This is a genomic window from Antarcticirhabdus aurantiaca, from assembly GCF_009765365.1.
In the GTDB taxonomy this organism is placed as follows: domain Bacteria; phylum Pseudomonadota; class Alphaproteobacteria; order Rhizobiales; family Rhizobiaceae; genus Antarcticirhabdus; species Antarcticirhabdus aurantiaca.
The window spans coordinates 1-55,105 of record NZ_VTOM01000027.1 but is presented as its reverse complement, the minus strand read 5'-3'; the positions used below and the strand labels follow the sequence as shown (position 1 = coordinate 55,105).

The following is a 55,105-nucleotide window of genomic DNA, read 5'->3' as shown; positions in this document are numbered from 1 at the left end:
CCTCGGGATAGGCGTATTTGTGGGCGTTGGTGACGAGCTCCGTGACGACGACGCCCGCGGCGACCGCCTTGTCGGGCGTCACGCGGATGCCGGGATCGGCCTCCAGCCGCACGAGCTGGGCCCGGCCGCGTCCGCCGGAGCGCATCGCCGCGTCCAGCTCCTCGACGAGCCCGGCGAGGTAGCTGTCCATCTCGACGGCGGACACGTCCTGCGAGGTGTAGAGGCGACGGTGGACCTGCGCGATGGCGGTGATGCGCTGCTGCGTTTCGAGAAGCGCGTCGCGCGCGGCGATCGGGTCGGTGTCGGCGGCGACGGCCTTCTGCTGGAGCGACACGAGCGAGGCGACGAGGGCGAGCGAATTGGCGACGCGGTGGTTGACCTCGCGCAGCATCATCTCGGCCCGCTCGCGCGCCGCCCGGCTCTCGCGCTCGGCCTCGATCTTGGCGAGGCGCAGCCGCTCGCCGGCGATCGCGGTCGACACGGCCTCCGCCAGGAGCTCGCGGAAGTGCCCGCCGACGTCCTTCCAGACGTAGTCCGCCGCCCCCGCCTTCAGCGCGGCGACCGCGACGCGGCTGTCCTCCGAGCCCGTGACGTAGATCACCGGCGGCGCATCGGGCAGCGCCCGGATCGCAGGAAGGACATCGAGCCCGGTCTCGCCTGGCATGTGATGGTCGAGCGCGACGACGTCGATGCCGCCGCGGCTCAGGCGCTCCAGCCCCTCGGCGCCGCTCGCCGCATGCTCGACGCAGAAGCCCCGCCCGGCGAGCGCCCGCGCGACGAGGCGGGCGAGTCCGACATCGTCGTCGACGTAGAGCACGCGCACGCCGGCGGCCCCGGCGGGAGCCGGGGCTCCCGCCGCGTCGGGCTCGTCGGCGTTGCGCGGCTCGGCGATCATGGCGTCTCGGGCACCTGCATCACGGAAAAGAACAGGCCGAGCTGGCGGATGGCGTGGGAGAAGCCGTCGTAGTTCACCGGCTTGGTGATGTAGACGTTGGCGCCGAGATCGTAGCAGCGCTGGATCTCGCGCGCGTCGTCGGTGGTGGTCAGCACCACCACGGGCGAGCGCTTGGTGTGCGGGTTCGCCTTGATCGCTTCCAGGATCGAAATCCCGGTCATGTCCGGCAGGTTGAGGTCGAGGAGGATCAGGAGGTGGCGCCGCGCGCTCGCCTCGCCGGTGCCGTCTTCGCCCAGGAGATAGCGCAGCGCGTCCGTGCCGTTGGCGAAGGGGACGATGTCGTTGTTGACGCCGGCCCGGCGGATGTTGCGCTCGATGAGGCGGGCATGGCCCTCGTCGTCCTCGATCATCACGATCGACACGGGATGCATGGGCGTCGCCCCCTTGTTCTCGGTTCTTGTTTCAGGCTGCATCGCGTGCGCCATCTAGGGCGGAGGCGCCGCTCGCCGAGGCGAGCCCGGCTGCCTTGCGCGGCAGGGCGATGGTGAAGCGCGTGCCCCGGCCGAGCTCGGACGAGACCGTGATCCGCCCGCCGAGGACGCGCACCAGCGCCTTCACGTGGGCAAGGCCGATGCCCTCGCCCGGCTTGTCCTGCTTGCCGGAGCGGCGGAACAGCTCGAAGATGCGGCGGTGGTCCTGGGGGGCGATGCCGCGGCCGTTGTCGGTCACGGTGAAGACGGCGCGGTCGCGCGCGTCGACATGCGCCTCGATCCGGACCTCGGGCGGGCGCTCCTCGGAGCGGTACTTCAGCGCGTTGTCGAGGAGGTTAGCGAAGATCTGCTCGACGGCGAGGCGGTCGGCCTCGATCGAGGGCAGGCCGGGCGCGATCTCGACCGTGGCGCCCGCCGCGTCGAACTGGTGGCGCTGGGCGGCGGCGAGGCCGGTCATCAGCGCGTCCATGTCGAGCGGCTCGGGCCGGAAGGTCCGCCGGCCCTCGCGCGAGAGCTTGAGGATCGCCGCGATCAGCCCTTCCATCTTGGTGATCGCCGCCTTGATGAAGCCGAGCGCCTCGCTCATGTCCTCGTCGATGCGGGCCGCGTCCGGATGGTCCTTCAGCGCGGCGCGCATGTCGCTCTGCGCTTCTTCCAGGACGCCGGTGAAGCCCATGACGTTGACGAGCGGCGCGCGCAGATCGTGGGACACGATGTAGGCGTAGCGCTGCAGCTCGTCGTTGGACTCGGTCAGCTCCTCTTCCGCGCGCCGGCGCTCGGCGACCTCGCGTTGGACCGCGCCGAAGAGGCGGGCATTGTCGAGCGCGACCGCCGCCTGACCAGCGATGCCGGCGGCGAGGCGCTCCTCGCGCAGCGTGAAGCGGCCGGGCTCGGGATGGCCGAACAGCAGCGCGCCGAGCCGCTCGCCGGAGGCCGCGACCACGGGCACGGCGAGATAGGAGCGCACCGGCAGGTGCCCCTTCAGCAGGCCGCCATGCGAGCCGAAGCGCGGATCGGCGGCCACGTCGTCGGCCCGCACCGGCCCCTCGCCGGCGAAGGTCGGGGCGAAGCGGGCGAAGGCCTCGCGCGGGGCGCCGGTCAGGCTCGACAGGTGCCAGGCGTCGTCCAGACTGCCGTCCTGCCCGGCCGGCACGCGCTCGAACAGGGCGCCGTAGGCCGCGCCGGTCAGCGCCGTCGCCGCCTCGACCACGGCGGCGCCGAGCTTCTCGGAATTGAGTTCGGAGGCGAGATGCGCGCCGACAGCGTTCAGCCGCTCCAGCCGCTCGGTTTCGCCCTGCAGCGCGAGGCGCGCGGCCTCGGCCTGGTGGCGGGCGCGGGCCTGGGCCGCGGCGCCGGCGGTGAGGACGAGCGTCGCGAGGAGCCCGAGGCCGCCGAGATAGGGCACGAGGCCGCGGTTCGAGCCGAGCGCGAAGCCCGGCTCGGTTTCGAAGCGGAAGGTCCAGGGATGCCCGGCGATCGTGGTCGTGCGGCTGCCCACGAGATCGCTCGCGTCCTCGGCCGCCGGCGACAAGCCGACCGCCGCCGTGTCGAACAGGAGCGAGGCGGGATCGACGGCCGCGCCGTCGTAGACGCCGACGCGGATCTCGGAGGCGTCCATGACGATGTCGGCGAAGAAGTCGCGGGTGAAGAGGTCGGTCGCGCGGAAGGGCGCGTAGGCCCAGCCGACAAGCGCGGCGCGCCGCTCCTCCACCGCTTCGGGCACGCCGCCGCCGCGATAGACCGGCACGAAGATCAGGAAGCCCGGCTGCTTGTCCGGGTCGATCTCCTGGACGAGCTGGACGCGGCCCGACAAGGCGGCGGCGCCCTCGTCCCGCGCCCGCGCCATGGCGGTGCGGCGGGTCGCCTCGCTGTACATGTCGAAGCCGAGCGCGGCCTGGTTGCGCCGGTCCATCGGCTCGATGAGGGTGATGGCGGAATAGGCGTCGCGGGGACCCGGCGGGCGCAGCGCGAAGCCGTCGGCGCCGTCCGCCCGCAGCCGCGCTTCCACCGCACCGACCTCGCCGGGGGCGATCGCCTCGACGAAGCCGATGCCCTGGACGCCCGAATAATACTCGCCGACGTTCAAACGGCCGACATAGGCGCGGAAGGCCGCGCGGTTGGAGGCTTGGGGATTGCCGGCGAAGAAGCCGGCCGTGGCGCGCAGCAGCGCCACGTAGGTCTCGAGGCGGTTCTCGGTCTCCTCGACCCGCTGGTCGATCAGGCGCTGGAAGCGCTCGGCGTCGCGCGCCTCGCTGGTAGCATGGAAGGCCCAGGTCACCGTCGCCGTCGCGGCGAGCCCGACGAGCCCGACAAGGGCGGGATAGGCATAGGCGCGAAGGAAGCCGGGCCGGGCAAGGGAGGGCGAAGCGGGCCGGTTGCGGTCCATGGTGCGAGCGGTCGGCCTCGTTGCGACGATGGGCGGAGCCTCATGCTCCCGCAGGGCCGGCCGCGGGTCGAGCCCGGCGGCGGCGCCTCGCCCCGATTGAGGCGAAACGCAAGGCGTGTCAATGGGCCGCGGGGAACCTCCCCGGCCGCGTCAGGCCGCGCGGCGTCCGCCCCGGGCGGGCGCAACGACGTCGAAGGCCGACAACAGCGCGCCGCGGCCGGGCTTGAGGCTGAGGACCGCCGAGGGCGGCACGGCCGTCCATTCCAGCCCCGCCTCGTCGCAGGGCTCGGAGGCGATCACGAGGCCCGCCTCGTCGGCGGTGGCCGCCAGCCACAGCGAGGGCGGCGCCTCGTCGCTCGACCAGCGGAAGGCGTGGACGGCCTCCCCGTCCGAATGCACGGCGGCGAAGCGCACGGGATAGTCGGCGAGAACCGCCGGATCGTGGAGCGCCAGGATCTCGCTCAAGGTCGCGGCGAAGGCGGCGGCGGGATCGGTCTCCAGGCCGCGGCCGAGGGCGGCCAGAAAGATCGCCTCGGAGTCCGTCGTGCCGCGCCGGTGGGGATAGAGCGCGTCGGGGATCATCGCTTCCAGGCCGCGCCGCACCGCGGCACCGGCATAGGCGCCGATCTGGCCGTTGTGCATGAAGAGGTTCCGCCCGACCGCGAAGGGATGGCAGTTGCCGGCGGACACCTCGCCGCTGGTCGCCGCGCGCACGTGGGCGAAGAACAGGCCGGAGCGGATCTGGCGGCAGAGCGAGGCGAGGTTGGCGTCCGACCAGGCCGGCAGGATACCGCGATAAAGGCCAGGCTCGGGCCGCTCGGCATACCAGCCGACGCCGCAGCCGTCGCCGTTGACGACGGTGCGTGCCTGACGGGCGGCGAGGGACTGGGCGATGAGACCGTTGGGCCGCACGAGCAGCGAGTCCAGGAACACCGGCGCACCGGCATAGGCGAGGAAGCGGCACATGTCGTCTGATCTCGGTTGCGGTCCGCCGCGGGACGGGTTCGTCACCCCGCGCCGGCAACAGCCGTCGAGCATCGCGCGGCGCGCTGGCGCGGGGCTGACCCGCGGCGCCCGCGAGCGGACGCCTATCCCCGGTTCCGCTTGCGTGCCGCGCGCTGGCGCGCCTCGGCGATCTCGGCCACCGCGTCGAGGCGGTCCTTCACGGCGTCGAGCTCGTCGGGAGACAGGATCGCGATGACCTCGGCCAAGCGATTGGCAAGCGCGGTCGCCTTCGGGCTGAGGCCGGACGTGTCGATGCGCGCGCGCGGATGGGACAATTCGGCGAGGCGCTCCAGCTCCTCGGCATCGTCCCAGATGACGTTCAGGAAACCGATGATGCGCTGGAGGAGCTGCCAGGTCGGGCGCCCGCGCCGGCCGTGCTCCAGCGCCGAGAGATAGGCGGAGGAAACGCCGAGCGCGGCCGCCATCTGCCCTTGCGTCACCCCACGCTCGCGGCGCAGCTCGCGCACCCGCTCGCCGAAGGGTGTCACCGCGGCGCTCCCTTGCGGCGAAGGCGGACATAGAGCGCGCCGGCGCCGCCGTGGCGCCGCTCGGCGGACTCGTAGCCCGCGACGAAGGGGGTGAAGTCGGCCTTGGCGAACCAGTGCGGCACCGAGCGGCGGATGACGCCGCGCCCGTCCGGCCCTTCGCCCGCCTTGCCGGTGACGACGAGGACGTGGCGCAGCCCCGAGACCTGCGCGCGCCGGAGGAACCCGAGCAGCGCGTCGTGCGCCGCCCCTTGCGTCATGTCGTGGAGGTCGATGCGCCCGTCGATCTCGATGCGCCCGCGCCCGAGCTTGCGCACCACCGGCCGCTCGATCGGATGGAGCGCGAGCGCCTTGTCGGGCTTCGGCGCGTCGACCGGCGGCACATAGGGCGGCAGGAACGCGGGCCGCGGCGGGAGCCGAGGCGGCGGCGCCTCGCGGCGGACCGACGCGACCGGCACAGCCAGGGGCGGGAGCGGGAGCGGCGGTTCGGCGGGCGCGGGCGGATGAAGCGCCGGGGCGCGCGAGGCGCGGCTCTTCAGGGGGGTCACCGAGCGCTGGATGGCGGCCCAGAGCTGCGACTCCTCCGACGACAGCGGGCGATTGCGCCGGCGCTTCATGGCCGCGTCAGGGCGGCCGCGAGCGGCTCCGGCACGAGAAGGGCGAAGTCGGCGGCGTGACGCACCCGGCCGGCAAGGCTCCCGGCCTCGCGCCCCGAGCCGACGAACAGGTCGGCGCGGGCCGGGCCGAGGATCGCCGATCCCGTGTCCTGCGCGACCGTCAGGCGCCGGAAGGGCGCGCCCTCGATGCCGAGCGCGTCGGTGCCGACGAAGACCGGCACCCCGAAGGTGTGGAGCTCGCGGTCGACGGCGATCGAGGCGAGCGGCTCGAGCGGCACCTTGGCCGCAGCGACGGGGCCGAGCTGCTCGTCCTCGACCGGCGCTTCGCGGAAGAAGATGAAGGAGCGGTTGCGCCGCAGGAGCGCGTCGACCCGGGCCGGATGGGCGGCGAGCCAGCGGCGGATCCCGTCCATGTCGGCGTCCTCCAGCCGCAGCTCGCCCTCCTCGACGAGGATGCGGCCGATGGCGGTGAAGGGATGGCCGGTCTTGGCGGCGTAGGTGACGCGCGGGCGCCGCCCGTCCGGATATTCGAGCCGGGCCGAGCCTTGGACGTGGATGAAGAAGGCGTCGACGGGATCGGCGAGCCAGGCGATCTCGAGGCCCCGCCCGTCGAGCGCGCCGTCGGTGATCGCGCCTCGGTCGGGATGTTCGTCGAGCTGGCCGTCGGACCGGCGGCGGGCGAAGCGGAAAGAGGGATCGAGCCCGTCCGGCCGCGTCTCGTCGTCGACCTTCACGAGGTCGTCCGGCGGCGCGTAGAGGGGCGTCTGGAACTCGGCCGTGCGCACCGGCGAGGCGGGCACTACTGGCTCGTAATAGCCAGTGAGAAAGCCGCGGCCGCCGCGCGCGTTCGGGCCGGGCCGGATCGCCAGGGGCACGAAGAAGCGCTCGAAGAAGGCGCGCGCCTCGGCCTCCTCGATCCTTTCGCGCGCCGCGAGCGAGGCCTCGGCCGCCTCGCGGAAGCTGTCGGCGGAAACGCCGAGCGTGCCGCTCCTGGCATCACCCGACAGGAAGCGCGGCGCGCTCCGGCGAAAGGCGGCGAAGGCGGGGGCAAGGTGCGGCTCGCCGAACCAGCCGGGAAGGTCGGGGAAGCGCCGCCGCTCGCAGGAGACGGGGGGAGCCGTCATGGCCGCGCCCTCCTCGCCCGCGCTCAGTCGTCCTCGGACTCGGTCTCGACGAGCTTCCAGTTGGGATCGCGCGAGCGCGTGTCGCGGGCGAAGGTCCACACGTCGCGCACCTCGACCACGGTCTCCGGATCGCCGTCGACGACCTCGCCGTTGGACTTCAGCACGGCCGAGATCAGCTGCGAGACGATGCGCACGGTGACGAGCGCCTCGCGCTCCTTCATCTCGGCGGCGACGATCGTCGCGTCGTCGATGCCGACGAAGGAGGACTGCATCCGCTCGCCGCGGTTCTCGCGCTCGGCGATCGCCGAGTCGAAGCCCTGGTAGACCTCCGACGACAGGAGGTTCTTCAAAAGCTTGCGATCGCCGTCGGCGAAGCCGGTCACGATCATTTCATAAGCGATTTTCACGCCGCCGAGGAATTCCTTGGCATCGAAGCCCGGATCGGCGTCCCGGATGCGGCGCAGGTCGGCGTTGAGCGCGGTGCCCGGCGCGGCGACGGCGTCGATCGAGGCGTAGGTCGCGGGCGCTTCCTCGGGCCGCGCCTCGGTGCGGCGGCCGGGCAGCGTCACCACGTTGCCGTTCTGCTCGGATGCGGGCGCCGCGGCCTTGTCCGGGCGGGAGAAGGGATCGAAGGGCGGACGCTCGTGGCCGGTGCGCCGCCCAAGCACGCTCCGGAGCTGGAACAGGACGATCACCGCCAAAACAATGAAGAAGATCGTCCCGAAGCTCATCACGCCCCTTGCGCCAAAGTCTGCAACCTGTCGAACGGGCTTCATATAGAGGTGCCGGGCGCAGCATTCAAACGGCGCGTTGCGCTTCCTATCTCCGGTGGAAGCATCCCGGCTTTTTTGCGGTCGCCGGCGCCCACCGGCCCCGCGATCAAAGCGCGGGCATCGAGCAAAGGTTCCGATCCGCCCATGTCCCGAGCTTTCATCCCGTTCCTCTTCCTGCTGATGCCGATCGCCGAGATCGCCGGCTTCATCCTGGTCGGCAACGCCATCGGTCTCTGGCCGACGCTGGGCCTGATCCTCGCCTCGGCCTTTCTCGGCGCGCTGCTGCTGCGCCAGCAGGGCCTCGGCACGCTGCGCCGGATCCAGGAGGAGACCCGCGCCGGTGGCCTGCCGGGCCGCGAGCTCGTTCACGGGCTGATGATCGCGGTGGCGGGCTTCCTCCTGATCCTGCCGGGCTTCATCTCCGACGTCGTCGGCCTTCTCCTGTTCCTGCCGCCGGTGCGCGACCTCGCCTGGCGGCTCCTGAAGCAGCGCATCGTGGTGGTCGCGTCCTCCGAGCGGGGCGTCTGGCGCGGCGGCATGGGCGCGGGTCCCCGGCCGGGCTTCGGCCGCGAGGGCGCGATGCGGCCCCGGCCGGACGTCGTCGACCTCGGCGCCGCCGATTTCGAGCGGCGCGGCGATCCGGCCTCCCCCTGGCACGCCAACGGGCACGACCCGTCGAAGCCGCTGCCGGCGCCGGGCGAGGACGATCCGACCCCGGGACCGCGCACCCTTCATTGACGCGCCGGGCGCGCGCCGCCCCTTGCGGGAAACCGGCTCGGCGGGCTTAAGAGCGTCTAACAGAACCACCGGGCGGAGGGCTGGCGAGGGATTTGACGTCACCGCTAGGAGCCGAGCGCAGCCTATGCAGCGCATAGGCGAGCATCGGCGACGACGTGGTGGCGGCAAAGACCCGCCAGACCGACCCCGCGAGGTTCTGTTAGACGCTCTAAGGCTGCGCCGGACGTGCCAGGCCTGCCTGGCACGCGCGTTTTCCCCGAAGGAGCCGAGCCCATGGCCGAACACGCCGTCATCTTCGACACCGATCCCGGCGTCGACGACGCCCTCGCCCTCCTCTACCTCCACCGCCACCGCGACGTGGAGCTCGCCGGGATCACCACCGTCTTCGGCAACGCCCCGATCGAGCTGACGACGCGCAACGCGCTGTTTCTCGCCGAGCGATGGGGCATCGCGGCGCCGGTCGCGCGCGGCGCGGGCGAGTGCTTCGACACCCGCCGCCCCGCGGGCCGCTTTCCGACCTTCATCCACGGCGAGAACGGCCTCGGCGACATCGACGTCGCCGCCCCCGCCCGCGCGCCCGATCCCCGCCCCGCGCACCGCTTCATCGCGGACACGCTGCGCGCGCGTCCCGGCGCGATCACCCTCGTCGCCGTCGGGCGCCTGACGAACCTCGCCCTCGCGCTTCGCGAGGCGCCGGAGATCGCCGGGCTCGCCCGCGGCGTGGTCGTCATGGGCGGCGTCTTCGCGGGACCGGGCAACGTCACGCCCGCCGCCGAAGCCAACATCCACGGCGATCCGGAAGCGGCCGACCTCGTCTTCGGCGCCGACTGGCCGGTGACGATCGTCGGGCTCGACGCGACCGTTCCCGTGGTGATGACGCGTGCGAGGCTCGACGCTCTGGCGCAAACCGGCGGCGAGGCGGCCCGGCTCGTGCGCGACCTCAGCCAGGACTACATCCGCTTCTACGAGACCCGTATTCCCGACGGGATGGTGGTCCACGACGCGACGGCCTGCGTCGCCCTCACCGACCCCGCGCTGTTCCGCACCCGCCGCGGCGCCGTGCGCGTCGCCTGCGAGGGGCTCGCCGCGGGCATGACCATCCAGAAGCCGGACGGAACGGTCTTTCCGCCGAGCGCGTGGGACGACCGTCCGAGCCAGACGGTCTGCCTCGGCGTCGAGGCGGAGGGCGTCCTGTCCGCCATCGAGCGGACGATCGCCGGAGACTGACCCCTCAGCTCTTCGCCGGGGCTTGGAGCCCCAGCGCCGCCAATGCGTGGTCGGCGACCGCGTCGGGACTGGTGTCGACCGACACGGCGACGCCGTCCTCGCCCAGCTGCAGCGGCTCCAGCGTCGAGAACTGCGAGGCGAGAAGCGAGGGCGGCATGTAGTGGTGGCGCCGCGCCTTCATGCGCGTCTCGACGAGGCCGACCTCGCCCTCGAGCTGAAGGAAGCGCACTCGCACCCCCTCGGCACCCGTCAGGACGTCGCGATAGCTGCGCTTCAACGCCGAGCATGTGACGACGACGTTTTCGCCCTCCGCTCCGCGCGCGGCGATCCAGTCGCGGATGGTGTCCAGCCAGGGCCAGCGATCGGCATCCTCGAGCGGGACGCCGGCCTTCATCTTGTCGATGTTGGCCTGGGGGTGGAACTCGTCGGCTTCGGCGAAGCGCCAGCCCAGGCGCTCCGACAGGAGCTTGGCGGTGGTGGTCTTGCCGACCCCGGACGGGCCCATCACCACGATCGCCGTGCGCCCGATACCGCCCCTGCCCGTGTCGTCCGCCATGCGGGGTCCCTCGAAAACGCGTCCCGTTGTCTGCCCGAGAAGTTGGCGCGCCGGCCCGGATCTCAAGTCCTTGGCCGACGAAACGTCCGCGAGGCCAGCCTCAGAAGGGCTTCACCACCACCAGGATCACGATCAGGACGAGCAGGACGGTCGGCACTTCGTTGACGATGCGCCAGTGCCGGGAGGGCTTGGAGCGCTCGTCGCGGGCGAAGCGCTTCAGCGAGGCCGAGAGGTAGCCGTGGAGGCCCGACAGGAGGAGGACGAGGAAGATCTTGGCGTGGAGCCAGCCGCCCTGGAAGGCGAAGACGTTCCAGGCGAGCCAGAGCCCGGCGAGCCAGGTGACCGCCATGGCCGGGTTGATGATCGCCTTGAGGAGGCGGCGCTCCATGACCTTGAACAGCTCGCTCTCGGCCGAGCCCGGCCGGGTGCCGGCATGGTAGACGAAGAGCCGCGGCAGGTAGAGCATGCCCGCCATCCAGGCGATCACCGCCAGGATGTGCAGAGACTTCACCCAGAGCTGCGCCTCGACCGGGGTCAGGAACAGGCCGACGGCGAGCACCAGGAGCACGACGCCGAGGATCATCCCGGAACGGTCCGGCTTGGCGGAAGGGGAGGCGGTGCGGCTCATGGGGATCCCGGACGCGGAAGGGTTGAATGCTTGGAACCGGTCTAGCCTGTCGGTCGGGGAAGGCAATGGCGCGGCGAGCGGATAAGCGCCGGGACGGACGATTTGCCCGTGATCCCCACTCTCCGGCCGCTCAAGCGCGGCATCGACGCTTCTCCCGTCTCCCGCTGGCGGGAGACGGTCCCGGCAGCGGGATGAGGGTGGTTCCTCCGGAACGCGACGTCGACGGTTCTTTGCAGGCCGCTCCCGCGGCCGACACCTTCACCCGGCCCGCTTCGCGCCGCGCTCCCCCGCCGGCGGGCGAGGGGCGAGCGCCACGTCCTGCCCCGTCGGTGCCCGTCAGCCCCCGCGCACCCGCCGCAGCAGCGCTTCGACGTGCGCGATCGGCGCGTCGGGCGTGATGCCGTGGCCGAGGTTGAACACGAGGGGGCCGCTGCCCAGCGCATCCAGGATGCGGTCGACGCCCTCGTCGAGGGCGCGGCCGCCGGCGATGAGGCGGAGCGGATCGAGGTTGCCCTGGACGGCGCCGCCGCTCTGAAGCGCCTGCGCCTGGCTCAGCGGCACCGACCAGTCGAGGCCGAGCGCGTCGACGCCGGTCTTCTCGCGATAGTTCGTCAGGAGCGCGCCGGCACCCTTGGGAAAGCCGATGATCCGGGCGTTCGGCACGCTCGCGCGCACCTTCTCGACGATCCGCCGCACGGGCGCGACGGCGTAGGCTTCGAAGCTCGCCTCGTCGAGGACGCCCGCCCAGGAGTCGAAGATCTGGACGCAGTCCGCCCCCGCCTGGAGCTGGCGCACGAGGTAGTCGGCGCTCATCTCGGCGAGAAGGAACAGGAGCTCGGTCATGGCTTCGGGATGGCGATAGCCGAAGAGCCGCGCCGGCGCCTGGTCGGGCGTTCCGCGCCCGGCGATCATGTAGGTCGCGACCGTCCAGGGCGCGCCGCAGAAGCCGATCAGCGTCGTTTCGTCCGGCAGCTCGCGGCGCAGGCGCGCCACCGTCGCGATCACCGGGGCGAGGTGCATGTCGGCGCCCGAGGGATCGAGCGAGGCGATCTCGTGCGGGGCGATCGGCTCCATGCGCGGTCCCTCCCCCGCCTCGAAGCGCACGCCGCGCCGGAGCGCGTCCGGGATCACGAGGATGTCGGAGAACAGGATCGCCGCGTCGAAGCCGAAGCGGCGGATCGGCTGGAGCGTCACCTCCGTTGCGAGGTCGGGATCGTAGCAGAGATCGAGGAAGCCGCCGGCCTTCGCCCGGAGCTCGCGATATTCGGGGAGGTAGCGCCCCGCCTGCCGCATCAGCCAGACCGGCGGGGGCGAAACGCTCTCTCCCGACAGGACCCGGAGGAGCCTGCGCTCTGCCATCGGCCGTTCCTTCCCTAAAATAGAGATTCTAGAAAATCTGATTTCTGATTCTAAGAGTCGGTGGATTGCGGGAATCCACAGGCTCGTCCATTGGCTTGCCGAACGCGTCGACGCCCCCTCTTGGCGATAGAGGTCGCCGGGGACCATCTGTCAACAACGGGGGCGGCCGGGCGGCGAGGCCCGGCGCGTCAAAGGCTTGCGGCCTCCGCGACTTGTCCGACAAGGCTGGGGACGACACTTGTCAGACAGGGGCCGTCGACCCCGCCGATACCCAGATCGCTCCACAACGCCGATACAAGCGTTCGCGGCCGTGCATTGTTGGGGAATCGTCACTTTTCCGCCATGTCGGGCGCGGCCGGCCGCATTGCCCCTGTCTCTCCCGTCTTGCCCACAGGTGGCCGGAGAATCCTGAGAACAAGGCCGGCCGGGGCTTGCGAAGCTCAAGCGAATCGAGTCCGCCCCGGGCGCCCCGGGCGCCCCGGGCGCCCCGGGCGCCCCGGGCGGCGAAGCGGTGGTCTTTCGGCTGCGGCGCGTTTATCTCTCGAAGACACCCGGATCGATGCGGGACACGAAGGAGGACACCCATGACGCGACCCATCCTGCTCGCTTCGGCGAGCGTTCACCGGGCGCGCATGCTGGAAGCCGCCGGCATCGCCTTCGAGGTTCGAGCCAGCAGCCTCGACGAGCGCGCGATGGAGGCGCCGCTCAAGGAGACCGGCGTGTCGCCCGACGACCTCGCCGCGATCCTCGCCGAGGCCAAGGCGGTCTCCGTTTCGGAAGGGGCGCCGGGCGCGGTGGTTGTCGGCGCCGACCAGACGCTTTCCTTCAAGGGAGAGGTCCTCCACAAGCCGGACACGATGGAAGCCGCGCGTCGCCAGCTCCTGCGCCTGTCCGGCGAAACCCACCGGCTGCACAGCGCCGCGGTGATCGCCGAGGACGGCGTGTCCGTGTGGCGGCACGTCGAGACCGTGTCGATCACCTTCCGCCAGCTCGACCCGGCCTTTGTCGGCGAGTATCTGGCGAGCGTCGGCGAGGCGGCGCTGACCAGCGTCGGCGCCTATCAGATCGAAGGGCGTGGCATCCAGCTCGTCGAGCGCATCGACGGCGACTTCTTCTCGATCGTCGGCCTGCCCCTGCTGCCGCTTCTCGCCGCGCTTCGCGAGCGGGGTGCGATCGATGGCTGACGCGAGCCGCGACGAGACCTGGACGCCCGCTCCTTACATCAGCGGCGCGGCGCGGCCGCGCGGGGAGAACTCGATCTTCGCCCCCCGCGACGGGGCAGCGTCCGAGGGGCCGCGCGCCTTCGTGACGGGCTGGCCGGTCTGGCATTCGCGCTCGCCGACGATCCACGGCACCTGGCTGAAGGAGTTCGGCCTTCCCGGCTCCTATTCCCGCCTCGGCGTGCCGCCGGAGGAGATCGACGCCTTTCTCGCGGGGCTCCGGCCCGGCGAATGGGTGGGCGGCAACGTCACCGTGCCGCACAAGCTCGCCGCCTTCGCCGCCGCGGGGCGGATCGACGGGGAGGCCGAGGCGATCGGCGCGGTGAACACGCTCTGGTTCGAGGGCGACACGCTCGTCGGCGGCAACACGGATGCCTACGGCTTCGCGGCCAACCTCGACGACCGCCTGCCCGGCTGGGTCGACGCCCGGTTCGCGACGGTGATCGGCGCAGGGGGCGCTGCGCGGGCCGTGGTCCACGCGCTGGTCTCGCGCGGGGTTCGCCACGTCGCGATCCTCAACCGGACGCCGTCGCGCGCGCAGGAGCTCGCCAACCGCTTCGGGACGCGCGCCAGCGCGCACGGCGAGGACGCGCGCGAAAGCCTCCTCGCCCGCACCGACCTCCTCGTCAACACGGCGGCGCCCGCCCAGAAGCCCGCGCAGGAGGCGGACGCGCCGCCGCCCTTCGCCGCCCCCGCCGCCCCGACGCTGCCGGATCTCGCCGCCCTTCCCGACGGGGCGCTGGTGACCGACATCGTCTACGTTCCGCTGGAAACCCCGATCCTGACGGCGGCGCGCGCCCGCGGCCTCCGGACGGCGGACGGCCTCGGCATGCTTCTCCACCAGGCGGTGCCGGGCTTCGAGCGTTGGTTCGGCCGGCGCCCCGCCGTGTCGGACGCGCTCCGCGCCCGCATCGTGTCCGATATCGAAAGCGGTCTTTAGATCCATGGACGAGTCCCCGGAGCGGCCCGGCGCCGCGAACCCCTACCCGCACCCCTACGCCACGCCCGCCAATGACGGCGGCTACCGCGCCTCCCGTCCCCTGGAGCCCGACCTTCTGGCTCTGTTCGAGCGCTATGCCGGCGGCTTCGACGATTTCGACGAGGAGGCCGTCGCGAACTGCTTCGCCTATCCCACGACGATCTGGCAGAACGGGCGCGGCAACGTCTTCAACGACGCGGACGAGCTGATCGAGAACATCGAGGCGCTGTTCGACGTGTTCGAGGGCGAGGAGATCGTCCGCTCGACCTTCACCGTCACCGACTGGCGAGCCTCGGGCGACAGCGCCTGGGCCGTCCTGTTCTGGCGCCAGGAGCGCGAGGACGGCGAGGCGGCGCTCGCCTTCGAGTGCCGCTACGCCCTGATCCGCGCGGCCGAGGACCGCGACGACGAGGACGAGGACGAGGGCGTGCGGGACGCCGACGGCGACGAGGCGGGCGAACCGCCGCTGCGCGGCGGCGGCTGGCGCATCGTCCTCGCCATGCTCGCCTGATGCGGGCCGGCATCGTGATCGTTCTCGGCCTCACCGGCTCGATCGGCATGGGCAAGTCCACCACCGCGGCCATGTTCGAGGCCGAGGGCGTTCCCGTTTACTCCGCCGACGCCGCCGTTCACCGCCTGTATGCCGGGCGCGCGGCGCCGCTCGTCGAAGCCGCCTTTCCCGGCACGGTGCGAAGCGGCGTCGTCGACCGGGAAGCGCTTGCCCGCGCGGTTCTCGCCGACCCGGAGGCGCGCCGCCGCCTCGAGGCGATCGTCCATCCCATGGTGCGCGAGGAGGAGGAGGCCTTTCTCGCCGCGGCCCGGGAGGCCGGACACCCGCTCGCCGTCCTCGACATCCCGCTCCTGTTCGAGACCGGCGGCGAGGCGCGCTGCGACGCGGTCGTCGTCGTCACCGCCCCGAGCGAGGTCCAGCGCGCCCGCGTCCTCGCTCGCCCCGGCATGACGCCGGAGCGCTTCGACGCCATCCTCGCGGCGCAGATGCCCGACGCCGACAAGCGCGCCCGCGCGAGCGTCGTGATCGACACCGGCGGGGGCCTCGACCCGGCGCGCGAGGCCGTGCGCGCGGTCGTCGCGCGCTATCGGGACGGTGATCCGCCGGCTCAAGCCGCTGATCGCAAACGAGGATGATCGCTTTCCGCCTTGACCCGCCGGTCGCTCCATGCGAACGAAGAGGGAACATGGCGCATCATCCGTGGAAAAGCCTTAAGCCTTCTTCGCCAGACTTGCCCCCGCTCCCCGCTTCGCCCAGAACCGGGGCGAAGGAGCAGGGCGGCATGCGCGAGATCGTCTTCGACACCGAAACCACCGGCCTCGAATTCGAGCACGACCGGGTGATCGAGATCGGCGCCGTCGAGCTCTGGAACGGCATCCCGACCGGCAAGACCTTCCACCACTACATCCGTCCCGAAGGGCGCAAGGTCCATCCGGACGCCCTCGCCATCCACGGCATCTCCGACGAGATGCTGGCGGACAAGCCGCTCTTCGGCGAGGTGGTGGAGGCCTTCGAGGCCTTCTTCGCCGGCGCCCGGCTCGTCGCCCACAACGCCAGCTTCGACATCCGCTTCCTCAACGCCGAGATGACGCGGCTCGGCCGTCCGACGCTGGACGGCGCCGTGGTCGTCGACACGCTGCAGATGGCGCGTCGCAAGTTCCCGATGGCGCCCGCGACCCTCGACGCGCTGTGCTCGCGCTTCGGCGTCGACACCTCGCGCCGCGACAAGCACGGGGCGCTTCTCGACTCCTGGCTTCTGGCGGAAGTCTACATCGAGCTGATCGGCGGCCGGCAGGCCGCGCTCGGCCTCGTCCAGCGCAACGAGGACGGACAGGGCGGCGACGGCGAGGCGGCGGTCGCCACCGTCGGGCCGCGCCCCGTGCCGCTGAAGCCCCGCCTCGACGCCGACGCGGTCGAGCGCCACCGCGCCTTCGCCGCGACGCTGAAGCCCGAGCCGATGTGGTGGGACTATTGGGGCCGCCCGGAAGCCGAAACGCGTCAGGCGGCGGAGTAGCCGCGCGCTCCCGGGCCTATTGGACGGCCGAGCAGCGGGTTTCGCTGCGCTTCTCGGACGTTCCCGCGGCGAAGGAGAAGAACCAGCGCGCGTCGATCACCGGCGTCAGGCCGGCCGCGAGGGTTTCGGCGTAGTCGGGACATGCGCTGGGATCGGCGCCCTCCTCCGTCGCCCAGTAGTCGACCCCCTCGCCCGTGACCGCCTCGATCTCGATGTCGTCCGCGACGAGCGCGTTCGTGTCCGCGTCGAGGTCGGCGACGATCAGGCGGCTCTGCGGGCCGGTGCTCGCCTCCATCACGAGGAAGCGGTCGGACAGGGCGCTCACGGTGAGCGCCTCGTCGGGATAGCGGCTGGACAGGATCCGGTCGCCGGCGCGCGGCTCGTAGCGGCAGGGCTCCCCCGCCGGCGGGAGGGCACCGGGGCCAGCGGCGCGGATCAGGATGTCCGATCCGCTGTCGTCGGCCCGCCACTGCGCCTCGACGGCGAAGCGCGTCGAGGACAGGCAGACGGGCTCGGGCCCGTCGCCTTCGTTGAGGCTGATGCCGCTCTGGGCGAGAACCGGCCCGCCGCACAAGGGCAGGACGAGGGTGAGAAGCGCCGCGAGACGGCGACGCGCTGCCGAAGACGACATCGAAAGATCCCCCTCGCGCACCGGACCCCCGTCCGGCGCTGCGCCGCGCCTTGCCTCAGACCGTCTGCACCTGCTGGCGGGCCCGCTCCTCGGCCATGCGCTGCTGGAAGAGCTGCGCGAAGTCGATCGGGTCGATCATCAGCGGCGGGAAGCCGCCGTTGCGGGTGGCGTCGGCGATGATCTGGCGCGCGAAGGGGAAGAGCAGGCGCGGGCACTCGATGAACAGGAAGGGCAGCATGTGCTCCTGCCGGACGTTGGCGAGGCGGAAGACGCCGCCATATTCCAGCTCGACGTGGAACAGCATGTCCTTGTTCTCGCCCGCCTTGGCGTTGAGCGTCAGGCGCACGTCGAACTCGCCCGTGCCCCCGGTCACCGGATTGGCTTGGACGTTGACGCCGATGTTGATGTTCGGGTTGGTGCGCGGGGGACCGCGCAGGACTGCCGGCGCATTCGGGCTCTCGAAGGAGAGGTCCTTGATGTACTGCGTCAGGATGCTGACGGCGGGCGCTGCGCTCGGCGCCTCGGCGGTGCTGCCGTTGGCGGTCGCGTGATCGTTGGTGTCGGACATGGGGTCTCCCGAAGAAGCGCTGCGGAGCCGGCGAGGCGATGCCGGACGGGCACCGCACGCCGCCGTGGAAAACCGCCCGGGCGCCCGCGAACCGGAGCCGGGCGGCGTCGGAAACGTCGCGGGAGCGCTAGCACGCGGCCTTAGGGCCCCGCAAGGCGAGGTCCCGGCCCGGCCCGCCGGCGGCCGAGCGGTTCCGTTGCGCCGCCCGCCACCCGATCTTCCGCTTGCGCCGCGCGATTCCCGCGGCTATATGCCGTGATATCCCGCCTTTGGTGGCGTCGATCGGCCGGATCGGTCCCGCATCGCCGCCCCGCGTTTCGCGAACCGCTTTTCCCGCATCATCCCGCGACGACGCCGCACCCTCCCCTGAACGACCATGCCCCCGTTCGCGCCCCTGCGCCGCGTTCCGGGGCGGAGCCATAGTCCCCATGTCCGAGATCAAGCTCCAGGACCTCAAGAACAAGAGCGCCGCCGACCTCGTCGCCTTTGCCGAGGAGAACGAGGTCGAGAACGCCTCCGTGCTCCGCAAGCAGGAGCTGATGTTCGCGATCCTGAAGAAACTGGCCGCCCAGAACGTCGACATCGTCGGCGAGGGCGTCGTCGAGGTCCTCCAGGACGGCTTCGGCTTCCTGCGAAGCCCCGAGGCCAACTACCTCCCCGGCCCCGACGACATCTACATCTCGCCCTCGCAGCTGAGAAAGTTCCAGCTGAAGACCGGCGACACGGTCGAGGGCCAGATCCGCTCGCCGAAGGAAGGGGAGCGCTACTTCGCGCTCCTCAAGGTCAACACGATCAACTTCGACGATCCCGAAAAGATCAAGCACAAGAGCCACTTCGACAACCTGACGCCGCTCTACCCGGATGAGCGCTTCAAGATGGAGCTCGCCGACCCGACCTCCAAGAAGGACCTGTCGGCCCGCGTCATCGACCTCGTCGCCCCGCTCGGCAAGGGCCAGCGCGCGCTGATCGTGGCGCCGCCGCGCACCGGCAAGACGGTGCTCCTCCAGAACATCGCCCACTCGATCACCGCCAACCATCCCGAGTGCTACCTCATCGTGCTGCTCATCGACGAGCGCCCCGAGGAAGTCACCGACATGCAGCGCTCGGTGAAGGGCGAGGTCGTCTCCTCCACCTTCGACGAGCCGGCGACGCGCCACGTCCAGGTCGCCGAGATGGTGATCGAGAAGGCCAAACGCCTCGTCGAGCACGGCCGCGACGTCGTCATCCTCCTGGATTCGATCACCCGCCTCGGCCGCGCCTACAACACGGTCGTTCCCTCCTCCGGCAAGGTGCTGACCGGCGGCGTCGACGCCAACGCCCTCCAGCGCCCGAAGCGCTTCTTCGGCGCCGCGCGCAACATCGAGGAAGGCGGCTCGCTCACCATCATCGCGACCGCGCTCATCGACACCGGTTCGCGCATGGACGAGGTCATCTTCGAGGAGTTCAAGGGCACGGGCAATTCCGAGCTCGTCCTCGACCGGAAGGTCGCCGACAAGCGCATCTTCCCGGCCATGGACATCCTCAAGTCCGGCACGCGCAAGGAGGACCTCCTGGTGCCGCGCCAGGATCTCCAGAAGATCTTCGTCCTGCGCCGCATCCTGTCGCCCATGGGCACCACGGACGCGATCGAGTTCCTCAACGACAAGCTCAAGCAGACGAAGTCCAACGCCGACTTCTTCGACTCCATGAACACCTGAGCCAAGTGGCATGAGCGATCCCGCCGCCCCGGCCCTTCCGCTCTACGTCGCGCGCGTCGCGGCGGATGCGCAAGCGCGCGGCGTCAGGATCGCCATCCGCGAAACCGTCCGGTCCGCCCGCTCGGCGGAGGAAGCCGCGCAAGCGGTCGGCGCGCGGGTCGGGCAGATCGTCAAGACGCTTGTTTTCCGCGGGCGGGACACCGGCGCGGCCTACATGCTGCTCGTCTCCGGCGCCAACCGCGTCGACGAGGCGAAGGCGGCCACCATCCTCGGCGAACCGATCGAGCGCCCGAACGCCGCCTTCGTGCGCGAGGCCACGGGCTTCGCCATCGGCGGCGTCTCGCCCTTCGGGGCGTCGCGGAGCCTGCCGGTCCTCATGGACGAAGCCCTCTTCGCCTTCGCCACCGTCTGGGCCGCCGCCGGATCGCCGACCCACGTCTTCGAGATCGTGCCGCTGCAGCTGCGCTCGGCCACCGCCGCCCGCCTCGTGTCCTTCTCTGCCGGGTAAGGGCTCGGGCGCGTGTGGCGGGGCTGCCGCCCCGGGCCCCGCCCGGAAAAGAATTCCCGGACCCTTCTTTTCATTTGGGCACATTTCCGATCAGCCGAGGGGGCTCTGCCCCCTCGGCTGATCGGACACGCCATATGAAGAGGGGTCCAGGGGAAATCATTTCCCCTGGCCGGGGTGCAGGGGACGGCGTCCCCTGCCATACCCGCGGATGAGCCCAACCCTCGGCCGGAAGGTGGTGTGATGGAGGATACGATCGTCGCGTTGTCGTCGGGGGCCCTGCCCGCGGGGGTGGCGGTGGTGCGGGTCAGCGGTCCTGCGGCGCGGCGCGTGGCCGAGCGGCTGGCCGGCACCCTGCCCGAGCCGCGCCGGGCGAGCCTCCGGCGCATCCGCGACGAGGCGGGCGCCATGCTCGACCGCGGGCTCGTCCTGTTCTTTCCCGGCCCCAACAGCGCGACCGGCGATGACCTCGCCGAGTTCCACCTCCATGGCGGGCGCGCGACCGTCGCCCGCTTCGTCGAAGCCGCCACGAGCCTGCCGGGCCTGCGCCTCGCCGAGGCCGGCGAGTTCACCCGCCGCGCCTTCGTGAACGGGCGCATCGACCTGACGGAAGCGGAAGGCCTGTCCGACCTTCTCGCCGCCGAGACCGAGCGCCAGCGTCGCGCGGCGCTGCTCCAGGCGGAAGGCGGCTCGCGGCGGCTCTTCGAGGATTGGGGGACACGCCTTCTCCACGCTCGCGCCCTGATCGAGGCGAGCTTCGACTTTTCCGACGAAGGCGACGTCGGCGAGGGCGTCGACGCGGGCGTGCGCGCCGAGGTGGCAGTGCTTGCCGCCGAGATCGACGCACACCTGAGCGGCGCGGCGCGCGGCGAGATCCTGCGCGAGGGCTTCCGTGTCGCCATAGCCGGCCCGCCCAATGCCGGCAAGTCGAGCCTTCTCAACGCGCTCGCCCGGCGCGAGGTCGCGATCGTCACGCCCGTTCCCGGCACCACTCGCGACGTCCTGGAGGTCACGCTCGACCTTGCCGGCCTCCCCGTCCGCCTTTTCGACACCGCGGGCCTGCGCGAAACGGCCGATCCCATCGAGGCAATCGGTGTCAAGCGCGCGCGAGAGACCATGGAGCGCGCCGACCTCGTGCTCTGGCTGGACGCCGCAGACAGCGCCGAGACGGAGGCTGCGGCCATGCTTCACGTGAAACAGAGCGGGCCTGGCGAGCCGCGTCCGACCTTGCGCGTGCGCTCCAAGGCCGATCTCGCGGCGGCGGCGCCCGTGGGAGCTTACGACCTGGCGATCTCGGTGCGCACGGGCGCCGGCCTCGACGCTCTTCTCGCGGCGCTCGCCGCCCGCGCCGACGCGGCGGCGGGTGCGGCGGACGCGCTGCCGCTTCAGGCGCGCCACCGCGCCGCCCTCGTCGAGACGCGGCGCGCCCTCGCCGATTTCGCGCGAGCGCCGGATCTGCTACCGGAGGTGGCGGCCGAGATCCTGCGCGAAGCGGCCGACCGGCTCGGTCGCCTGACCGGCCGCACCGACGTCGAGGATCTCCTCGGCGTCATCTTCTCGCGCTTCTGCATCGGGAAGTGAGTGTCATGGGCGACGAACGCTTCGCTTTCTCCATCCGCGCCGCCGAGCCGCGCGACGCTGAGGGCCTCGCGGCGCTTTCCAACCTGCCCGGCTACCGCTTCGGCACGCTGCGCCTGCCCTTCGACACGGCCGAGGCCGTGCGCAAGCGCGTCCTCGGCGAAAATCCCAACATGACGCTGATCGTCGCCGAGGCGGAGAACCGGATCGTCGGCAGCGCCTCGCTGCAGCGGTACACCGGCCGCCGCGCCCATGTCGGCGCGATCGGCATGGGCGTTCACGACGACCACCTGCGCCGCGGCATCGGGCGGGCGCTTCTGTCGGCGCTGACCGAGCTCGCCGACGACTGGCTCGGCCTCGTCCGCCTCGAACTCGAGGTCAACACCGACAACGCGGCGGCGATCGCCCTCTACGAGGCCGCCGGCTTCGAGATCGAGGGCCGCGCCCGCCAGTCGATCCTGCGTCAGGGCGTCCTCGTCGACACCTTCGCCATGGCCCGGCTGCGGCCGGCGCCCGGGCCGGTTTCCTCGTCCGCCTGAGGGTTCAGCGCGGACCGGGCGGCGGGAGCTTGGACGAAGGCTCCGCGATGTCGAGCCCGTCATAAACGTCGCGAAGGGTCAGCGCGGCTTCGATGGCCGCGAGATCGACGACCGCCTCGAGACCCGCAAGCGCGGTGAGCTCCCACTCCTCGTCGCCGGTGCGGCGCCACCAGTGCAGAGCTTCCGCCACATCCTGCTCGACATAGACAATGTGACGAAGGCTCGGCAGCTTCCGGTACTCGGCGTCCTTCACCAGGAGGTCGGACGAGCGGGTGCTCGGGGACAGAACCTCGAACACGACCACCGGGATCGCGGCATGGTGCCCCCGCGGCTCGCGCTTGCCGCAATCGACCCCGACATCCGGGCGCCGGATGCGGTCCGACCCGGTCTTGACGCTGCCATCGGCCGTAAACGGCCGACACGGCGTCCCGCGCAGCTTGGCCTTCAAGTCGCCGATGATGTTGACCACGATGTCGTCGTGCCGGTTGCCGGCGCCGGCCATCATGCGGTGCCGTCGCGGAAATCCGTCCACCAGCTCGTAGCGCTCGCTCTGGCGCTCCTGCCAGGCGAAGAACTCGTCGAGGGTCCAGGGTCGGGGGGATTGAACCGAACTCACGTGCCACCCGCTTCGCGCCGCTTCCGGCGCATCATACGGGATCGCACCGCTTGTTGCTGCGAAAAGGTGGTGCCGCTCTTCGATTGACACCGTCCCCGCCCTCCGGCTTAACCCTTTCGCCATGACATCTCAGTCCTTCGATCTTTCCTTCGACGTCGTCGTGATCGGCGGCGGGCATGCGGGCTGCGAGGCGGCCGCGGCCGCGGCGCGCACCGGCGCGCGCACCGCGCTCCTCACGCATGCCTTCGCCACCGTCGGCGCGATGAGCTGCAATCCGGCGATCGGGGGCATCGGCAAGGGCCACCTCGTGCGCGAGATCGACGCGATGGGCGGGCTGATGGGCGAGGTGGCGGACGCCGCCGGCATCCAGTTCCGCCTGCTCAACCGTTCCAAGGGCCCGGCCGTGCGCGGACCCCGCACCCAGGCCGATCGCAAGCTCTACCGCGAGGCCATGCAGGCGGCGATCCGCGGCCAAGCGAACCTCGAAATCGTCGAGGGCGATGCGGCGGACCTCGTCCTGGGGGAGGACGGCACGCGGGTCGCCGGGGTCGAGCTCGCCGACGGGCGGCGGATCGCGGCCGGCGCGGTGGTGATCACCTCCGGCACCTTTCTCAACGGGCTCATCCACATGGGCGACCGGCGCATTCCGGCCGGCCGCATCGGCGAGGCGCCATCGACCGGCCTGTCCGCCGCCCTCGCCCGGCTCGGCCTCAAGCTCGGGCGGCTGAAGACCGGCACCCCCGCCCGCCTCGACGGGCGCACGATCGACTGGGCGAGCCTCGACCGACAGGCGGCGGACGCCGATCCCGTGCCCTTCTCCTATCTCACGACGCGCATCGCCAATCCGCAGATCGAGTGCGGCATCACCCGCACCACGCCCGAAACGCACCGGATCATCCGCGACAGCCTGCATCTCTCCGCGCTCTACTCCGGCGCCATCGAGGGGGTGGGACCGCGCTACTGCCCCTCGATCGAGGACAAGATCGTCAAGTTCGGCGAGCGCGACGGCCATCAGGTCTTCCTGGAGCCGGAAGGGCTCGACGACGACACGGTCTATCCGAACGGCCTCTCGACCTCGTTGCCCGAGACCGTCCAGGAAGCCTTCCTGCGCTCCATGCCGGGGCTGGAACGGGTCTCCATCCTGAAAGCCGGCTACGCCATCGAATACGACCACGTCGACCCGCGCGAGCTGCGCGCGACGCTGGAGACCCGCGCCTGCGCCGGCCTGTTCCTCGCCGGCCAGATCAACGGCACGACGGGCTACGAGGAGGCGGGCGCGCAGGGGCTCCTCGCCGGGCTCAACGCCGCGCGCCGGGCGGGCGGCGCCGAGCCGGTGACGATCTCGCGCAGCGACGCCTATCTCGGCGTCATGGTCGACGACCTGACGCGCACCGGCGTGTCGGAACCCTATCGCATGTTCACCAGCCGCGCCGAGTTCCGCCTGAGCCTTCGCGCCGACAATGCCGACCGGCGGCTGACGCCGCTCGGGCTCGAACTCGGCCTCGTTGGGGAAACGCGCGCCCGCGTCTTCGCCGAGACGGAGACGGCGCTGGCCGCCGCCCGGCAGACGCTGGAAGCGCTGAGCCTCACGCCGACCGAGGCCGGCCGCGCCGGCCTTCAGGTCAACGGCGACGGCCGCCGCCGCTCGGCCTGGACGCTGTTGTCGCAGCCGGGCACGGACCTCCAGCGCTTGTCGGCCATCTGGCCGCAGCTCGCCGACATCCCGCCCAAGCTCGCCGAGCGCGTCGAGATCGAGGCGGGCTACGACGTTTATCTCGACCGCCAGCGGCGCGATCAGGAGCGGCTGCGGCGCGACGAGGCGAGGACGATTCCCGCTGACTTCGACTTCGCTGGCCTCAAGGGGCTGTCCAACGAGCTGCGCCAGAAGCTCGTCCAGCGCCGCCCCGCCTCGATCGCGGAGGCCGAGGGCATCGACGGCATGACGCCGGCGGCCCTCGCCCTCGTTCTCGTGGCGCTCCGCCGGGGAGCCCTCACCCATGCGGCGTGAGGCCGGCAACGCGCGCGGCCGCGACACGCGCACCGCGCCGCGCCAGACCAAGCGGGTGGCACGCCCCTCCAAGAGCCTGATCGCCGCGACCCAGGCCGAGGAGCGCGAGGCCGTGCTGCAGCGCTTTTCCGTTTCACGTGAAACGGCCGAGAAGCTCGACGCCTACGCGGCCCTTCTTCAGCGCTGGCAGGCGGCGATCAACCTCGTCTCGCCCGCCAGCCTGCCGCACCTGTGGACGCGCCACATCGGCGACTCGCTGGCCCTCCACGCGGTCGCGCCCGGCCCGCTTCGCTGGACCGACATCGGCTCGGGCGGCGGCCTGCCGGGCCTCGTTCTCGCCATCTGCAACAGGACCCGCGAGGGCGCGCGCGTCGATCTCGTCGAGAGCAACAACAAGAAGGCCGCCTTTCTGCGCGAGGCATCGCGCGAGCTCGGCCTGCCCGTTGCCGTCCACGCGGTCCGCATCGAGGAGGCGGGGGCGGTGATCGCCGGCGCCGAGGCGGTCAGCGCCCGGGCCCTTGCTTCGCTCGACGTGCTTCTCGGCTTCGTCGCGCCTCATCTTAGCCCGAACGCCGCCTGCTTCTTTCCCAAGGGCGAAAGCTTCGAGGCGGAGATCGCGCAAGCGTCTGCCCAATGGCGGTTCGACATGGTAAAGCATCCGTCAACGACGGGCGGCGAGGACGCTGCGATCCTCGAGATCCGAAACGTCGCGCGGCTCTAGAAAAAAGCCGCTTCCGAGACAATCCGGCGCGCGCGGCGCAAGCCTCGCGCGCGACAGTGCAATGTGACGGCGGAACCGGCCGGGTGGCGGACCCGGCGGCCGGCGAACGAGGCTAAGAATCCATGCGCGACGACGCGGGCAGCGGCAAGCGAATGCGGGTCATCACCATCGCCAACCAGAAGGGCGGCGTCGGCAAGACGACGACGGCGATCAACCTCGCCACCGCGCTCGCGGCGGTGGGGCGCCAGACGCTGGTGATCGACCTCGACCCGCAGGGCAACGCCTCGACGGGCCTTGGCGTGGAGCGCAACGATCGCGAGCTGTCCTCCTACGACGTCCTGATGGAACAGGCGTCGATCACCGAGGCCTGCATCGCGACGGCGGTTCCGAACCTGTCGCTGATCCCCTCGACCCTCGACCTTCTCGGTGTCGAGGCCGAGATGTCGGGCGCGGCGGGCCGAGCTTATCGCCTGCGCGACGCGATCCACTTCCACCAGGTGGAGGAGGCCCGCTTCGACTTCGTGCTGGTCGACTGCCCGCCTTCGCTGAACCTCCTCACCGTCAACGCCATGGCGGCGGCCAACGCGGTGCTCGTGCCGCTGCAGTGCGAGTTCTTCGCCCTCGAAGGCCTTAGCCAGCTCCTCCAGACGGTGGAGCAGGTGCGCGACAGCCTCAACCCGATGCTCGACCTCCACGGCATCGTTCTGACCATGTTCGACGGGCGCAACAACCTCGCGACCCAGGTCGTCAACGACGTGCGCGCCTTCATGGGCGACCACGTCTACGAGACGGTGATCCCGAGAAACGTGCGCATCTCCGAAGCGCCGAGCTTCGGCAAGCCGGCGATCCTCTACGACATGAAATGCCCGGGCAGTCAGGCCTACATCAAGCTGGCCTCCGAGGTGATTCAGCGCGAGCAGGCCCTCGCCGCCGCCTGATCCCTGCGCCCCCGGGCAACGAGACTTCCGAAGGACATGACATGAGCGACGAGAAATCCAGGCAGAGACTGGGGCGCGGCCTCGCTTCCCTCATCGGCGGCGCCGCCGGAACGGCCAGCGGCATCCCCTCCCCCGGCGGCTTCGGCTCCTCGCGCGCCTTTCCCGTGCCGAAGATCGGCCTCGCCACCAAGGACGGCGAGCCGGCTGTCGCGCCCGCGCCCGACCGCACGGTTCCGCTCGACCGCATCCATCCGAACCCGAACAATCCGCGCCGGCACTTCGACGAGGCGGAGCTCGCCGAGCTCGCCGCCTCCTTGAAGACCCACGGCCTCGTCCAGCCGCTGCTCGTGCGCAGCCGCCCGGGCGAGGCGGGCAGCTTCGAGATCGTCGCGGGCGAGCGGCGCTGGCGCGCGGCCCGGATCGCCGGGCTCGCCGCCGTGCCCGTGGTGCTGCGCGAGATCGACGACCGGCAGGCACTCGAGATCGCCATCATCGAGAACGTCCAGCGCGCCGACCTCAACGCGGTCGAGGAAGCGCTGGGCTTCCAGATGCTGATCGACGAGCACGGCTACACGCAGGGCGACCTCGGCGACATCCTGGGGAAGAGCCGCTCCCACGTCGCCAACACGCTGCGCCTCCTGAAGCTGCCGGAAGCGGTGCGCGAGATGGTGATCGCCGGGATGATCTCGGCCGGCCATGCCCGCGCCGCGGTCACGCAGGACGATCCTCTCGCCTTCGCCCGCCACGTCGCCGAAGCGGGCCTGTCGGTGCGCCAGGCCGAGGAGCTCGCCCGCGCCGGGGGGATCCGCTCGGCGGGCGAACCGGACGCGCCCGCCGCACCTTCGAACCCGAAGCGCGCCGCGCCGAGCCGCACCGAGGAGCAGGAGCGCCTCGTGCGCCGCTTCTCCGACGCGCTCGGCCTCGCCGTCGACATCAAGCTGAAGAAGAACCAGTCCGGCGGCCTGCGGATCGACTTCGCGTCCCGCGAGGAGCTCGACGCGCTCCTCGCCCTCATCGAGGAGGCCCGCCGCCGGACGCCGGACGCCGACGGGCCGCGCATCCGATCCGTGTGAGGCGCCGTCGGCGCGGCGCCGCTCAGAAGCGGTAGCCGATGCCGGTCGCCAGGATCAGCGTGTCCTGCTTGACGGCGGCGGTCACGCCGTCGGTCGTCAGCTCGTAGGTCGGCATCAGCATCATCTTGGCCTCGGCATTGGCGTACCAGTTGCCGGTCACGTGGGCGTCGACGCCCGCCTGAAACAGCATGCCGCCGATCGTGTCCACCTCGAAGTCCTGGACGAGACCGCCCGCCGGCTCGATCTTGAAGGGCACGGCGAGCGCCGCGCCCACGCCGAGATAGGGCTTGAAGTCCGTTTCGGGTCGGAAATGATATTGCAGGGACAGCGTTCCCGCCGCCGACCAGATCGAGCCGATGGGAAAGTCCCCGACCAGCGAGTCCTTGATCTCGGGCCGGCTGCGCGACACCCCGCCCTGGCCCGACAAGGCCAGGTTATCGGTCATGAACCACGTGACGTCGGCATCCGGCAGGATCATGTCGGGGCTCTCGACGCGGCCGCCGATGAGATCGATGCTCGAGCGCTGGTTGACCGGAACAAGGCCCGCGATCCGGGCCCGGACGAGAACGTCGCCGGCCGAGAAGCCGGTGGCGGGCTCTTGCGCATGGACAAGCGTTGGCGCGAGGCCGCCGGCGACCACCGTGACCACGCGGAGGAGGATCGCGCCGAGGCGCCGGGATGAGCTCATGTCGAAAAGTCCGAAAAAACGGGAACATGGACGGCGAAGACAGGGCGATCGATTTGTAAGTATAACTTTGTATATGTCGGATCGTCGCTCGGCCTATACCCGTCCTTTACAGTCCCTGTGTTGTATGAGGCTTGATTGGGATCGTCCGAGACGGCTGCATTGCGATGACTTACCGGACATCATGTCAGCTGGACGAGGGGCTGGCCTCCGGCCGTGAACCGGCGGGCGGGCGGACGTGACCTTCGATCTCGACACGCTGCAGTTCGCGACGCTGTCCTCCCGGATCAGCTACGTCCTCGTCTTCGCGCTCCTGGCGCTCCGGCAGCGCGACGACGTCTACATCCTCCACTGGCTGCTCGCCCTGATCTTCTCCATCCTCGGCTCGCTGATCATGTTCAGCCGCCCGATGGACGACATTCTCCCGCCCGTTTTTGGAATGGTGGTTTACGGTCTCTTCGGAGCGAGCCTCGCTTTGTCCTGGAGCGGGTTGCGGCGCTTCCACGAACTGCCGGTGCACGCGCCCTCGGTTCTGGTTCTCGCCGTGCTGCCCGGGCTCGTCTACGGCTGCGGCATGGGCTCCGGTCTGTGGCCGCGGTTGTGTCTGGCGCTCGTCTTCCTCGCCTGCTCCTTGCCGACGGGGCTCGCATTGTTCGAGTGTTTGAGGGCGCAGTCGCGCGATCGCCTCTGGTCGCAATACTTCGCGATCGGGTCCTTTTCCGTGTACTTCATGCTGTTCGTCCTGTCCGTCGTCATCCTCGCGGCGACCGACCAGCCGATGATGTCGGTCGAGTCGGCCAAGATCTCGCTGACGATCGACCAGATCGCCGGCATCCTGATCCACTTCGCCTACCTGGCGATGGCCGGCGAGCGGTCGAACCTTCGGCTCGCCCGGCTGTCCCAGCGCGACCCCCTCACCAGGCTCTTCAATCGCCGCGGCCTTTCGAGCCGGCTGTCGCATGTTTCGATCGCGGGTTCGGCCGTTCTCCTCGCCGACATCGATCACTTCAAGGCCGTCAACGACCGGCTGGGCCACGCGGCGGGCGACGAAGTGCTGGCCCAGTTCGCGGTCCTGATGTCCGGCGTCCTGCGCAAGACCGATCTCGGGGCGCGCTGGGGCGGCGAGGAGTTCCTGGCCGTGCTGCCGGCGACCAGCGCCGCCGAGGCGCTGGCGATCGCGGAGCGGCTTCGCTTCGCCGCCGCCGCGGCGCCGGTGGCGGTGGGCGGAACGCTCCTGCCCGTGACGGTCAGCATCGGCGTGGCCGTGGTGGACGAAACGGAAGCCGACATCGGACCCGCGACGGCGCGGGCGGACGCGGCCCTCTACCGCGCCAAGGCCGGCGGACGGAACCGGGTCTGCGGCCTCGATCTCGCACCGAGCGTCGCGGACGACGGCGCCGCCGCGAGCCCGCGCCGGCCGCCCGGCGCCTTGAGCCCGCTGGCCTCCTGACCGCAGCCCGGCCTTACCGCCGCCGGTTGCGCGCCTTGGCGGCGTCGACGGCGATGGTGAGGAGGAGGCGGTGGGCGAGCGTCAGGGCAAGGGCCGACTCGCGCCGCGACAGGAGGATGTCGGCTTCGATGCGCGACAGGGCCTCGGCCAGGCTCTCCGTCGTCCAGGCGGAGAGCGCGGCCTCGAAGGCCGCCTTGCGACGGAAGTGCGGGCGGCGCTTCTCGATCACGCGGGCGGGGCTCGCGTCGTTCGAGCGCTCCATCTCGGCGCGCATGGCCTGGAGCTGCTGGAAGTGCCGCAGGAGGCCCTGCTGGAGCTGGAACACCGGCGTTCCCGCCGAGGTCAGGCGCTCGATGAGGTGGGGGAGCTTCTTGACCTCGCCGGAGGCCGCCGCGTCGATCGCCTCGTCCAGCGTGTCGGCGGACACGTCGCCGACGATCGCCGCGACGTCCTCGGCGCTCACCGTCGGCTGGCCGTGGGCGTAGAGGGCGAGCTTGGCGATCTCGCCGCGCGAGGCGAGCCGGTCGGCGCCCAGGCGCGACTTCAGCTCGTCGCGCGCCTGCGGTTCGAGAACGAGGCCGGCGGACCTCATCGCCTCGGCGATCAAGCCGTCGAGCGAGCGGCCCTCGTCGGCGTAGCAGGGCAGCGCCATGGCGCCGCGGCCCTTCTCGGCGGCGGTGCGCAGCGGCGCGCTCTTCTTGAGGTCGCCCGCCTCGATGACGATCGTCGCGTCGCGCGGGGGCTCGGCGGCGAGCGCCGCGACGGCTTCGGCCAGCGCCTTGGCGGAGCCGGTGGCACCCTTGACGCGCACGAGGCGGCGGCCGCCGAAGAGCGAGACGGTGCGCGCCTCGTCGAAGAGGCGGCCGGGCTCGCGCTCGACCTCGGCCGCTTCCAGGAGGACGCTGGCGAAGGGATCGGACAGGTCGACGCCTGACAGGGCCGCCGCCTTCTTCGCGCGCTCCGCCACGAGCCCCGTATCGGGCCCGTAGATCAGGAGGATCGGGAAGCTCGTGTCCGGGCGGGACAGGAAGGCGTCGACCTCCCCCGCCTTGCGCTCAGCCACGCCTCAGTCGGTCAGCCGACGACGCGCCGCAGCGCCGCGGCGACGGCGAGCTCGACCTTCCTAGCGACGTCCTGGGCGGCTTCCGCGCGGGCGTTGGTGGCGGCGCGATCGGCGGCGAAGAGCTGGGCCGACTGGTCGTAGGGCGCCTGCGAGGAGCGCGTGCCCGCGTCGATGACCCGGTTGTCGGAAAGGCGAACGATCTGGTAGCTCACCGTCATCGTGTAGATCGCGGCGGTGGGCAGGCCGGAGATCGGCTCGATCACCGCCGAGCGCTGCGTTCCGGTGGCGACCAGGCGCAGCTCGTAGGGCGCGCCGGACACGGCGTCGCCGCCGTTGAGGCGGGTGAGAAGGGCGTTGCGCACGAGCTGCGTCGTGCGGTCGACCGGCGTCGGGATCGCGACGAGGCCGCGGATCCTGCCGCGGGTATCGGCCGCGGCGAGCGTGGAGTCCGGCGACAAGCCGTTCGTGCCGTAGAGCGGGCCGGAGGTGCAGCCGGCCAGCGCCAGCCCGGCAAGGGCCAGCACCGCGGAAGCGCGCCGGAGCGAACGGTCAAACGACGACATTGATGATCCTTCCGGGTACCACGACGACGCGCTTGGGCGCTTGGCCGCCGAGCGCGGCCTGGACGAAGTCGAGGGCGAGCGCCTCGGCTTCGATCGCAGCTTTGTCGGCGCCCGCGGGAACGGTCAAGTCGCCGCGCTTCTTGCCGTTGATCTGGACCGGCAGAGTGACCTCGTCGTCACGCAGGAGCGCGGGTTCGGCCACCGGCCAGGGCGCTGCGGCGCAAAGGCCCGTCTCGCCCAGCGCCTGCCAGCATTCCTCGGCGAGATGCGGCATCATCGGCGCGACGAGGCGCACGAGGATCGTCGCGGCCTCGCGCGCGGCGGCGCGCGCTTCAGGCGCGGCGGTGTCGAGGCTCGCGAAGGGACCGGCGAGCGCGTTGACCAGCTCATAGAGCCGCGCGACGGCCTTGTTGAAGGCGAGGCGCTCGATGTCGTCGGTGACGCCGGCCGCCGCGCGGTGCGCCGCCTTGCGAAGCGCGGTCGCCGCGGGATCGTCGGACGGTGCCTCGGCGGCGCCCGCGAGGTGCGGCGCGGCCTCCGAGACGACGCGCCAGAGGCGCTGGACGAAGCGATGGGCGCCCTCGACGCCGGCCTCGGTCCAGATCACGTCGCGGTCGGGCGGCGAGTCGGAGAGCATGAACCAGCGCGCCGTGTCGGCGCCGTAGCTCGCGATGATGTCGTCGGGATCGACGACGTTCTTCTTCGACTTCGACATCTTCTCGATCGAGCCGATGGCGATCTGGCCGCCCGTGGACAGGCGGGTCGCCGTCCGCGCGCCGTCGGCCTCCGTGATCGAGACGTCGGCCGGCACGACCCATTCCGAACCGTCGCGATAGGTCTCGTGGACCACCATGCCCTGCGTGAACAGGCCCTTGAACGGCTCGTCGAGGTCGAGGTGGCCCGTCGCCCGCATCGCGCGGGTGAAGAAGCGCGAGTAGAGGAGGTGCAGGATCGCGTGCTCGATGCCGCCGATGTACTGGTTCACCGGCAGCCAGGCATTGGCGATCTGCGGATCGGTCGGCCCGGCGGCGTGCGGGCTCGTGAAGCGCGCGAAGTACCAGGACGAGTCGACGAAGGTATCCATCGTGTCCGTTTCGCGCAGGGCCGGCCCCCCGCATTGCGGGCAGGTGGCCTGGCGCCAGGTCGGATGGCGGTCGAGCGGGTTGCCGGGCTTCTCGAAGTCGATGTCGTCGGGCAGGCGGACCGGCAGGTTCTCGCGCGCCTCCGGCACGACGCCGCAGGCCTCGCAGTGGAGCACCGGGATCGGGCAGCCCCAATAGCGCTGGCGCGATACGCCCCAGTCGCGCAGGCGGAAGTTCACCTGGCGCTTGGCCTGAGGACGACCGGAGAGATCCGTGTCCTCCAGGCGCTTCGCGACGGCGTCGAAGCCCTCATCCGGGGTGAGGCCGTCGAGGAAGCGCGAATGGAACAGGGTCCCCTCGCCCGTGAAGGCCTCGGTGCCGACGTCGAAGGTGGCCGCGTCCGCGCCCTCGGGCAGCACGACGGGCACGACCGGCAGGGCGTATTTCCGGGCGAAGTCGAGGTCGCGCTGGTCGTGCGCCGGGCAGCCGAAGATCGCGCCGGTGCCGTAGTCCATGAGGACGAAGTTCGCGACGTAGACCGGCACGGTCCAGTTCGGATCGAGCGGGTGGACGGCTCTCAGCCCCGTGTCGAAGCCCTTCTTCTCGGCCGTCTCGATCTCGGCCGCCGAGGTGCCGCCGCGCCGCGCCTCCTCGACGAAGGCGGCGAGCTTCGGATTGCCCGCGGCCGCGGCTTTCGACAGCGGATGGTCGGGCGCCACGGCGACGAAGGAGGCGCCGAACAGCGTGTCCGGCCGGGTCGTGAAGACCTCGACCTCGTCGATATCAGCCGGCTTATTTGCAGCGTCGAGCCGCCAGCGCACCAGCAGGCCTTCCGAGCGGCCGATCCAGTTGCGCTGCATCAGGCGCACCTTTTCCGGCCATTCCGGCAGGTGGTCGAGCGCTGAAAGCAAGTCCTCGGCGAATTCGGTGATCGTGAAGAACCACTGCGTCAGCTCGCGCTGCTCGACGGGCGCGCCCGAGCGCCAGCCGCGCCCGTCGATCACCTGCTCGTTGGCGAGCACAGTGTTGTCGACCGGGTCCCAGTTGACCTTGGACTTGCGGCGATAGGCAAGGCCCTTCTCCAGGAGGTCCAGGAAGAGCATCTGCTGGCGGTGGTAGTAGTCGACGTCGCAGGTCGCGAACTCCCGGCTCCAGTCGAGCGACAGGCCCATGGATTTGAGCTGCGCGCGCATGGTCGCGATGTTGGCGTAGGTCCATTCGCGCGGATGGACCTTGTTCTGCATGGCGGCGTTCTCGGCCGGCATGCCGAAGGCGTCCCAGCCCATGGGATGCAGGACGTTGTGGCCGCGGGCGCGCTTGAAGCGCGCGACGACGTCGCCCATCGCGTAGTTGCGCACGTGGCCCATATGGATGCGCCCCGACGGGTAGGGGAACATCTCAAGCACGTAGTACTTTTCGCCCGGCGCGTCGTTCCGCGTCTCGAAGAGCTTGTTCTCGTCCCACACGGCCTGCCAGCGCGGCTCGGCGGCTTTGGGATTGTATCGTTCGGTGGCCATGGGCGGACGCGTTCCGGATCGGATGATTCCGCCCGGCTTCAACACGGGAAGGGGCCGAGGGTCAACCGAGCATCACGCCCGCGCAAGCCGCGTAGGGCCAGGCAGCGACCCTGGTGAGCCTTGCAGGCGAAGGCGGGGCGATGGGCGAGCGGCGCACCGGGACGGACGCGCCACCCCGGCCGAGGCGACGGCCTCGCCCGCGATGACGGAGGTGATGCGAGGGGGTTGTTCCCGATCGGCGTCACGCTCGAGGTGAGAAGGACCCGGAAAGGCCGGCAGGTCTTCCTCCGGGCCCTGCCGATCGTCTAAGGCGTGGGCCGCCGGAGTTCGCCCTCCCGCGGCGGCTCCGATAAGCTGATACGACGCATCGACATCTCAACGAAAGCTGGAGTTCCGCCATGCCCGATACCGTGGTCGACCGCCTCGAAGCCGTTCGCGCCGCGATCGTGCGCGCCGAGGCCGAGGCGGAGCGTGCCGCCGGCTCGGCGGCGCTGGTCGCGGTGTCGAAGACCTATGGCGAGGAGGCCATCCTGCCGGTCCTCGAAGCCGGTCAGCGGATCTTCGGCGAGAACAAGGTGCAGGAGGCCAAGGCCAAGTGGCCGGCGCTTCGCGAGCGCTTCCCCGACATCGAGCTGCATCTCATCGGCCCGCTCCAGTCCAACAAGGCCGGCGAGGCGGTGGCGCTCTTCGACGTGATCGAGACGGTGGACCGCGAGAAGATCGCGGCGGCCCTCGCCAAGGAGATGGAGAAGCAGAACCGCCGTCCCCGCCTCTTCGTCCAGGTCAACACCGGCGAGGAGCCGCAGAAGGCCGGCATCGCGCCAAACGAGACGATCGCCTTCGTGGCGCGCTGCCGGGATATGCACGGCTTGGCGATCGAGGGCCTGATGTGCATCCCGCCGGCCGACGAGAATCCGGGGCCGCACTTCGCCCTCCTCGCCAGGCTAGCGCGCGAGGCCGGCCTCTCCAAGCTCTCCATGGGCATGTCCGGCGACTACGACATCGCCGTGTCGCTCGGGGCGACGAGCATGCGCGTCGGCTCGGCGATCTTCGGCGCGCGGGCCTCCTCCGCTCCTTGACGGCGCCGGCGCTCTCGCGCCGGCCTTGCCGCTGCGATCGCGCCCTATATCGCGGATTGACGCTGCCCCGGAGGGCGGCCCGACGCGAGGCGAGACAACAGCATGACGCACGAGAACGCCCGGCTCGCCCGGCAGACGGCGCTGGTGACGGGCGTGGCGGCCGCCATCCTCTGCGGCATCGCGCTTCTGGTCTATGCCGGCTCGGTGTTCCTGATCGTCTTCGCGGGGCTCCTCTTCGCCGCGATCTTCCGCGGCCTCGCCAATGCGCTTCACCGGCTCGGCGTGCCGGTGAAGCTCGGCCTCGTCGTCGTCGTCCTCCTGTTCCTGGCGCTGCTCGGCTTGTCCATCGCCTATGGCGGCGTGACGCTGGTCGGGCAGTTCCGCGACCTCCTGCGCGGCGTCGAGAGCCAGGCCGGGCAGCTGATCTCCAACATCGAGAACCAGGGCCTGCCGCTGGTCGGCGACGGCGGTCCGATCGAGCCCGGCCAGCTCGCCAGCCTCCTGCCCAACCCGCAAGGGCTCTTCACCTCGGCCGGGCAGGCGGTGTTCGGGGCGCTCGGCGCGCTCGGCAACCTCTTCGTGATCTTCTTCCTCGCCGTCTTCGTCGCCTGGCAGCCGAGCCTCTACCGCGACGGCCTCGTCAGCCTGTTTCCGAAGGACAAGCGCGAGCGGGTGCGCGAGGTGCTGAAGAAGAGCGCCCACGCCCTCGTGATGTGGGTCGCCGGCAGCGGCATCTCGATGCTCACCGTCTTCGTCGTGTCCTGGGCCGGCCTCTGGCTGATCGGCATGCCGAACGCCTTCCTCCTGGCGCTGCAGGCGGGCATCCTCGCCTTCATCCCGACGCTCGGCGCCTTCGTCGCCGGCGTCGTGATCGTGCTGGCGGCCCTGGGCGAGGGCATGACCATGGCGCTCTGGGCGCTCGGCATCTACGTCCTCATCCAGGGCGTCGAGAGCAACATCACGACGCCCATCGCCCAGCGCTACATGACGGCCCTGCCGCCCGCCCTCACCCTCGGCTTCCAGATCCTGTTCGGCCTGCTCTTCGGTCTCCTCGGCTTCGTCATGGCCGTGCCCTTCCTCGCCGTTCTCATCGTCCTGGTGCGCGAGTTCTACGTCGAAGACGCCCTCGGCGGCATGGCAAGCGAGGAGGCGGGCGCGCGCTGAACCCAAACCCGACCAAGGGCGGAGGCGCACCGCTGTGGACGCGGGCGCCGGGCTTCCCCTAGATAGAACCGGGAGCGGAAGGCGCCTCGCGGCCCTTCCCATATGACGTCAGACAGGAACCGGGAGGGTTTCGATGAGTGCCGTGATCGCCGTCAAGGACGAGTGGAAGAGCCGCGCCAAGATCGACGACGCGACCTATCGCGCCTGGTACGAGCGCAGCGTTTCCGATCCCGACGGCTTCTGGGGCGAGCACGGCAAGCGCCTCGACTGGATCAAGCCCTATTCGCGCGTCAAGAACGCCTCCTTCGCGCCGGGCCACGTGTCCATCAAGTGGTTCGAGGACGGGACCCTCAACGTTTCCGCCAACTGCATCGACCGGCACCTGGGCGCGCGTGCCGAGCAGACCGCGATCCTCTGGGAGGGTGACGATCCGAACGAGTCGCGGATCGTCACCTATCGCGAGCTCCACGAGGAGGTGAGCCGCATGGCGAACGTCCTGAAGGATCGTGGCGTGAAGCGCGGCGACCGCGTCACGCTTTACATGCCGATGATCCCGGAAGCGGCCTTCGCCATGCTCGCCTGCACGAGGCTAGGCGCCGTCCATTCCGTCGTCTTCGGCGGCTTCTCGCCGGACGCGCTGGCCGGACGCCTGGTCGACGCGGCCTCCTCGGTGCTCATCACCGCCGACGAGGGCCTTCGCGGCGGGCGCAAGGTTCCGCTGAAAAGCAATGCCGACAAGGCGGTGGAGATCGCAGGGAAGGGCGGGCAGAGCGTCGACACCGTTCTCGTCGTGCGCCGCACCGGCGGCAACGTCGCCTTCGACGGGTCCCGCGACGTCTGGTGGCACGAGGCGCGCGAGACGGCCTCCGCCGACTGCCCGCCGGAGGAGATGAACGCCGAGGACCCGCTGTTCATCCTCTACACCTCGGGATCGACGGGCAAGCCCAAGGGCGTCCTCCACACCACCGGCGGCTACCTCGTCTACGCCTCGATGACGCACGAATACGTCTTCGACTACCATGACGGGGACATCTACTGGTGCACGGCGGACGTCGGCTGGGTGACCGGCCACAGCTACATCGTCTACGGGCCGCTCGCCAACGGCGCGACGACGCTGATGTTCGAGGGCGTGCCGAACTATCCCGACGTGTCGCGCTTCTGGCAGGTCATCGACAAGCACAAGGTCAACATCTTCTACACCGCGCCCACCGCCATCCGCGCCCTGATGGGCTCGGGCGACGAGCCGGTGAAGACGACCTCCCGCGCCTCGCTGAAGGTCCTCGGCTCGGTCGGCGAGCCGATCAACCCGGAGGCCTGGAACTGGTACTACCGGGTGGTCGGCGAGGAGCGCGTGCCCATCGTCGACACCTGGTGGCAGACCGAGACCGGCGGCATCCTGATCACGCCGCTGCCGGGCGCCACGGACCTGAAGCCGGGCTCTGCGACGCGCCCCTTCTTCGGCGTCGTGCCGCAGCTCGTCGACAACGAGGGCAAGCCGCTGGAGGGCGCGGCCGAAGGCAATCTCTGCATCACCGAGAGCTGGCCCGGCCAGATGCGCACGGTCTACGGCGACCACGAGCGCTTCGAGCAGACCTACTTCTCGACCTATCCGAACACATACTTCACCGGCGACGGCGCCCGCCGCGACGCCGACGGCTACTGGTGGATCACCGGCCGCGTCGACGACGTGATCAACGTGTCCGGCCACCGCATGGGCACGGCCGAGGTCGAGTCCTCGCTGGTCGCCCACCCCAAGGTCTCGGAAGCGGCCGTCGTCGGCTACCCGCACGACATCAAGGGCCAGGGCATCTACTGCTACGTGACGCTCATGGAGGGCGTCGCGCCGTCGGACGAGCTGAAGAAGGAACTCGTCCAGCACGTGCGCAACGACATCGGCGCCATCGCCTCGCCGGACAAGATCCAGTTCGCGCCGGGCCTGCCCAAGACGCGCTCGGGCAAGATCATGCGCCGCATCCTGCGCAAGATCGCCGAGGACGACTTCGGAGCCCTCGGCGACACCTCGACCCTGGCCGATCCGGCCGTCGTCGACGACCTCGTCGACAACCGCCAAAACCGCAAGGGCTGACGCCACACGCCGCCCGGCCGCGTTTCACGTGAAACGCGGCCGGGCGGGTCTCAGAACACCCGGCCGAGGCGGGCGTCGACCGAATGGCGGTTGGGGCCGCGCACGACGAAGAACAGGGTGATCGCTGCCCAGAGGATCGACTTCTCGGACCCCGAATAGCCCTGGCCCTGCGTCACCCAGTGGAACCAGACGGTGACGAGAAGGACGATCGTCGCCGCGAAGGCCGCCGGGCGGGTGAGAAAGCCGAGGGCGATGAACAGCCCGCCGAGGAACTCGGTGGCGGCGAGAAGCGGCGACCAGAAGACGCCGGGATAGAAGCCGAGCCCTTCCACCATGCCGACGGCACCGAAGGGATTCATGATCTTCGGAACGCCGTGGGCGACGAGGGCGAGGCCGCACACGACGCGCAACAGGGTCTCCGCGCCCGTGTCGAGGCGGGCGTAGAGGCCGCCGAGCGCGGGGATGACGAGCGGGCGGCGGGTGGTGATGTCGGACATGGGATGATCCTGAACGATGAATGCCGTCCGGCGGCGCGCCCGCCCACAGGCGGTGCGCTGGCGCGAAAGCCCGGTGCATCGGGGACGCGAACGGCGTGAAAACGGATGAGGTGGAGCGAGCCGCGTGGTTGCGCGGGTTCGAACCGTCAGGATCGTGGAGGCGGATCGATTCCGGGCGGGGTCCAGCCGGTCCAACGGGCCGAGCGGACCTCGAAGGCGAGCGCCCGGCTGGCGTGGGAGGGTGCGGGATCGGCGGCGCGCGCCTCGATCGCCTTCATCGAGCAGGGCGCGTCAGCGGAAACGCCGGCGCGCGGCATCGCCGCCTGCGCAGCGGAGTCGACCGGGCATTGTTCGAGGACAACGCGCTTGCTCGGGCAGGGCGGCTCCGCCTGCGATACGACGAGCGGCGCGGCCATGCTCGCCAGCGCCGGCGCGGCGAAGCCGGCGGCGACGAGAACGAGCAGGATCATCCGCAGAAGCGATCGCATGGCGCCCGTCTTAATGCGGTGCAGCATGGCAGGCAAGGCGGCCGCGGAAGCGGACGAGGCGCCGGTCTTCGGCGCTATGCGTCACCGGCCCGCGCGGGCGAACCGGCCGACGCGGCGAGAGCCGCCATGGCCTCGGCCTCGTCGACCACGTCGGCGACGCCGAGCGCGCGGCGGATGCGGCTCGTGTCCGTGACGAGCGGCTGGCGATAATCGAAGGGCGGGGGCGCCGGCGCCTCGCCGTCGCGCGGCGGCAGGCGGGCGAGGCGTTCACCCATCGTCGGCGTCTGCGCCTCGCCGACGTTGAAGACGGCGTTGCGGGCATCGGGGTGGAGCGTGGCGGCGGCGATCGCGGCGCCGACGTTCTCGACATGGCCGTGCGTCCAGCGCCAGTCCGGCACCGCCGCGAAGCCGTAGACCGTGCCGAGGCCGCCATTCTCCTCCGGCCCGTAGACCTTGGGCAGGCGCAGGATCGTCCAATCAAGGCCGGGCGCGTCCCGGACGGCGGCCTCCGCCAGCACCTTGTCGTAGTCGCGGGCATAGGCGCCGAGCTGCGCTTCCATGCCGCGGTAAGGGTAGAGGATGCTGCGCAGCGGCGCGTCCTCGCTCAGCGGCACCGGCTCGCCGGGCTCGGCCTTCGTCAGGCGGCCATAGGCGCGGTAGACGTCGAAGCTCGAAGAATGCGCATGATCGCTACGCCCGCGTCACCCAGTCGACGTGACGCTCCACCGAGCGGGCGAGCGCCTCGCGCCCGCCCTTGGCGATGACGCGGTTCCAGAAGGCGCCGTAGATCGCCTCGAATTCGAGGCCGTCGAGCGCGGCCTCGATGCGGCGCACCGCGGCGGCGCCGAGGGGCAGGTAGTTGGGATAGGAGCGCATGAAGCCGAGGTGCTCGCCGTCCGGCGCGACCTGAAGGACGTCGCCGGTGAACAGCGCGCCGCCCGGCTCGTGCGCCGAGTGCAGGACGCTCGCGCCCTCGAAATGCCCGCCGCAGCGGATCAGGGTCAGGCCCGGTAGGATCTCCAGCCGCTCGCCCTCCCAGAAGCGGTGCTCGCTCGCCTTGTTGACCACGAAGCCCGCATCGTCGGCGTGGGTGTAGACCGGCGCGTCGAAGGCCGCGCTCCAATCCGCCATGGCGGAGTAATAGTGCGGGTGAGAGATGGCGATGGCGTCGATGCCGCCCAGCGCCGACAGGATCTCGGCGCTGGCCCGGTCGACCAGCGTCACGCAGTCCCAAAGGACGTTGCCGCCCGGCGAGCGCACGAGAAGCGCGCGCTGGCCGATGGCGAAGGACGGCTCGGGCGCGACGGCGAGAACCCGGTGCTCGTAGTGGAAGCCTTGGCGATGGCCGCCTCGCACCGCCGAGAGCGTCGTCCAGCGCTGGCCGCCCGGCGGCAGGTACTGGCGCTCGTCGAGGCAGATCGGGCAGGCGGCGGGCGGAGCCGGACTCGGCGGCCAGACCGTGCCGCAGGTGTCGCAGACGAAGGAGTCCATCGGGCCTGCTCCTCCCCGGCGCGGCGTTTCGCCGCCGAGAATGGGCGAGAACGCATGATTTCGTCCAGACCCCTTGCGGGCGCCGATTTCGGCGCCCATACTTTGCCTCGTGTTCAACGCAGCGAAAGGAGGTGATCCAATGTCGAGTGATTTCCAGATGTCGGTTGGGTCGATGGGTTCCAAGGCCGTAAAGGGGCAGTCTCCTTCGCGCGCATAAGGGATCTGCGATTCCCCCGAGGGTTCTCGCGGACCCCCGGCATCGCATGAATCACGGAAAGCCGCCTCCCAGACCCGGGAGGCGGCTTTTTTCATGGGCGCTCGTCTGGCGCGGGCGCCGGTCAGGCCGCCGCGGCGCGCCGGCGCTCGGCGGCACGGCCGAGCACCAGCATGACGCCTGCGCCCGCGACCACCGCCAGCGCCGCGTAGACGATGACGCCCGTCGGGCCGAGGCCGTCGATCAGGAGACCGCCGATCATGGCGCCGCTCGCGATCGCCACCTGGAAGCTCGAGGACAGGAGCGCGCCGGAGCTTTCCGCGAGTTCGGGCGCGGCGCGCGCGTTCCAGATCGAGACCGAGACCGGGAAGGCGCCGAAGGCGAAGCCCCAGAGCGCGGTCGCGGCGAAGGCGAATTCGGCGACCGGGCCGAAGAGGATCAGCGCCAGAGCCGCGGCGGTGACGAGGACGGCCGCGCTGCCGGCGGCCAGCGCCGGCGAGCGCGCCGCCACCGCTCCGCCCGCGACGTTGCCGGCAAAGCCGCCGACGCCGAAGGCGAGGAGCGCCAGCGACACGGTCGCGGCGTTGAGGCGCGGCACTTCCTCCAGGAAGGGGCGGATGAAGGTGAGGCCCGCGAAATGGCCGGACACGACCAGGATCACCGTGCCGAGACCGATCAGGATGCCGCGATGCGAGAGCGCCGCGCCGAAGGCCGACAGGCCCGGCGCGGCGGTCGCGGGCAGCGAGGGAAGCGCCGCGAGCTGAACGAGAAGGGCGACCGCGCCCAGGCCCGAGGCCGCCAGGAACGTCGCGCGCCACCCCCACAGCTCGCCCAGCGCGGCACCGAGCGGCGCGGCGCAGACGGTGGCGGCCGAAACGCCCATGATGATGATCGAGATCGCCCGGGGCACGTCGGCCGGTGGCACGAGCCGCAGCGCCAGCGCCGTCATCATCGCCCAGAAGCCGCCGAGGGCGAAGCCGAGAAGGCCGCGGGCGAGAAGCAGCTCGAAAACGCTCGCCGCCCGCGCCGACAGGATGCCGGACACGACGAGGAGGGCCATCAGCACCCAGACGATCAGCCGCCGGTCGAGCCGGCCGGAGCCGAGCACCAGGAGCGGACCGGCGATGGCGGCGACCACGGCGGTCGCGGTGATCGCCTGGCCGGCGGTGCCGTTGGAGACGTCGAGTTCGGCCGCGATGGGGGTGAGGAGGCTGACCGGCAGGAACTCGGCCGTCACGAGGCCGAAGACGCCGAAGGACAGGGAGAAGACCGCGGTCCAGCGGGCGCGCTCCGCGGGCGGGGCCTGAACGGCGATGGTCGGCTCGGCGGGGCCGCGCGCGGAAGCGATGTCGGTCATGGCTGCGATCTTTCGTGATGCGCTGCGAAGAGGCGGCAAACTAGGCTCGCCGTCCTGGCGTTTCCATGCTAGATCCTCTCTCATGCTTGACCGATCGTCCAAGTCCGTCCCTCCGAGCGCCGACGATGCGCTGACCGACATGCTGCGCGGGCTGCGGCTCGACGGTGTCGAATACGGCCGGTGCCGGATGACGGGCGCGTGGAGCTTCGTTTATCCCGCGCAGGCGCACGCGCACTTCCATTTCGTCGCCGGCAAGGGCTGCTGGCTGCTCGGCCCCGACGGCGCCTGGAGCGAGCTCGGCGCGGGCGATGCGGTGCTCGTGCCGCGCGGGGCGGCGTACGTCCTCGCCAGCGCGCCGGGCGTCGAGCCGCGCCCCTTCCCGCGCTGCGACTGCCGCCCGGTCTGCGATACCGTGTTCGACTACGAGGCGGCGGACGGGGACGATGCGGAAGGCGAGACCACCGTCCTCTTCTGCGGCTCCATGCGCTTCAATCTCGATGCGCTCCATCCGCTGATGCGGATGATGCCGGACCTGATGCGGGCGAAGGAGCTGATGATCAGCGAGCCGGCGATCCCGCACCTCCTTCAGGCGATGATCGCGGAATGCGCGATGAGCCGGGTTGGGGCGAGCGGCATCCTGGCGCGGCTCGCCGACGTCATGGCCGCGCAGATCATCCGTTCCTGGGTGGAGCACGGCTGCGGCGAGGAGGCCGGCTGGATCGCGGCGATGCGCGACCCGGAGATCGGGCGTGTTCTCGCCTCCATTCACGCCGCGCCCGACCGCGACTGGAGCGTGGCCGAGCTCGCCCGGCTGATGGGCGCCTCGCGCTCGGGCTTCGCCGCCAAGTTCACCGCGGCGGTCGGCGAGACGCCGGCGCGCTACGTCACGCAGGTGCGCATGCATCAGGCGCGCCAATGGATGCTGCGCGACCGCATGCGCATCGCGGAGGCTGCGCAGCGGCTCGGCTACGATTCCGAAGCCTCGTTCAGCCGCGCCTTCAAGCGGATCATCGGCTCGGCGCCGGGTCGCCTGCGCTCGGGCGCGTCACACGCCGCAGCGTCAGGTTGATGCGCCCGCCTCCCTCGCCGAGAAGCGTGCCGGTGCCGGGATAGACCCGGTCGACGCCGTGAAAGGCGAGGCGGCTCTCGCCGCCGAGAACGAGGACGTCGCCGGAGGCGAGGCGCAGCGAGGTGGTCGCCCCGCCGCGCGCCGTCCCGCCGATGCGGAACAAGCAGTCGTCGCCGAGCGAGACCGACAGGACGGGGGCGTCGAAGTCCTCCTCGTCCCGGTCCTGGTGGAGCCCCATCCGGGCATTGCCCCGATACAGGTTGACGAGGCAGGCCTGCGGGTCGTGCGGATAGTGCGCGAGGGCGCGCCAGAGCGACAGGAGCGCATCCGGGATCGGCGGCCAGGGCCGTCCGGTGACGGGATGGCGCGGCTGGTAGCGGTAGCCGCTTCGGTCCGACACCCAGCCGAGCGCGCCGCGATTGGTCATCTCGACGCTGAAGGGCTTGCCGGTGCGCGGCATCTCCGGGCGCCCGAAGGGAGCGTCGGTCAGCCCGGCGCGGATCTCGGCGAGAAGCGCGGCTTGCGCCGCCGCGTCGAAGAAGCCCGGGCGGTAGACGACGCCGGGCGGCAGGCGCGGCGCGAGCGGTTCGCCCGCGGCCTCGAAGAGGCTCACGAGAGGTAGCCCGACTGCGCGGCGAGCGCGACGGCATGGGTGCGGTTCGACGCGTTCATCTTGCGCGTCGCGGAGGTCAGGTACTGCGACACCGTATGCTCGGACAAGGACAGGATCGCGCCGATCTCGGACGAGGTCTTGCCGAGCATGGCGAGCTTCAGGCAGTCGCGCTCGCGGGTGGTCAGCGGATTGCGGCGCTGGTTCTCGATGAAGCGGGCGGCGGCCAGCATGCCGAAGAAGGCGAAGCAGGCCAGGTGCAGCTCGCGCACCTCCTCGTCCGACAGCTGGCAGCTGTGTCCCGCGAAGGAGACCGCGCCGTTGAACGTGGTCAGGCCCCAGACCGGGAAGATCGCGCCGGCGAGGTAGTCGTTGTCGATCAGGAGGCGCGCGGCGGGGCTCGGCTCCGCCTCGTCGGTGCCGTAGAGCGTCGCGGCATCCCAGACGAAGGGCATCGGATCGGCCTTCAGCGCGCGCATCATGAGCGAGAAGCGGTGGAGGCCGCGCGCCTCGTAGGCGCGCTCGAAGGGCTTGGGCCAGTTGCCGAAGACGTACTGCATCGTCGCCCCGCCCTCGTCGGTGGAGGGCATGGCGAGCACGGCCCAGTAGGTGAAGCCGAAATCGTCCGCGATGGCGGCCAGCGCCTGCGTCAGCATGTCCTCGGTCCAGGGCGCGTCGAGCCGGCGCATCGCGCCGCAGGCGTCGCGCTCCGTCAACGCCTCGGCCTCCCGCCGGATGGATCGCGTCGCCGGCCGGTCACGATACCGCCCCAAAGCACCGGAACCATCGAGCGGGACAGCATCGTGGTGTCGGGCACGGCGGGCATGGGTCCTCCTCGGTGGAGCCGGAGATCGCGAGGTTCGGGCGCGGCGCGACGAATCGACTCCGGGGATCGTTCCCCCGGTGCCGCCCCCTGCCGACTGGATGCCAGGATAAGTAATCTGACGCGGAGCGTCGACGCCTAAAACCCTCAGCCATGGTCAATGTGGCGTAAAGGCGCTTTGTCCGGGAACAAAGGCGGCGGGACTGGCGCCGCGCCGCCTCGCATCCCATCTTCGAGCGGACCTGACAGGCAGACGTTTATCCCCCCGTCCGCTCCGCCGCTGCTTCACGACGTTCACGAGGGCGGCGGAACGGGACAATCGAACGGTTCAGAGAATGAGCGACTTTTCCCCCCGCGAGATCGTTTCCGAGCTCGATCGCCACATCATCGGCCAGAAGGACGCCAAGCGCGCGGTCGCCGTGGCGCTGCGCAACCGCTGGCGCCGCCAGCAGCTCGACGGGAGCCTGCGCGACGAGGTCTCGCCGAAGAACATCCTGATGATCGGCCCGACCGGCGTCGGCAAGACCGAGATCTCCCGGCGCCTCGCACGACTCGCGGGCGCACCCTTCATCAAGGTCGAGGCGACGAAGTTCACCGAGGTCGGCTATGTCGGCCGCGACGTCGAGCAGATCGTGCGCGACCTCGTCGAGGTCGGTATCGGCCTCACCCGCGACAAGAAGCGCGAGGAGGTGAAGGCCAAGGCCCATCAGGGCGCCGAGGAGCGCGTGCTCGACGCCCTCGTCGGCAAGACCGCCTCGCCCGCGACGCGCGATTCCTTCCGCAAGCGCCTTCGCGCCGGCGAGCTCGACGACAAGGAGATCGACGTCGAGGTGGCCGACACGGCAAACCCGCTCGGCGGCATGGAAATCCCCGGCATGCCGGGCGCCAACATCGGCGTCCTCAACATTTCCGAGATGTTCGGCAAGGCGCTGGGCGGTCGCACCAAGACGCGCCGCACCACGGTGCGCGACTCGTACGGCCTCCTCCTCAACGAGGAGTCCGACAAGCTCCTCGACCAGGAGAGCCTGGTGCGCGAGGCCATCGCGGCGGTGGAGAACAACGGCATCGTCTTCATCGACGAGATCGACAAGGTGGCGAGCCGCGAAGGAGGCCTGGGCGCCGGCGTGTCGCGCGAGGGCGTCCAGCGCGACCTCCTGCCGCTCGTCGAGGGCACCACGGTCGCGACCAAGCACGGGCCGGTGAAGACCGACCACGTCCTGTTCATCGCCTCCGGCGCCTTCCACGTCTCCAAGCCCTCCGACCTCCTGCCGGAGCTCCAGGGTCGCTTGCCGATCCGCGTCGAGCTGCAGGCCCTGTCCAAGGACGACTTCCGCCGCATCCTGACCGAGACCGAGGCGAGCCTGATCAAGCAGTACGTCGCGCTGATGAAGACGGAGAACGTCGACCTCGAGATCACCGAGGACGCCATCGACGCGCTCGCCGACATGGCGGTGAGGATCAACGGCTCGGTCGAGAACATCGGCGCGCGCCGCCTCCAGACGGTGATGGAGCGCGTCCTCGACGAGATCTCCTTCGAGGCGCCGGACCGGCCGAACACGACCTTCCGGATCGACGCGGCCTACGTGGAAAAGGCGCTCGGCGAGATCGCCGGAAACGCGGACCTGTCGCGCTTCATCCTGTGACCTGACGCGCGCCTCCGGTTTTGTTGATAGACTTATGATTGCAGGGCGGGCGCCGCGGGGTTTCCCCGGCGCCCGCCCCTTCCATTTCGGGAGCTAGACACGGGATCGCGACGATCCCGCCCTTTTCCGAACCGGAGCTCGATGTCCTTGCGCTTGTCCGCCCTCCTCGCCGGCACCGCCCTCGCCGCCGGCCTCAGCCTGTCCGCCCTGCCCGCCCTCGCCCAGTCCACCGGCGACACCTCGCCCATCGACCACGTCGAGGGCACGCCGCCGGCGACCGGCGAGGAGAACACGGCAGCCACCGCCCCGGTCGAGACCGAGGCGCCGAACGCGCAAGGGCAGGAGCCCGCCTTCGCCGGCCAGACCCGCGCGCCGCAGTCCGGCGAAACGCCCGAGGTCAAGGTCGAGACGGTCGCGGAAGGGCTGCCGCACCTCTGGGCCATGGAGTTCCTGCCCGACGGGCGCATGCTGGTCACCGCCAAGGAGGGCGCGATGCACATCGTGACGCCCGAAGGCGAGGTCGGCCCCGCCATCTCCGGCGTGCCGGAGGTCGTCTCGGGCGGCCAGGCGGGCCTCCTCGACGTCGCGCTCGCGCCCGACTTCGAGACGAGCCGCCACGTCTTCGTATCCTTCTCCGAGCCGCGCGACGAGGGCAACGGCACCAGCGTCGCCCGCGGCACGCTGAGCGCCGACGGCACGGCGCTGGAGGACGTCGAGGTCGTCTTCCGCCAGATGCCGTCCTACGACAACACCAAGCACTACGGCTCGCGCCTCGTCTTCTCGGCCGATGGCCACCTCTACGTCACCGTCGGCGAGCGCTCGGACGACCCGATCCGCGAGCAGGCGCAGAACCTCGAAAGCGGCCTCGGCAAGGTCTTCCGCATCAACGTCGACGGCAGCGCGGCGGAGGGCAATCCCTTCGCGGACGGCGCGAACAACGCCCAGCCCGAGATCTGGTCCTATGGCCACCGCAACCTCCAGTCCGCCGCGCTCGACGGCGAGGGCCGCCTGTGGACGGTGGAGCACGGGCCGCGCGGCGGCGACGAGCTGAACCGCCCGGAGGCCGGCAAGAACTACGGCTGGCCGGTGATCACCTACGGCGTGGAATACAGCGGCGGTCCGGTCGAGGGCGGCCTCACCGCGCAGGACGGCATGGAGCAGCCGGTCTATTACTGGGATCCGGTGGTCGGCCCCTCCGGCATGGCCTGGTACGAGGGCGCCGAGTTCCCGGAATGGCAGAACGCCTTCCTCGTCGGCGGCCTCGTCTCGACGGGCCTCGTCGTCCTGCACATGGAGGACGGGCGCGTGGCGGCCGAGGACCGCGTGTCGCTCGATGCCCGCATCCGCGACGTCAGGGTCGGCCCGGACGGCGCGGTCTACGCGGTGACCGAGGACCCGAGAGCGGGTTCGTCCACCATCCTGCGCGTGACGCGCCAGGGCGCCTGACGAAACCTGACGGACATGGACGAGGGCGCGGCATGGGTGCCGCGCCCTGTTTTCACGTGAAACACTCCGGAACGGAGGGCGAAGGCCCCCTCCCCTCAGAAGTCCGAGATGATCCCGTTCTTTTCCCAGTCCCCGTAACGCACGGGTTCCGGGCCCTTGCGGCCGTTCACCTCGACCGGCCGCTCGGCCGCCTCGGCCAGGCGGCGGCGCTCGGCGGCTTCCTCCAGCGCCCGCCGCGCGGCCGGGCTCAGCTCTTTCAGCTCGCTCATCGTCTCGTCGTCCCGAACATCCGTGGTCTTCCGCGAGATAGGCATTTCCCCCCGCCCGCGAAAGGTCATTGAAGGGGAGCGCATCGGCTCCCAAATTCGGGGTGTTCCGTTCACGTTCCGCGACAAGGAGACCGACACCCTCATGAACATGCTCAAGACGGCCATGCTGATCGGCGGGCTGACCGCGCTCTTCATGGGAATCGGCTATCTCGTCGGCGGCATCGGGGGTATGGCGATCGCCTTCGCCGTCGCCGCCGCGATGAACCTCTTCGCCTATTGGAACGCCGACAAGATGGTGCTGCGCATGCACCACGCCCACGAGGTGGACGCGCGCTCGGCGCCCGAATATTACGGCATCGTCGAGCGGCTGGCGAGGAATGCCGGCCTGCCCATGCCGAAGGTCTACGTCATCGACAATCCCCAGCCCAACGCCTTCGCCACCGGGCGCAACCCGCAGAACGCGGCCGTCGCCGCGACGACGGGTCTGCTCGCCACGCTCAACGCCGACGAGGTGGCGGGCGTGATGGCGCACGAGCTCGCCCACGTCCAGAACCGCGACACGCTGATCATGACGATCACCGCGACGCTGGCCGGCGCGATCTCCATGCTCGGCAACTTCGCCTTCTTCTTCGGCGGCAACCGCGACAACAACAATCCCTTCGGCTTCGTCGGGGTGCTTCTCGCCATCATCGTCGCGCCCTTCGCGGCCATGCTGGTGCAGATGGCGATCTCGCGCACCCGCGAATATTCCGCCGACCGGCGCGGCGCCGAGATCTGCGGCCAGCCCCTGGCCCTCGCCTCGGCGCTCGCCAAGATCGCCGGCGGCGCGCACCGGGTCGTCAACGTCGACGCCGAGCGCAACCCGGCCACCGCCCACATGTTCATTATCAATCCCCTGAACGGTCAGCGCATGGACGGCCTGTTCTCCACACATCCGGCGACCGAGAACCGCATTGCCGCGCTGCAGACCATGGCGGGCGAGCCGGGCTTCGGCGCCGGCGGGGGCGGCTTCGTCGCGGGCCCGCGTCCCGGCTCCTTCTCCGACGCGGGCGCCGTGCGCGGCGCGGGCTTCGGCGGCATCGCCCACGGTCCCTGGAACGGCAGCGGCCGGACCGGCGCGCCGCGCGGCGGATCGGGCGCCTCCTCCGCCCGCCCGCCCAGCATCGGAAAGCCGCGCTCCGGCCCGCGGGGACCCTGGGGTTGACCCGCCCCGCCCCGACGAGCCGCCCGCCCCGACGTTTCGAAGCCGAGCGCGTTCCCGACGCGCCCGGCCTTGCCGTCCGCGCGATCGCCGCCAAGCTCCTCGCCGCCGTGGTGGACGCGCGAACCTCGCTCGACGGGCTGCTCGATCCCGTCGGCGGCCATCCCGGGCTGCGCCGCCTCGACGCGCGCGACCAGGGCCTCGTGCGGGCCATCCTCCACGTGGCCCTGCGCCGGCGCGGCACGATCGCGGCGGCCCTTGCGGCCCGCGTCGACCGGCCGCTTCCCGGCAATGCCCGCGCCTTGGAGCATCTCCTCCACGTCGGGGCCGCGCAGGTGCTGTTTCTCGACGTGCCGGACTCGGCCGCGGTCGACACCGCCGTGTCGCTCGCCAAGGCCGATCCGCGCCTCGCGCGCTTCGCCGGCCTCGTCAACGCGCTCCTGCGCCGCCTCGCCCGCGAGAAGGAGGCGGTTCTCGCGCAGGCCGACGCGGACCCCGCGCGCGACTGCCCGCCCTGGCTCTTCGAGCGCCTCGCCGCGACCTACGGCGACGGGCGGGCCCGGCGCATCGCCGCCCTTCTCGCCCGCCCCGCCCCCCTCGACCTCACCATTCTCAAGGGCGACGCCGCGGCCTTCGCGAGCCAGCTCGGCGCCGACCTTCTTCCGACGGGCTCCGTGCGCCTGCCGGCCTTCGACGGGCCGGTGACCGCGCTGCCCGGCTTCGCCGAGGGCGCCTGGATCGTCCAGGACGCGGCGGCGAGCCTGCCGGCCCGCCTCTTCGGCGCGATCGAAGGCCAAGCGGTCGCCGATCTCTGCGCCGCGCCGGGCGGCAAGACGGCGCAGCTCGCCGCCCGCGGCGCCCGCGTCACCGCCGTCGACCGCTCGGCGAGCCGGATGAAGCGGCTGGAGGGCAATTTCGAGCGCCTCGGCCTGTCGGCCGAAACGCGCGTCGGCGAGTTCGCCACGCTCGATCTGTCGCCCTTCGACGCCGTGCTTCTCGACGCGCCCTGCTCCTCCACCGGCACGCTGCGCCGCCACCCCGACGTCGGCTACACGAAGAACGCCGAGGAGGTGACGAGCCTCGCCGGCGTCCAGGCGCGGCTCCTGCGCGAGGCCGCCGACCTCGTGAAGCCGGGCGGCGTGCTCGTCTTCTCCAACTGCTCGCTCGATGCCGAAGAGGGCGAGGGCGTGGTCGCGGGCTTTCTCGCCGAGCGCAGCGACTTCGCGCTGGATCGCATCCAACCGGACGAGCTGCCGGGCCTGAGCGAGGCCGTCACCCCCGACGGCATGGTCCGCACCCTCCCCGACATGCTCGATCGCGGCACGCTCGACGCCTCCGGCCTCGACGGCTTCTTCGCCGCAAGGCTGAAACGCGCGGCCGCCTGAGGCGGGACCGGCCGGCTGAACGACAGGCGAACGATGGAGGGCTGCGCCGGCACCCTCCTCTCCGCTCTTCTCCCCTCACTTCCCTCCTTCCCCCGTTCCAGCTCGTCATCCCGGCCTTGAGCCGGGATCCATGCCTCTGCGCGAGGCCTGTCAGAACCGGTCGGCGGCCCGCTCGCCGGTCCGCCGCTCCGGCCTCGTCTGGCGGTTTGGAATGGATCCCGGCTCAAGGCCGGGATGACGACGCAAAGGTGGTGATGGGGCGGTCGGCGGCGCTGTTCGGTAGGGTCGGACCGGTGAAGCCGACAAAGTAGCGCGGAAGCGGGTCAGTCGACGGCGCCCCGTCGAGCCGATCCGGCCGAGCCGGCGGCGCTCCGCTGCCAACGGGCCGCTCGCACCGAAACCGCCGACGATGCGGCACGGCACCACCGCCCCCCGTTTGATTTTCGCCGCACCTCTTAAGCCGCGCTTAACCACCCGGCCTTAGCTTCGTGTTTACCATGAGGGTGCCGCGTCGCAGCGGTGGCCCGGGCAGTGTCGGAGGCGTGGCCTCCGGAGGCGGGTGAGCGGTGGCGGAAAGCTTGGTGGACGACCCGCGCCTTGCGGGACTGATGGTGCGGGAAGCCTGGCGCCGCGCGCGCTGCGCCCTCGGCGCCGGCCCCCTCACCTGGCTGCGCCTCGCCGGGGCGGCGCCGGACGCGCTCGTCGCCTTGCCGACGCCGCTGCGCGCCGGCGATCCGGCTAAAGCGCAGGAGATCTATTCCGGCACCTTCACCCTCGCCGGCACAACCGCCCATGCCGAGGGCGTCTCGCCCTTCGCGCTGGTGCCGTCCTCGCCGCTCTGGGCGCGCGAGCTCCACGCCTTCGACTGGCTGCGCCATCTCGCCGCCGCCGGCGACGCGCTCGCCGCCCGCAACGCCCGCCTTCTCGTGTCGGAATGGATCGGCGCCCGCCGGTTCGGCGCGGGCCGCGTGCCCTACGAGCCGGACGTCGCCTCGCGCCGCCTGATCGCCTGGATCGCCCATGCCGCCTTCCTCATGGAGGGCGCCGACCCCGCCTTCGCGCGGCTCTTCCTGAAGAGCCTCGGGCGCGAGGCGCGGCACGTGAAGCGCGTGTCCGTGGGCGAGGCGCCCGCCGGCCTGCCGCGGCTGCGGGCCCGCATCGCCCTCGCCTATGCCGCGCTGTGCCTGCCCGCCGGCCGGGCGCGGGCGCGCGCCGCCGCCAAGGCGCTCGCCGCCGAGCTCGATCGGCAGATCTTCCCCGACGGCGGCCACGTGTCGCGCAATCCCGAGGCGATCCCGGAGATCCTCGCCGACCTCCTGCCGCTGCGCCAGCTCCTGCTCGACGCCGGCCAGCCGGTGCCGCGCGCGCTTTACTCCGCCGTCGACCGGATGCTTCCGGCGCTGCGCTTCTTCCGCCACGGCGACGGGGCGCTGGCGCTGTTCAACGGCGCGGGCGCGGCCGAGCCGCGGCTCCTCGCCGCCGTGCTGCGCCACGACGAGACCATGGGCGAGCCGATCTCCAACGCCCGCCATTCCGGCTACCAGCGCCTCGCCGCGGGCGGCACGGTGCTTCTCGCCGATACCGGCCTTCCCCCGGCGCCGGCGCTGTCGGGCGAGGCCCATGCGGGAACGCTCGGCTTCGAGTTCTCCTCGCTCGGCCAGCGCTTCGTGGTGAGCTGCGGCGCGCCCGGCAGCCGGAGCGAGAGCCGCCGCCACGCCAGCCGCGTCACCGCCGCCCATTCGACGCTGACGCTCGCCGACCGCTCCTCCTCGCGCTTCGCGCGCCACGCCGCGCTCGGCCGCTTCCTCGGCAACCCGCTGATCCGGGGCCCGAGCCAGGTGACGATGGAGCGCGAGGACGAGGACGGCCTCTTCGCCTTCCGCGCCGTTCACGACGGCTATGCCGAGGATTTCGGGCTGCTTCACGAGCGGCGCATCGCGCTGAGCGCCGGCGGCCACCGCATCGAAGGCACCGACCGCCTCGCCGAGGCCGGTCGGCGCTGCGTCGCCTTCGAGGGCCGACGCCGCGCGGCGGTCCGCTTCCACCTGCACCCCTCCGTGGTGGTGGAAGCGGTCGAGGGCGGCCTGCGGCTCCAGGCGCGCAACCACGCCTGGCTGTTCGCCGCGACCGTCGAGCCGGAGGTCGAGGACTCGATCTTCTTCGCCGATGGCAGCACGGGCGGCGGTCGCCGCACCTCGCAGATCGTTCTCGGCTTCGACGCCGACATCGTCGACACCGTGTTCTGGAGCTTCCAGCGCGAGCTGCCGCGCTGAGGCGTCAGGCCTCCGGCAGAAGGCCCGCCAGCCCCTCGCGATAGGTGGGAAAGCGGAAGGCGTAGCCGGATCGCTTGAGCCGCGCGTTGGAGACGCGCTTGTTCTCGCCCCAGAAGGAGCGCGCCATCGGGCTCATCGCGGCCGGGTCGAAGGGCGTCTCGGGCGGCGGCTCGACGCCGGCGAGGTGCGCGGCGTGGAGCACCACGTCGCCCGGCGGCGCCGGCTCGTCGTCCGACACGTTGAAGGGCCCGCCAAGGCGCTTTTGCGCCAGCAGAAACGCGGCGCCGGCGATGTCGTCGACGTGGATTCGGTTGAACACCTGACCCGGCTTCACGATCCGCCGCGCGGTGCCGTCCGCCAGGTTCCGGAAGGCGTTGCGGCCGGGACCGTAGATGCCCGACAGCCGGAGGATCGCGACGGGAATCCCGCACGCCTGTCCCAGCGCCGTCCAGCCTTCTTCCGCCGAGACGCGCTCGCGCGAGCGGGACGACACGGGCTTGAGCTCCGCCGTTTCGTCGATCCAGGCGCCGTCGTGATCGCCGTAGACGCCGACCGTCGAAAGGTAGCCGATCCATTCGAGCCGCGGCGCCGCCCGCTCCAAAGCCTCGCCGAAGCGGCGCAGCACCGGGTCGCCCGGCGTCGCGTTGGCGCCCCCGACCCGCGCCCCCGGCGGGCCGGGATGGCCGGGCGGCACTGAAACGAGGAGGTGCGTCGTCTCGGCCAGCGCCCGTTCGATTTCCGCATCGTCGCCCCGATCCGCCGCCTCGCCGTCGAAGCAAAGGGCCGGCAGGCCGCGGGCGCGCCAGGCTTCGACGCCCTCGCCGCTGCGCACCGTCAGCCCGCGGATGCTCGTCTTCGGAAGGGCTTCGACGAAGCGTCCGGCCGAGTATCCGGCACCGAAGACGAAGACGCCGGCGTCCTCGGGAAATCGCACCGCTTCAGTCGCCGAGCTCATGCCATTCCTTTCGCACGATGGGATCGCTTTCCGTTTCGAGGGCGGCGGCGCGGCGGCTGCGCGCCAGATCCGGCGCGAGCCGCCCCAGCGCCCAGACCGCCATGGCGCGCACGATCGGCGCCGCGTCCGCGAGAAGGTCTTCCACCGGGTGCAGGAAGCCGGGATCGCCGCTGTTGCCCGCCGCGACGAGGCAGTTGGACACGAACTTCGCCCGCCCGACGCGTTTCACCGGCGAGCCGGAGAAAAGGGCGCGGAACCCCGCCTCGTCGAGCGCCAGGAGGCTTGCCAGGCGCGGCGCCTTGAGGTCGTCGCGCGCCCGCAGCTTGGCCTCGCGGGCGTGAACCGCGAACTTGTTCCAGGGGCAGACGGCGAGGCAGTCGTCGCAGCCGTAGATGCGGTTGCCCATGAGCGGGCGCAGGTCCGCAGGGATCGGCGCCTTGGTCTCGATGGTGAGGTAGGAGATGCAGCGCCGGGCATCGAGCTTGTAGGGCGCGGGAAAGGCGTTCGTCGGGCAGGCGTCCTGGCAGGCGCGGCACGAGCCGCACATGTCGCGGCCCGGCTCGTCCTCGGGCAGCTCAAGCGTGGTGACGATCGAGCCGAGAAACAGCCAGGATCCGAAGGTCCGGCTGACGAGGTTGGTGTGCTTGCCCTGCCAGCCGAGCCCCGCCGCCTGCCCCAGCGGCTTCTCCATCAAGGGCGCCGTGTCGACGAAGACCTTCACGTCGTGGCCGGTCAGCCCCGCGGCCTCGGCGCGCGACAGGAGCCGCCCGGCCAGCTCCTTCAGCCGCCCCTTGATGACGTCGTGATAGTCGCGGTGGCGTGCATAGACCGAGATCGCGCCGTGCTCGGGGCGTCCGAGAAGCGCCAGCGGATCCTCGTCGGGCCCGTAGTTCATGCCGAGAACGACGACGCTCCGCGCCTCCGGCCACAGCGCCGAAACGCTGCGCCGCCGCTCGGCCGTCTCCTCCATCCACCCCATCGTGCCCTGGCGCCCCTGCGCCACGAACTCGTCGAGCCGCTCGCCGGCGAGCGCGTTCGCCTCCGCCCGCGCGACGCCCACCGCCTCGAAGCCGAGCCGCGCGGCGTCGGCCTTCAGGAAGGCGAGAAGATCGTGGGACGGACCGGGAACCATGGGGCGGCATATAAGGGCAAAGCGCGCGAACGAAAACGCCGCCCATGGGCCGAGGTGGGTCGTGTCCCTTGGCGTGGTGTAGCTCGCGAAGGGCCACCACGGTTGCCGGCTTGGGCCGGGCAGATCAGACTGCGAGGGTTGGCAGGCTGACGAGGGGATCATCGCCGATCGGGGCGATGCTT

Annotated in this window: 53 protein-coding genes (1 of these 53 cut by a window edge); 25 read left to right on the top strand and 28 right to left on the bottom strand. The window is 71.2% G+C overall.

Annotated elements, in window-relative coordinates; translation table 11 throughout:
- From FZN60_RS24605 to FZN60_RS24570, 8 genes are all read right to left on the bottom strand, one after another.
- A protein-coding gene (locus FZN60_RS24605) for a sensor histidine kinase (protein ID WP_158876227.1) crosses the window boundary here: on the bottom strand, nt 1-895 show its 5' portion. It extends 236 nt beyond the left edge of the window; the window shows 895 of its 1,131 coding nt (coding positions 1-895); it begins with the start codon at nt 893-895; its stop codon lies beyond the left edge, outside the window.
- On the bottom strand, nt 892-1,326 hold the full coding sequence (locus FZN60_RS24600; protein ID WP_158876279.1) for a response regulator: 435 nt from the start codon (nt 1,324-1,326) through the stop codon (nt 892-894). Before FZN60_RS24600 ends, FZN60_RS24605 begins: the two co-directional genes overlap by 4 nt.
- A 31-nt stretch (nt 1,327-1,357) precedes the next feature.
- The gene (locus FZN60_RS24595; RefSeq protein ID WP_158876225.1) at nt 1,358-3,772 is read right to left on the bottom strand and encodes a CHASE domain-containing sensor histidine kinase; all 2,415 of its coding nucleotides are present in this window, start codon (nt 3,770-3,772) and stop codon (nt 1,358-1,360) included.
- A gap of 150 nt (nt 3,773-3,922) precedes the next feature.
- Nucleotides 3,923-4,738, bottom strand: a complete 816-nt coding sequence (locus FZN60_RS24590) for a class II glutamine amidotransferase (RefSeq protein WP_158876223.1) — start codon at nt 4,736-4,738, stop codon at nt 3,923-3,925.
- Between the two features lie 122 nt (nt 4,739-4,860).
- Nucleotides 4,861-5,265, bottom strand: a complete 405-nt coding sequence (locus FZN60_RS24585; protein WP_158876221.1) for a helix-turn-helix domain-containing protein — start codon at nt 5,263-5,265, stop codon at nt 4,861-4,863.
- Nucleotides 5,262-5,879, bottom strand: a complete 618-nt coding sequence (locus FZN60_RS24580) for a Smr/MutS family protein (RefSeq protein ID WP_158876219.1) — start codon at nt 5,877-5,879, stop codon at nt 5,262-5,264. Before FZN60_RS24580 ends, FZN60_RS24585 begins: the two co-directional genes overlap by 4 nt.
- A complete protein-coding gene (gene mltA, locus FZN60_RS24575) occupies nt 5,876-7,003 on the bottom strand; it encodes a murein transglycosylase A (protein WP_158876217.1) in 1,128 nt (375 codons plus the stop codon). The genes FZN60_RS24580 and mltA overlap by 4 nt, the downstream gene beginning before the upstream one ends.
- A 23-nt stretch (nt 7,004-7,026) precedes the next feature.
- Complete coding sequence (locus tag FZN60_RS24570; RefSeq protein ID WP_158876215.1) at nt 7,027-7,734, bottom strand: Tim44/TimA family putative adaptor protein; 708 nt, start codon at nt 7,732-7,734, stop codon at nt 7,027-7,029.
- A gap of 186 nt (nt 7,735-7,920) precedes the next feature.
- Between FZN60_RS24570 and FZN60_RS24565 the strand changes: the two genes are divergently transcribed.
- Both FZN60_RS24565 and FZN60_RS24560 read left to right on the top strand, forming a co-directional pair.
- Nucleotides 7,921-8,514 (top strand): FxsA family protein, encoded by a 594-nt coding sequence (locus tag FZN60_RS24565; protein ID WP_158876213.1) that lies wholly within the window; start codon nt 7,921-7,923, stop codon nt 8,512-8,514.
- Between the two features lie 273 nt (nt 8,515-8,787).
- On the top strand, nt 8,788-9,741 hold the full coding sequence (locus tag FZN60_RS24560; protein WP_158876211.1) for a nucleoside hydrolase: 954 nt from the start codon (nt 8,788-8,790) through the stop codon (nt 9,739-9,741).
- Between the two features lie 4 nt (nt 9,742-9,745).
- On the opposite strand, the gene FZN60_RS24555 is transcribed toward FZN60_RS24560, so the two are convergent.
- The 3 genes from FZN60_RS24555 to hemE all read right to left on the bottom strand — a co-directional run bounded on the left by FZN60_RS24555 (nt 9,746) and on the right by hemE (nt 12,284).
- Nucleotides 9,746-10,297: a gluconokinase gene (locus FZN60_RS24555; protein ID WP_246727155.1), complete on the bottom strand. Its 552-nt coding sequence runs from the start codon at nt 10,295-10,297 to the stop codon at nt 9,746-9,748.
- 100 nt (nt 10,298-10,397) lie between these two features.
- A complete protein-coding gene (hemJ, locus tag FZN60_RS24550; RefSeq protein WP_158876209.1) occupies nt 10,398-10,925 on the bottom strand; it encodes a protoporphyrinogen oxidase HemJ in 528 nt (175 codons plus the stop codon).
- A gap of 336 nt (nt 10,926-11,261) precedes the next feature.
- On the bottom strand, nt 11,262-12,284 hold the full coding sequence (gene hemE, locus FZN60_RS24545; RefSeq protein ID WP_158876207.1) for a uroporphyrinogen decarboxylase: 1,023 nt from the start codon (nt 12,282-12,284) through the stop codon (nt 11,262-11,264).
- Nucleotides 12,285-12,868: 584 nt separating this feature from the next.
- Here hemE and FZN60_RS24540 point away from each other — a divergent pair.
- The 5 genes from FZN60_RS24540 to dnaQ all read left to right on the top strand — a co-directional run bounded on the left by FZN60_RS24540 (nt 12,869) and on the right by dnaQ (nt 16,507).
- The gene (locus FZN60_RS24540; protein WP_158876205.1) at nt 12,869-13,468 is read left to right on the top strand and encodes a Maf-like protein; all 600 of its coding nucleotides are present in this window, start codon (nt 12,869-12,871) and stop codon (nt 13,466-13,468) included.
- Nucleotides 13,461-14,444, top strand: a complete 984-nt coding sequence (locus FZN60_RS24535) for a shikimate dehydrogenase (RefSeq protein ID WP_158876203.1) — start codon at nt 13,461-13,463, stop codon at nt 14,442-14,444. The genes FZN60_RS24540 and FZN60_RS24535 overlap by 8 nt, the downstream gene beginning before the upstream one ends.
- 4 nt (nt 14,445-14,448) lie before the next feature.
- Nucleotides 14,449-14,994 (top strand): hypothetical protein, encoded by a 546-nt coding sequence (locus tag FZN60_RS24530; RefSeq protein WP_158876201.1) that lies wholly within the window; start codon nt 14,449-14,451, stop codon nt 14,992-14,994.
- Between the two features lie 14 nt (nt 14,995-15,008).
- On the top strand, nt 15,009-15,629 hold the full coding sequence (coaE, locus tag FZN60_RS24525) for a dephospho-CoA kinase (RefSeq protein ID WP_158876275.1): 621 nt from the start codon (nt 15,009-15,011) through the stop codon (nt 15,627-15,629).
- Between the two features lie 146 nt (nt 15,630-15,775).
- Nucleotides 15,776-16,507 (top strand): DNA polymerase III subunit epsilon, encoded by a 732-nt coding sequence (dnaQ, locus tag FZN60_RS24520; RefSeq protein ID WP_158876170.1) that lies wholly within the window; start codon nt 15,776-15,778, stop codon nt 16,505-16,507.
- 16 nt (nt 16,508-16,523) lie between these two features.
- On the opposite strand, the gene FZN60_RS24515 is transcribed toward dnaQ, so the two are convergent.
- Complete coding sequence (locus FZN60_RS24515; protein WP_158876168.1) at nt 16,524-17,138, bottom strand: hypothetical protein; 615 nt, start codon at nt 17,136-17,138, stop codon at nt 16,524-16,526.
- 55 nt (nt 17,139-17,193) lie between these two features.
- Nucleotides 17,194-17,706: a protein-export chaperone SecB gene (gene secB, locus FZN60_RS24510; RefSeq protein ID WP_158876166.1), complete on the bottom strand. Its 513-nt coding sequence runs from the start codon at nt 17,704-17,706 to the stop codon at nt 17,194-17,196.
- Nucleotides 17,707-18,134: 428 nt separating this feature from the next.
- On the opposite strand from secB, the gene rho reads away from it, so the two are divergent.
- The 4 genes from rho (at nt 18,135) to FZN60_RS24490 (ending at nt 22,025) form a co-directional block, all read left to right on the top strand.
- Complete coding sequence (rho, locus tag FZN60_RS24505) at nt 18,135-19,403, top strand: transcription termination factor Rho (protein WP_158876164.1); 1,269 nt, start codon at nt 18,135-18,137, stop codon at nt 19,401-19,403.
- A gap of 10 nt (nt 19,404-19,413) precedes the next feature.
- A complete protein-coding gene (locus tag FZN60_RS24500) occupies nt 19,414-19,911 on the top strand; it encodes a YbaK/EbsC family protein (protein ID WP_158876162.1) in 498 nt (165 codons plus the stop codon).
- Between the two features lie 240 nt (nt 19,912-20,151).
- On the top strand, nt 20,152-21,489 hold the full coding sequence (gene mnmE / locus FZN60_RS24495) for a tRNA uridine-5-carboxymethylaminomethyl(34) synthesis GTPase MnmE (RefSeq protein ID WP_158876160.1): 1,338 nt from the start codon (nt 20,152-20,154) through the stop codon (nt 21,487-21,489).
- 5 nt (nt 21,490-21,494) lie between these two features.
- Nucleotides 21,495-22,025, top strand: coding sequence for a GNAT family N-acetyltransferase (locus FZN60_RS24490; RefSeq protein ID WP_158876158.1), 531 nt, complete (start codon nt 21,495-21,497; stop codon nt 22,023-22,025).
- Nucleotides 22,026-22,029: 4 nt separating this feature from the next.
- On the opposite strand, the gene FZN60_RS24485 is transcribed toward FZN60_RS24490, so the two are convergent.
- On the bottom strand, nt 22,030-22,641 hold the full coding sequence (locus FZN60_RS24485; RefSeq protein WP_158876156.1) for a Uma2 family endonuclease: 612 nt from the start codon (nt 22,639-22,641) through the stop codon (nt 22,030-22,032).
- Between the two features lie 121 nt (nt 22,642-22,762).
- Here FZN60_RS24485 and mnmG point away from each other — a divergent pair, with 121 nt between their 5' ends.
- From mnmG to FZN60_RS24465, 4 genes are all read left to right on the top strand, one after another.
- Nucleotides 22,763-24,649 carry a tRNA uridine-5-carboxymethylaminomethyl(34) synthesis enzyme MnmG gene (mnmG, locus tag FZN60_RS24480; protein ID WP_158876154.1) on the top strand — a complete coding sequence of 629 codons (1,887 nt, stop codon included), beginning with the start codon at nt 22,763-22,765 and terminating at the stop codon, nt 24,647-24,649.
- A complete protein-coding gene (gene rsmG / locus FZN60_RS24475; RefSeq protein WP_158876152.1) occupies nt 24,639-25,370 on the top strand; it encodes a 16S rRNA (guanine(527)-N(7))-methyltransferase RsmG in 732 nt (243 codons plus the stop codon). Before mnmG ends, rsmG begins: the two co-directional genes overlap by 11 nt.
- 122 nt (nt 25,371-25,492) lie before the next feature.
- Entirely contained in the window at nt 25,493-26,308 is an 816-nt protein-coding gene (locus FZN60_RS24470) for a ParA family protein (protein WP_422570111.1), read from the top strand.
- 41 nt (nt 26,309-26,349) lie between these two features.
- The gene (locus tag FZN60_RS24465; RefSeq protein ID WP_158876150.1) at nt 26,350-27,381 is read left to right on the top strand and encodes a ParB/RepB/Spo0J family partition protein; all 1,032 of its coding nucleotides are present in this window, start codon (nt 26,350-26,352) and stop codon (nt 27,379-27,381) included.
- 22 nt (nt 27,382-27,403) lie between these two features.
- On the opposite strand, the gene FZN60_RS24460 is transcribed toward FZN60_RS24465, so the two are convergent.
- A complete protein-coding gene (locus FZN60_RS24460; RefSeq protein WP_158876148.1) occupies nt 27,404-28,069 on the bottom strand; it encodes an OmpW/AlkL family protein in 666 nt (221 codons plus the stop codon).
- Nucleotides 28,070-28,304: 235 nt separating this feature from the next.
- On the opposite strand from FZN60_RS24460, the gene FZN60_RS24455 reads away from it, so the two are divergent.
- A complete protein-coding gene (locus FZN60_RS24455) occupies nt 28,305-29,516 on the top strand; it encodes a GGDEF domain-containing protein (RefSeq protein ID WP_158876146.1) in 1,212 nt (403 codons plus the stop codon).
- Nucleotides 29,517-29,529: 13 nt separating this feature from the next.
- On the opposite strand, the gene holA is transcribed toward FZN60_RS24455, so the two are convergent.
- The 3 genes from holA to leuS are packed head-to-tail and all read right to left on the bottom strand — an operon-like array spanning nt 29,530 to nt 33,741.
- Nucleotides 29,530-30,579 (bottom strand): DNA polymerase III subunit delta, encoded by a 1,050-nt coding sequence (gene holA / locus FZN60_RS24450; protein ID WP_158876144.1) that lies wholly within the window; start codon nt 30,577-30,579, stop codon nt 29,530-29,532.
- An 11-nt stretch (nt 30,580-30,590) separates the two neighbouring features.
- Nucleotides 30,591-31,142, bottom strand: a complete 552-nt coding sequence (locus FZN60_RS24445; protein ID WP_158876142.1) for an LPS assembly lipoprotein LptE — start codon at nt 31,140-31,142, stop codon at nt 30,591-30,593.
- Nucleotides 31,129-33,741, bottom strand: coding sequence for a leucine--tRNA ligase (gene leuS, locus FZN60_RS24440; RefSeq protein ID WP_158876140.1), 2,613 nt, complete (start codon nt 33,739-33,741; stop codon nt 31,129-31,131). The genes FZN60_RS24445 and leuS overlap by 14 nt, the downstream gene beginning before the upstream one ends.
- A gap of 398 nt (nt 33,742-34,139) precedes the next feature.
- Here leuS and FZN60_RS24435 point away from each other — a divergent pair, with 398 nt between their 5' ends.
- From FZN60_RS24435 to acs, 3 genes are all read left to right on the top strand, one after another.
- On the top strand, nt 34,140-34,820 hold the full coding sequence (locus FZN60_RS24435; protein WP_158876138.1) for a YggS family pyridoxal phosphate-dependent enzyme: 681 nt from the start codon (nt 34,140-34,142) through the stop codon (nt 34,818-34,820).
- Nucleotides 34,821-34,922: 102 nt separating this feature from the next.
- Entirely contained in the window at nt 34,923-35,984 is a 1,062-nt protein-coding gene (locus FZN60_RS24430; protein ID WP_158876136.1) for an AI-2E family transporter, read from the top strand.
- Between the two features lie 133 nt (nt 35,985-36,117).
- The gene (acs, locus tag FZN60_RS24425; RefSeq protein ID WP_158876134.1) at nt 36,118-38,070 is read left to right on the top strand and encodes an acetate--CoA ligase; all 1,953 of its coding nucleotides are present in this window, start codon (nt 36,118-36,120) and stop codon (nt 38,068-38,070) included.
- A gap of 50 nt (nt 38,071-38,120) precedes the next feature.
- Here the strand turns inward: acs and FZN60_RS24420 are convergent, their stop codons facing one another.
- From FZN60_RS24420 to FZN60_RS24400, 5 genes are all read right to left on the bottom strand, one after another.
- Nucleotides 38,121-38,567 (bottom strand): DoxX family protein, encoded by a 447-nt coding sequence (locus tag FZN60_RS24420; RefSeq protein WP_158876132.1) that lies wholly within the window; start codon nt 38,565-38,567, stop codon nt 38,121-38,123.
- Nucleotides 38,568-38,713: 146 nt separating this feature from the next.
- Nucleotides 38,714-39,055 (bottom strand): hypothetical protein, encoded by a 342-nt coding sequence (locus FZN60_RS24415; RefSeq protein WP_158876131.1) that lies wholly within the window; start codon nt 39,053-39,055, stop codon nt 38,714-38,716.
- Nucleotides 39,056-39,129: 74 nt separating this feature from the next.
- Entirely contained in the window at nt 39,130-39,669 is a 540-nt protein-coding gene (locus tag FZN60_RS24410; protein WP_158876130.1) for an NAD-dependent epimerase/dehydratase family protein, read from the bottom strand.
- Between the two features lie 76 nt (nt 39,670-39,745).
- The gene (locus FZN60_RS24405) at nt 39,746-40,546 is read right to left on the bottom strand and encodes an MBL fold metallo-hydrolase (RefSeq protein WP_158876129.1); all 801 of its coding nucleotides are present in this window, start codon (nt 40,544-40,546) and stop codon (nt 39,746-39,748) included.
- Between the two features lie 338 nt (nt 40,547-40,884).
- Complete coding sequence (locus tag FZN60_RS24400; RefSeq protein WP_158876128.1) at nt 40,885-42,117, bottom strand: MFS transporter; 1,233 nt, start codon at nt 42,115-42,117, stop codon at nt 40,885-40,887.
- 82 nt (nt 42,118-42,199) lie between these two features.
- On the opposite strand from FZN60_RS24400, the gene FZN60_RS24395 reads away from it, so the two are divergent.
- A complete protein-coding gene (locus tag FZN60_RS24395) occupies nt 42,200-43,186 on the top strand; it encodes an AraC family transcriptional regulator (protein ID WP_158876127.1) in 987 nt (328 codons plus the stop codon).
- Here FZN60_RS24395 and FZN60_RS24390 read toward each other — a convergent pair.
- Nucleotides 43,125-43,799 (bottom strand): alpha-ketoglutarate-dependent dioxygenase AlkB family protein, encoded by a 675-nt coding sequence (locus FZN60_RS24390; RefSeq protein WP_246727152.1) that lies wholly within the window; start codon nt 43,797-43,799, stop codon nt 43,125-43,127. The two genes, FZN60_RS24395 and FZN60_RS24390, sit on opposite strands and share 62 nt — an antisense overlap.
- Entirely contained in the window at nt 43,796-44,512 is a 717-nt protein-coding gene (locus FZN60_RS24385) for a helix-turn-helix transcriptional regulator (RefSeq protein ID WP_246727150.1), read from the bottom strand. The genes FZN60_RS24390 and FZN60_RS24385 overlap by 4 nt, the downstream gene beginning before the upstream one ends.
- Nucleotides 44,513-44,954: 442 nt before the next feature.
- Between FZN60_RS24385 and hslU the strand changes: the two genes are divergently transcribed.
- On the top strand, nt 44,955-46,262 hold the full coding sequence (hslU, locus tag FZN60_RS24380) for an ATP-dependent protease ATPase subunit HslU (RefSeq protein WP_158876126.1): 1,308 nt from the start codon (nt 44,955-44,957) through the stop codon (nt 46,260-46,262).
- Between the two features lie 141 nt (nt 46,263-46,403).
- Nucleotides 46,404-47,708, top strand: coding sequence for a PQQ-dependent sugar dehydrogenase (locus tag FZN60_RS24375; protein ID WP_158876125.1), 1,305 nt, complete (start codon nt 46,404-46,406; stop codon nt 47,706-47,708).
- Between the two features lie 95 nt (nt 47,709-47,803).
- Here FZN60_RS24375 and FZN60_RS24370 read toward each other — a convergent pair whose 3' ends face one another.
- Entirely contained in the window at nt 47,804-47,977 is a 174-nt protein-coding gene (locus FZN60_RS24370; protein ID WP_158876124.1) for a DUF1674 domain-containing protein, read from the bottom strand.
- Nucleotides 47,978-48,119: 142 nt separating this feature from the next.
- Here FZN60_RS24370 and htpX point away from each other — a divergent pair, with 142 nt between their 5' ends.
- From htpX to FZN60_RS24355, 3 genes are all read left to right on the top strand, one after another.
- Entirely contained in the window at nt 48,120-49,181 is a 1,062-nt protein-coding gene (gene htpX, locus FZN60_RS24365; protein ID WP_158876123.1) for a zinc metalloprotease HtpX, read from the top strand.
- Nucleotides 49,178-50,563: an RsmB/NOP family class I SAM-dependent RNA methyltransferase gene (locus tag FZN60_RS24360; protein ID WP_158876122.1), complete on the top strand. Its 1,386-nt coding sequence runs from the start codon at nt 49,178-49,180 to the stop codon at nt 50,561-50,563. The genes htpX and FZN60_RS24360 overlap by 4 nt, the downstream gene beginning before the upstream one ends.
- A gap of 566 nt (nt 50,564-51,129) precedes the next feature.
- Nucleotides 51,130-52,836 carry a heparinase II/III family protein gene (locus tag FZN60_RS24355; protein WP_158876121.1) on the top strand — a complete coding sequence of 569 codons (1,707 nt, stop codon included), beginning with the start codon at nt 51,130-51,132 and terminating at the stop codon, nt 52,834-52,836.
- Between the two features lie 4 nt (nt 52,837-52,840).
- Here FZN60_RS24355 and FZN60_RS24350 read toward each other — a convergent pair whose 3' ends face one another.
- Entirely contained in the window at nt 52,841-53,791 is a 951-nt protein-coding gene (locus tag FZN60_RS24350; protein ID WP_158876120.1) for an SDR family oxidoreductase, read from the bottom strand.
- A complete protein-coding gene (queG, locus tag FZN60_RS24345; protein ID WP_158876119.1) occupies nt 53,775-54,923 on the bottom strand; it encodes a tRNA epoxyqueuosine(34) reductase QueG in 1,149 nt (382 codons plus the stop codon). The genes FZN60_RS24350 and queG overlap by 17 nt, the downstream gene beginning before the upstream one ends.
- Between the last annotated feature and the right edge of the window lie 182 nt (nt 54,924-55,105).

Excerpts from the sequence above, each read along its gene's own strand:
- FZN60_RS24395 (WP_158876127.1), top strand. The coding sequence starts at position 42,200 with ATGCTTGACCGATCGTCCAAGTCCGTCCCTCCGAGCGCCGACGATGCG.
- FZN60_RS24560 (WP_158876211.1), top strand. The coding sequence starts at position 8,788 with ATGGCCGAACACGCCGTCATCTTCGACACCGATCCCGGCGTCGACGAC.
- leuS (WP_158876140.1), bottom strand. The coding sequence starts at position 33,741 with ATGGCCACCGAACGATACAATCCCAAAGCCGCCGAGCCGCGCTGGCAG.
- FZN60_RS24465 (WP_158876150.1), top strand. The coding sequence starts at position 26,350 with ATGAGCGACGAGAAATCCAGGCAGAGACTGGGGCGCGGCCTCGCTTCC.
- rho (WP_158876164.1), top strand. The coding sequence starts at position 18,135 with ATGTCCGAGATCAAGCTCCAGGACCTCAAGAACAAGAGCGCCGCCGAC.
- FZN60_RS24530 (WP_158876201.1), top strand. The coding sequence starts at position 14,449 with ATGGACGAGTCCCCGGAGCGGCCCGGCGCCGCGAACCCCTACCCGCAC.
- FZN60_RS24595 (WP_158876225.1), bottom strand. The coding sequence starts at position 3,772 with ATGGACCGCAACCGGCCCGCTTCGCCCTCCCTTGCCCGGCCCGGCTTC.
- secB (WP_158876166.1), bottom strand. The coding sequence starts at position 17,706 with ATGTCCGACACCAACGATCACGCGACCGCCAACGGCAGCACCGCCGAG.
- mnmE (WP_158876160.1), top strand. The coding sequence starts at position 20,152 with ATGGAGGATACGATCGTCGCGTTGTCGTCGGGGGCCCTGCCCGCGGGG.
- FZN60_RS24490 (WP_158876158.1), top strand. The coding sequence starts at position 21,495 with ATGGGCGACGAACGCTTCGCTTTCTCCATCCGCGCCGCCGAGCCGCGC.
- acs (WP_158876134.1), top strand. The coding sequence starts at position 36,118 with ATGAGTGCCGTGATCGCCGTCAAGGACGAGTGGAAGAGCCGCGCCAAG.
- dnaQ (WP_158876170.1), top strand. The coding sequence starts at position 15,776 with ATGCGCGAGATCGTCTTCGACACCGAAACCACCGGCCTCGAATTCGAG.
- FZN60_RS24570 (WP_158876215.1), bottom strand. The coding sequence starts at position 7,734 with ATGAGCTTCGGGACGATCTTCTTCATTGTTTTGGCGGTGATCGTCCTG.
- hemE (WP_158876207.1), bottom strand. The coding sequence starts at position 12,284 with ATGGCAGAGCGCAGGCTCCTCCGGGTCCTGTCGGGAGAGAGCGTTTCG.
- FZN60_RS24555 (WP_246727155.1), bottom strand. The coding sequence starts at position 10,297 with ATGGCGGACGACACGGGCAGGGGCGGTATCGGGCGCACGGCGATCGTG.
- FZN60_RS24600 (WP_158876279.1), bottom strand. The coding sequence starts at position 1,326 with ATGCATCCCGTGTCGATCGTGATGATCGAGGACGACGAGGGCCATGCC.
- hslU (WP_158876126.1), top strand. The coding sequence starts at position 44,955 with ATGAGCGACTTTTCCCCCCGCGAGATCGTTTCCGAGCTCGATCGCCAC.
- FZN60_RS24405 (WP_158876129.1), bottom strand. The coding sequence starts at position 40,546 with ATGGACTCCTTCGTCTGCGACACCTGCGGCACGGTCTGGCCGCCGAGT.
- htpX (WP_158876123.1), top strand. The coding sequence starts at position 48,120 with ATGAACATGCTCAAGACGGCCATGCTGATCGGCGGGCTGACCGCGCTC.
- FZN60_RS24445 (WP_158876142.1), bottom strand. The coding sequence starts at position 31,142 with ATGTCGTCGTTTGACCGTTCGCTCCGGCGCGCTTCCGCGGTGCTGGCC.
- mltA (WP_158876217.1), bottom strand. The coding sequence starts at position 7,003 with ATGACGGCTCCCCCCGTCTCCTGCGAGCGGCGGCGCTTCCCCGACCTT.
- queG (WP_158876119.1), bottom strand. The coding sequence starts at position 54,923 with ATGGTTCCCGGTCCGTCCCACGATCTTCTCGCCTTCCTGAAGGCCGAC.
- FZN60_RS24515 (WP_158876168.1), bottom strand. The coding sequence starts at position 17,138 with ATGTCGTCTTCGGCAGCGCGTCGCCGTCTCGCGGCGCTTCTCACCCTC.
- FZN60_RS24580 (WP_158876219.1), bottom strand. The coding sequence starts at position 5,879 with ATGAAGCGCCGGCGCAATCGCCCGCTGTCGTCGGAGGAGTCGCAGCTC.
- FZN60_RS24420 (WP_158876132.1), bottom strand. The coding sequence starts at position 38,567 with ATGTCCGACATCACCACCCGCCGCCCGCTCGTCATCCCCGCGCTCGGC.
- FZN60_RS24470 (WP_422570111.1), top strand. The coding sequence starts at position 25,493 with ATGCGCGACGACGCGGGCAGCGGCAAGCGAATGCGGGTCATCACCATC.
- hemJ (WP_158876209.1), bottom strand. The coding sequence starts at position 10,925 with ATGAGCCGCACCGCCTCCCCTTCCGCCAAGCCGGACCGTTCCGGGATG.
- FZN60_RS24435 (WP_158876138.1), top strand. The coding sequence starts at position 34,140 with ATGCCCGATACCGTGGTCGACCGCCTCGAAGCCGTTCGCGCCGCGATC.
- FZN60_RS24400 (WP_158876128.1), bottom strand. The coding sequence starts at position 42,117 with ATGACCGACATCGCTTCCGCGCGCGGCCCCGCCGAGCCGACCATCGCC.
- FZN60_RS24375 (WP_158876125.1), top strand. The coding sequence starts at position 46,404 with ATGTCCTTGCGCTTGTCCGCCCTCCTCGCCGGCACCGCCCTCGCCGCC.
- FZN60_RS24590 (WP_158876223.1), bottom strand. The coding sequence starts at position 4,738 with ATGTGCCGCTTCCTCGCCTATGCCGGTGCGCCGGTGTTCCTGGACTCG.
- rsmG (WP_158876152.1), top strand. The coding sequence starts at position 24,639 with ATGCGGCGTGAGGCCGGCAACGCGCGCGGCCGCGACACGCGCACCGCG.
- FZN60_RS24500 (WP_158876162.1), top strand. The coding sequence starts at position 19,414 with ATGAGCGATCCCGCCGCCCCGGCCCTTCCGCTCTACGTCGCGCGCGTC.
- mnmG (WP_158876154.1), top strand. The coding sequence starts at position 22,763 with ATGACATCTCAGTCCTTCGATCTTTCCTTCGACGTCGTCGTGATCGGC.
- FZN60_RS24415 (WP_158876131.1), bottom strand. The coding sequence starts at position 39,055 with ATGCGATCGCTTCTGCGGATGATCCTGCTCGTTCTCGTCGCCGCCGGC.
- FZN60_RS24535 (WP_158876203.1), top strand. The coding sequence starts at position 13,461 with ATGGCTGACGCGAGCCGCGACGAGACCTGGACGCCCGCTCCTTACATC.
- FZN60_RS24350 (WP_158876120.1), bottom strand. The coding sequence starts at position 53,791 with ATGAGCTCGGCGACTGAAGCGGTGCGATTTCCCGAGGACGCCGGCGTC.
- FZN60_RS24430 (WP_158876136.1), top strand. The coding sequence starts at position 34,923 with ATGACGCACGAGAACGCCCGGCTCGCCCGGCAGACGGCGCTGGTGACG.
- FZN60_RS24565 (WP_158876213.1), top strand. The coding sequence starts at position 7,921 with ATGTCCCGAGCTTTCATCCCGTTCCTCTTCCTGCTGATGCCGATCGCC.
- FZN60_RS24370 (WP_158876124.1), bottom strand. The coding sequence starts at position 47,977 with ATGAGCGAGCTGAAAGAGCTGAGCCCGGCCGCGCGGCGGGCGCTGGAG.
- FZN60_RS24540 (WP_158876205.1), top strand. The coding sequence starts at position 12,869 with ATGACGCGACCCATCCTGCTCGCTTCGGCGAGCGTTCACCGGGCGCGC.
- FZN60_RS24460 (WP_158876148.1), bottom strand. The coding sequence starts at position 28,069 with ATGAGCTCATCCCGGCGCCTCGGCGCGATCCTCCTCCGCGTGGTCACG.